Below are 57,671 nucleotides of genomic sequence, written 5' to 3'. Positions count from 1 at the left end.
AGAGAACCTCAGGATTAAAGTAATGATGGAGATCAAGAAGTGCCTGCCTACCTGCTACATGACCAGGATTCTCTTCAGTATTCTTTTTTTCGCGAGAAGGAACAGGCACATAATAGCTCTCCAACCGTTCTGCAAGTAGTCCTAAAAGGGCATGAGCAACAAAATAAGCTTCGGCAAAGGGTTTTGCCGTTAATCCTTCCAGAACTCCGGTTGGTCCACCAGCAGTATAATAATCCTGTGCATCTCGTGCACGTTCTTCACCAACAAGAGGTATGAGGAGAAGCCGCTGTAGATCAAAAAAGCGTTCTGCTCGTTCTTGCTCAGATAAACAGACAGTGTTAAGGTTTGGAGCCATAATTTATCACAACCCTATTCAAGGTAGGCGGTGTATCATTAAGAAAGAAGATGCTCTTTAAAAAGATATACCCATGATTATGTAGATTAATCCTTAGCAAATTGCCACATAAAGTCAAAGTACGTGCGATAGGTGTCTGCAATGTGCTTGTTCTCTATGACAATTGCTAAAATGGTTTCAGTGGCAAGAAGGATAACCACAATATCACCAGAAACATCAACCATAGCAGGACTTTTAAACGTATCTGGCAAGAAGCGGTTTTGCCAGAGCTGCTCTTGAGCTTCTTTTTTCTCCTTGCGCGCTGATTCATAATAAAGAGCCTTAACATGGATCCCTCGCGTGATCCGCTCTTTATCCCACTGGATATGGCGGTGCTTGAGATACTTCCGGTTAAGCCCAGATGCTCCAATGGCATAGATAGTCTTGCCTTGATCAAGCATCATGAAATAGGCTGTCATAACACCATTAGGACCTTTAAAACAATGGACTTCTTCTTTTTCTCTTCGTGAGTTGTACAATTCATGTAGTGATGGCAAGGATGTACGCAACCGCTGCTCTTTTGCCTCAAGGAGCTTGAGCAACTCTGAAGGGTTTGCTGCTTCATAGTGTCGCTTATTTGCAACAATAATAGAGCCGATAAGTCCCTTCAACAGTAATCGCTCAAGGACATCATAGACATTTACGCGATGAACACCAGATTTACGGGTAATTTCATTAACTGATGCAGAGCCTAGTTTCAGTAATGCACAGTAAACCTTTGCTTCATTGGTGGTAAGCCCAACATCCTGTAGAATGCCTGTATCCATACAACGCACGAACAAAGGATTCTATTTAAAGATTTCTACTGTAGCAATAAGAATAACTACATTATTAAAACATTTAAATTATGAAAAGAAAGATTTAAATAGTGGTTACCTATTAGGTAACCGTATCATGACCATTGAAATACCGCCGTATGGATTAAAGGCATACGCTTTATTGTTTTCAAAGCATGGCGTAAACCAAGTATTCAGACAGTCCGAATTAGACTGGATAGTGTCATCCAGCATGAAAAAAAAGATTTTCTCGTTGTTATTGAGGGCGGGATGGTTAAAGAAAAATCCAGATCAAACATATTTTTGTACAAATCCTGCAGATGCTATACGAGCCTTATTAGAATTCAGAGTCCCAAAAATAATAACCTATGCAAAAAAAAATTATGCCTTTACTCAGTTATCAGCAGTCGAGATCTGGTCTGACTATTCCTATGTACAACGAGGAATGGAAAAATCACCCTACTTCATAAAAGTCTTGCGAAAAGACTTACGCTACTGGAAGAAATTTTTCAACAACAATGAAATTCCAAATTATGTGCAATCGGGTACTACTATCGGTGAGTTTGTTATCTTATTTCCGGTAAGCACCTTATCCTTTGAAGAGAAAGATGGATTCAAGGTTGATTCATTAAAAGAAACAACACGCTTTGCAAACGCAAATGAAATGTATGCATATGCAGCAGCCTATATAAGAAGGAAATATAAAGCAAAAGAGAGAGTATAACCTGATGAAAGACCTTTTTACAGTAAGAGAAGAAGAAATTTTTAAGACCCTTAGAGAGTTAGAAGACTGCGATTTTGTCATCATTGGTGGTTATGCAGTTAATGCATATACGTTACCAAGATTTTCAGTAGACTGCGATATTGTTATTAAAGACCAGAACGAATTGAAAAATATAGAAAAGATCCTCCTCAAACAGGGTTATATAAAAGAGCACATGCCTGAGGAAGCACAATATTCAGGGTACTTTTCTCGATATGAAAAAAAAGTTGAGAATAACTTTAGGGTAAGTATAGACATTCTCATTCGCCAGGTAACCGACAGAATGACTGGAGTAACCTTTACTGTAGAATGGATCTTTGAAAACTCTGCAATGAGAATCCTGAAGGGAAAAACCATTACCGAGATGCTTAAGTTAAGGATCATTACTATCGATGCACTCCTTGTCATGAAAATCATTGCATGTAGATCGACTGATATCAGGGATGTTTTCATGATGATGCCCTATGCACAAGATAAGGAGTGGGTAGCCTCAGAAATAAAACAGCGATACGATTTGAAAGATAGACTCTCAAATATTATAGAAAAAGTAACTGCAAAACAATTCAAGGATGGTCTCTCTGGCATCTATGGGCGGGTTGATCCAAGAGTCTTTGAGAAGCATAAGAAAGCACTATTGACGTTGTAATACAACTGTCAAGAGGATAAATTATACCAAAAAGAAAGAGAAGAAAAAACAAGAAAAAAAATGAAAAGATCTATGGCCAGATGCAGCCTACATTACGTTCACGAGCAACGCCGTCTAAGCGCAGCCAGCTTGGGCCATGGGCATGAGTTTCTAAATAACCACTTCCTCCACCCATTGATGTTTGTAATTCTCCCTCAAAATGGTCGCTCACCAGACGACCAGCTCCCGAGTAATAGGTATAACCATTTCGCTCCATGATGTTAAACGTGCCATTTGCAACAACTAACTGAGAGAGACTTGGCACCTTTGCTACTCCTGCACCATCAAGGATAATAGAGCCTACACCCTTAAACCAAAAATTACCTTCTCCACTTACACATATAGATCCGTTATCTGTTTGCCACAGCGCTGCTTCTGCAAGGCTGCTGAAGAGCACGAGCATGGCAAATAGCCCTACTATTTTCTTCATCATTATCACCTCACACAGATTCACACTCCCATCATTCTTTACGATATACCCCCTTATATATTTTTCTATCTTTGTATAGTTATCCCCAAACGAAACTACGGTTTATATACTCTTTAACTAACGATCTTTACGCTACTTCTCTTGGTGGTTTCACAACTCATGAGATCCTTAAAACTGTTAAATTGAACGCCAATAACAGAAACTCTATCAAGCATATTGAGGAATTCAGTAAACTGCTGCGTTTCGAGTTCAAATTGCTCATTAAGGAAGTCCTGCGGATGAATAGTGACAACGCAAAGGTGGGTTAAAAGTAAATGGTCAGTACAGGTCTGGAGTATCTCTTCAGCAGGAATAAAGCGCTGGTGATAAAAGTCATAGGTCTCTACGTTTTTTCCTACAAAAAAAAGAGTCCCATCAAAGCGGTACTCGTCTTCTTTCGCTGAAATGACGTGAAATCCTTTTTGCTTGAGTGCATTGATGGTTCCCTTCGAATAACTATTCGACGGTGGAATAAAGGTAAAGGGTACAACACCAATATCTTTCATCAATATCGCACGGCCTTTATCAATAGCCTCTGCAGCATCCTCTTCAGACATATTTTCAAATTCATTGGAAGCATGCTCATAACCGTGTTGGGCAATTTCAATCTTTGGATGAGCAGCATACGTTTGTAAAGCCTTTACTAAAGGAATGTCCTGCTCAAGATTATCAGGAATAACACCAAGGACCAATGAAATATTTTTTGCAATGATCTCATCTACAAGAACAAAACGTGTGTCACTGTACCTATTTGCGCCGATATCATCCATCCTGAGGATAATGGTAGGGATCGAAGGGTAGCGAGGGGCACAATCAACTCCTTGGTCGCTGTCGTTCGTTATTAGGTACATTCCTGTTGGCGTGCGGACAAAAAAGGTCGTGAAAATATTCGGTGACACAAACAAAAGAGCCAGGAAAAACACCATGAGCAAGCTGAAGAAGATTTTCTTCCTCGTCATCGTGTTCCCCACTGCATATTCCGAAGATCAAATAATGCATAGATCAGAATGTAGGAAAAAAGCGTCATGTTTAATATACTCCAAAGAAGCATATAGGCGCCATATTTCTCTTCGGTATGAAGTTCATAGTGGGCGTACAATAACAGAGAAACGAGAAGAATACCAACAATATAGAGAAGGGGAAACTCCTGCTGGAGGACCGGAGTAAGAATGAGTGCTCTGAAGGCAATGAATGGGGTGAGTAGGGTGAAGATGATCAGTGGAATAAAATAAGTCACCGCAACAAAAAAGTCTTTCTTAAGAACAAAACGGAGCGCCTTTATCGAGTTGATAAACCATCCTTTTTTCCATCGTACCTGTTGCTTAAAAAAAGTTCGGAATTTCTCAGGAACTTTGGTGTAGGCAAGAGCGTCATCACAGTACACAGCCTTGTAACCATTTTTCAACATTTGATTGGTAAGCGCACGATCATCTCCAAAACTCACGGTTTTTCCTAAAAACGTTTCATGGAGCCATTCATCAAGAATCGGAAGGACATAGGCGCGTCGGTATGCAGAGAAGCAGCCTGAACAGCAGAAGACCATGTGGAAGATGCTCTCGGTTGCCTTCAATGCCCGAAAGGACATGAAATAATACGCCGTTTGCATTCGGGTCATTAGATTCCGGTCGCTATTAGATGGTAAGGTATGACCAACCACTGCTCCTATATCCTTATGGAGAAAGGGACGAACAATAACCTTAACAGCATCTTTATCAACAAAACTATCACTATCGAGTTGGATAACAATCTCACCCTTAGCCCTCCGGAACCCCTCAGCCATACCCTGGCGTTTTCCACGATTCTGCTCCCAATGAACAATCTGAAGCTTTCTGCGTGGATAATCTTCTTTTGCACGTTGCATCTGCTTAAGGGTATTATCAGTAGATCCATCATCAATAGCAATGATCTCAACTTTTTTTTCAGGATAATCGGCAGTAAAGCACTTGATAATGGTTTGGTAAATGCTTTCCTCTTCATTTTTACAGGGAATAATAAAAGTTACTGAAGGAAGCTTCGATAGGCTAATATTCTTTGCTGGTGATTCATAAAACAGTGATCCAATAACTCTGCTGAACATAAAGGTCGTAATGCCTATCGTGTAGATGTACACTAACCCTAAACCAGTATAATGCAAGGACTTAATCCAGAGGATACCAAAGATACAAAGCGCAAACAGCAGTGAGAAGAGTACTAAACGACGATAACTATGATGTTCCATACCAATACCTCTTTTTTACGTAAGTCCTATAAGAGTTGTTAATGGCTTTTTGATCAAAAGTCCAAACAGGTGTTCTGGTCTCTATTTAAGACTTTTCATAAGAATTACCATGAGGACAAATCGTGGTTCATAAAAACGTTTAAAAAGAAATGCGCTCTTTCTTGGAGAATGGGAAACAATTCATTTGTTTGCTGGGTTGATACCCCGCCCCTTGGGGCGGCCTTATTGTTTGATGTCTGCTGTTCCCAGCAAACATTAAAAATACCCCGCCGCTTGTGGCGGTTGGGATTTTTATTTGTTTTCCAGTGGAAGCGAGAATATTCGCTGGTGAGGAAGATGCCATGATTGATCCAAAAAAAGAGCTCTTTAAGTGGGGTCCGATTGATGCAAAGCCAATCTATGTTGATTATTTTATGGAGCCAATAGTTCGTTTTACGGGTGTATTTGTTGCTCCCTGGCCAGATGTCCTCGCCCTGATGAAAGAGGAAAAGGTCATTGCTATTTGTGATTATGAAAAGCTTCGGGATCATGGTGAAAAACTGTTTGTGACCCACATATTACCTAAAAAAGAACGAGAGAAATGGTACGCATATTGGGGAACCATTATTAAAGATATGGATAACGTACAGGCAAGGATAACCAAAGAAGGATTACAGCAAAAGAATGCAGTCTCACTCTTTAATCAATGGCATGAACTATATCTGAAGTTCTGGATTTATGGATTCCTTCCCGAGATGGCAAATTGGGGTGGTGAAGCGCTCCTTAAGCGAAAGATCCTCTCACAACATAAAGATCAATTTTTTGAAATTTTTGAAGCAATAACCGCACCTGAGGCATTGTCTTTCTTTCAGGTTGCCGAGTGTGAGTTGTTCATGATAAAGGGTATTCTTTCCAAATCAGAACAGGAAAAAGCATTACAGAGATACCAACAACAGTATTTTTGGCTTCACAATAGCTATCACGGTTCACAAATCCTGCCTGTTTCTTTCTTCAGAAAAGAACTAAATAAAATTACCTCAAAAAAAGCAAAAGAAAAAATTACTGAAATCGATAGATATACTCATGAAATTAATCAGAGAAAACAGGAAATCATCAACGCATATAAGGTAAGTAAAGAAATCCAAGAGATAGGTAAACAGCTCAGTTTTTCAATCTGGTGGCAGGATCTCAGGAAGAAGTACAACTTGTTAGGCCATCATTATATTGATGTCTTTATGCGATATGCAGGAAAGGTTCATGGTATTCCATTTGAAGAATTGTGCTACTACACCTGTCAAGAGTTTTTCGATGTCATGAATAAAGGGAAAAAGCATGATGTTCACGAACGGTTTTCTGTTTTCCTCGAACATTTTATCGAAGGAGAGGGAATCCGTTATTACACCGGAGAAGAAGCAGAACAATTAACAAGGCCTTACTTCACCACCGATATTGACAAAACTATAACTCAATTTCAGGGATTGCCAGTAAGTAGGGGAAAGGCTAAGGGCATGGTAAAAATCCTCCACACTCCCAAAAGTCTTGAAAAGATGAAAAAAGGAAATATTCTGGTTGCACCCATGACCAGTCCAGATTATATCGTTGCCATGCGCAAGGCAGTAGCCATTATTACTGATGAGGGTGGTATGACCTCACATGCAGCCATTGTGAGCAGAGAATTAAAAGTACCCTGTATTGTGGGAACAAGGATCGCCACAAAAATTCTCTATGATGGAGACATTGTTGAGGTTGATGCTGAATCTGGAGTAATAAGAATACTCGAACGAACAAAAGAGAGGAAACCCTGATGAAACCGTTTTTAATCAAAGAGCTTAAAGAGGTTCCACCAGTGTTTTGGCAAAAGAGAGAATGGTATGTAAAACGGTTTTCTTGGTATTTACACACGCTTTTCCCACAGGGATTAAGCTTTGCATGCCTCGGCCATCGCCGATTCGATTTTATGTATAAATGGGGTGCTTCGTTTGCTGGAGAAAAGGCTGATTGGTTCTCTGACCAGAGCGAGCTTGAACGAGTGAGGAAAAGAGTCCTTAAAGAAATCCATACGTCTCCTGCATTTGCAGACAGAGTAGCAACTCATTTTTTTAATGATTGGAAAATTTTTGTGCGGATTACAACGGAAGCAGAAAAACAAAATATAACTCGTCTTACTGATGAAAAACTGTATCGCTGGTATCAAAAGCTTTTTTGGAGTGAAGTAAGCACAGCTTCATGGGGATACATCACTGATTCGTTCCTCGGTAGTGGAGCAAATGACTGGCTTGCTGAAATTATCAGTCAAGAACTTAAGACACAACCAGAAAAATTGGCTCGGGACATTGAACTATTGACTCGTCCAACGTATCCTACCTTTATCAAAAAAGAGCATGAAGAACTTCTGAGTTTGGGTATACTCTTATTCAATGATAAAGGTTTACGAGAGAGTATTCAAGAAGGGAGGGTAAACAAGGTCATGCATACGCTCCAAGCACATCCTTTAATGATGAAGAAACTGATCCAACATGCTCAACGATATTACTGGATGAGGAATAATTATTATCTCTCCTTTGTACTGAGACCAGAGCATTTTATTGAAGAATTTATCAAGATAGCGAAACAGAATAATCAGTTGAAGAGACAATTAACAAGAGCATTGAAACAACAACGACAGCAATATGCTTATAATCTGGAAAGAAAAAAGGCACTCTTGAGGAGATATAACGCCTCTGCTTACCTGAGAAATCTCATCTATACTGCAGATCTTTTTACGTATGTACAAGACATACGAAAACAAGGGGTCCTGCGCCTCAATCATTTCCTGTTTCTTTTTTGCGATGAACTCGCACGTAGATGCCAGATCTCAAGAGAAGAAGCACTTTACACGGTCCAACCCGAGATTAAGGATATCCTCCTTAAAAAAAAAGTGAATCGCGTAACACTTCAAGAAAGGTTACAGAAATGCTTTATTTATTTCGATAAAAGGGGTTATAAGATTATTGCAGGTAAAAAGGCTGAGCAGATACCTTCTGAACTATTTTATGATGACTATGGAATCGTTAATGAGATCAGAGGAACAGGAGCATGTATTGGGGAAGTAACCGGAATAGTAAGGGTTGTCCACAACCATGAAGGGATTATTGCATTTAAGGAAGGAGAAATACTTGTAACGAACAACACCACGCCTGAATTTGTTCCAGCTCTGAAGAAAGCAAAAGCAGTAATTACTGAACAGGGAGGCATCACAACGCATGCTGCTATTATTTCTCGGGAATTTGGTATTCCCTGTATTGTGGGGACTAAAATTGCAACAAAAGTACTCAAGGATGGCGATGTTGTCTTGGTTGATGCAACCAAAGGACTAGTCAGGAAATTGGGATAAAAAATGAAAGAATCTGAACACCTCGAACTCAAAAAATCCACCTCTGAAATAAAAGAAGCTATGATTTCAATAGTCTCTATTCTGAATAAGCATCAGAAAGGTGAACTCTATTTTGGGATTAAAAATAACGGGGAAATCGTTGGGCAAACAGTTACCGAAAATACTATTCGGGAAATATCTCAAACTATCGCTCAGCACATTGAGCCGAAAATATTCCCAACAATTAACGAAGTAGTTTTGGAAGCAAAGAAGTGTGTTCGCGTTGAATTTGGTGGGAATGACATTCCTTATTACGCATATGGTCGTGCTTATGTCCGTGTTGGGGATGAAGATAAGAAAATAAGTCCTCAAGAAATAGAACATATCATCATAAGAAAAAATAAAGATAAACTTCAGTGGGATATTGAATTCTGCCTTAAGGCGAAATTGAAGGATATTGATGAAAAAAAGATAAAAGCGTTTGTCAAATTAGCAGGTTTAAAACACGGTTCTGTTAAAAGTTCACTAGAAAAATTAGGCTTAATGAAAGAAGAGAAACTGTTGAATACTGCTGTTCTTTTTTTTGGAAAGCATCCCGAAGATTTCTTTCCTAATGCTAGATTACGTTGTGCCGTCTTTGGTGAAACTACTGCAACCACCATTGATATGCAGGATTTTGTGGGAGATGTCTTTACATTGATTGAAAAAGCGGAAAAGTATATTTTAGAGAATATCCACATTGGCATGCGAGTAGAGGGGTTGTATCGGATCGACGTGCCTGAAATAGATCGTGCAGCATTCCGTGAAGCTATAATCAACGCTTTTTGTCACCGTGATTATCATGAATTTGATTCTGTAAACATTGCTATCTTTAAAGGCAGATTAGAGATAAGGAATCCTGGTGGTTTGTATGGTGGCCTTACGATTGAGAAAATCAAGAAAGAGGAAGTTTCGAGACGAAGAAACGAGCTTATTGCAGAGATGTTTCATCGTATCCATTTTGGTGAAAAATGGGGGCGTGGTATTAAACTAATTTTATCCAAAGAGCCCACCACCGATTTCAAGATAGTGGCTGGGATCTTTATTACTCTATTTAAGAGGAAAATAGAGCAGACGGAAGGGTTAGTAGATGGGTTGGTAGAAGGGTTGGTAGAAAACCAAAAGAGAATACTCAATCTGATAGCTAAGAATCCACGAATCTCTAAGAGGGAAATGTCTAAGACGATAGGCATAAGCACGACGGCTATTGATAAAAATATAGAGGCGTTAAAGAAAAAAGGGCTATTGAAAAGACTAGGTTCTGCAAAAGGAGGGTACTGGGAAATTAATAAATCTTTAACAGAGAAACATACATGAACAACACAAAAGAACTTTTTGGATTTGAACATCCTGAGTGGTATGTTGAGGAAATGTCTGGGTATATACATACGTTTTTTAGTCCCTTTTATGCAAATATGGTTTTGCTACCGAAACAATTCCCTTTGTATCATAAGGTAACTATTACTCTTTTCAATGAAAATAAAGCAGTCTGGATATGGGAAATGAACGATTGTAAACGTATCGGGAAAAATATATTTACTGCTCTTATGAAGGACCATCAGTTTCTTACCCCGTATTACCGTCAATGGCAGCACTATCGAAAAGAACTACAGGAATACTATACAATCCTTAACGCTGCTGATCTTTCACGATGTTCTGAGGAAGAATTTCTCAATTATTTCATGAGATTTAATGAATTATATCTGCAGGAATATGCAATGCCTGTTATTACCAATAGTTTTGCTTTTTTTGCTGAAAATCATCTGAAAGAATTATTGGGAAAACACGCTGAGCAATATTTTATTGAGCTCACCCACCCATCAAAACCATCGTTCAGTAGTCGTTGTGAATCTTCTTTGCTGACTATTACAGAAGGAGCAAAAAAACAAGGCCTTAAGAGTAAGGCTGTTCAGCAGATGATTACCTTACACGTCAAACAATTTCACTGGGTAGAAAATAATTATGAACGTGCACTTTTTCTTGGAAAAGAGCATGTTGAACATGAAGTTAAAAAACGTTTTGAGAAAGCAAAGGGAGAGCAGACAAAGATTACCCAAAACTATGAAACAGGTAACGAAAGGAAGAAAGAAATCCTTGATACGCTACACGCTTCACACGAGCTTCAATTGCTCGTTGAATTTATTGACTTCTTTATTCATTGGCAGGATGACCGAAAAGCAGCATGCTTGGAAGCACTTTATTATCAGCATGAATTTTTAAAGGAAATTGTAAAAAGAACATCACTTCCTCTAGAGGAAGTTGCCGCAACAATCTATACAGAGATTCCATATCTATTAAACGGAAAAATTGATCGAAAAATGCTTCAAGAGCGATGGCAACATGCAGTCATCTTTATGACTACTGACCAAAAACTTCATCTATATACTAATAAAGAAGCAGCATTGCTGACAGAGCTCGTACTACCTTCCCCAACACAAACGACGACTTTACAAGGAACAGTCGCCTCTCGAGGTGAGGATACAACAATAAGAGGAAAAGCACGAATTATCCTTACTATTGACCGAGCAAAACACATGCAAGATGGAGATATTTTAGTAACCTCAATGACACGACCAGATATGGTTCCCTTAATGAAGAAGGCAAGGGCAATCATAACTAATGAAGGTGGCATTACCTGTCACGCAGCCGTTATTTGTCGGGAATTACATATTCCGTGTATCATCGGCACAAAAGTTGGTACCAAAGTGCTCAAGGATGGTAATGATATTGAGCTTGATTTGAAAATCGGGAAAATAACCATCATCACTCATACTGACTAGTGTAGCAAAGGACACTAATAACCGTAACTTTATGTCCTTTGCTTATTAGGAAAAGACATACAAATTATTACGAAAATTAATGTCTTTTCCTATAGTTGTAGTAAAAAGATAAAGAACAACGAACATGAAAACTAAACCACAGATCATTGATGCAATAACTAAGAGGAAATGGTATTACCAGGGAGCGCATGGAAAACTTTGCTATATCTGGGGAGCAAGTGATGGAGGACTTACGTGTATGGATGTAGATTTAGCCTTTGTTCTTATTCGGGAACGAAAAATGTTTGAAGGTTTTTTTCCTGATCAAGAATTTCTAGTAAAAACAACCACTATTCTCAAAGATCAAATAGAAAACCGATCCTCAGAATCATGTATTGATCATGTTATAAAACGATGTTTGGAAAAAATGCGACAGTGCGAATCTTTTTATGATAACCAGAGAAATAATACTCTCGATGCCGCATCATTTCAGAAAATCCTCCAACTTCTCAGGGAATTAGAGCAAAACAGCGTTGACTTGTGGAAAGAAGTTTTTATCTGTGATATCTTTGATCCACACGGTGAAGCACTGTTGCATAAGGAAATAGCAGATGCAAAAGTATCCCTAGACAGAGAAGAACTTAATCTTTTACTTCGCCCTTTAATACCCCACTATGGGCAAAAAGAACGTCTTGCAATCCTCGAGATGGCTCTTGCTTGTAAAACAAAAAAACTGATCCTGAAAAATCCAGTAGTCCGTACCTTTCTTAAAGATCATGCTGCTCAATATTTCTTCATTGAGAATAGCTGGGCTCAGACAAAAATCTTGACATCTGAGGATTTTAAGCAGCGATTGAAAGAGTTGATGACATTACCTGAAAAAGAGATAAAGAAACAGATTGAGGAATTAACAACCGATTGGCATGCGAAACAAAAAGAAATAATCAAACAACGTAATATAAACACTCGATTGCAACGTGTAATCTATCTTTTTCAGCAATTAATGTTCCTTCGTGATGAGCGAAAAAAATATGTCCTGCTGAACAATCATTGGTATGATGTACTGTATCAACGGATTTCGGAGATTACTGGAGTGTCATTTGAAGAATGGAGTCTTGCTAAAGTAAGTGATCTGAAAGAAGGCAGAACCGCTGAGGAATATGAAAAAATTTTTGCGAGTAGGAAAGAGATTATTATGAAGCTTTCCTCTGGTCAAGAGATTTGGACAGTTGATCCTCAACATGGGAAATTATTTTATGACCTTCTCTCAAAAGAATTTATACATAAAGGTGAAAGCATTACAGGAACACCAGCGTGCCAAGGGATTGCACAAGGAATTGTAAAAATCGTGATGGGAGAAACCCATTTTGGTAAGTTTGAAGACGGAAACATTCTCGTTGCACCAATGACTCGGCCAGAATACGTTCCACTCATGAAAAAAGCTGCTGCTATTATCACCGATGAAGGCGGCATTACCTGCCATGCAGCGGTTATCGCAAGAGAATTAAACGTACCCTGCATTATTGGGACGCAGGTGGCAACAAAGGTATTAAAGGATGGCATGCAAGTAGAAGTTGATGCAACAAAGGGAATTATAACGGTGATTCAATGAATCTTAGAAAAGATATCATCAATGTCATTCAGAGAAAGAAATGGTACCACATGGCGGCGAATTCAAGGGCATATTATATTTTGACAGGTGGTGATGGAGCATTGGAATGTATTGGCACAGAACTTGGATTTTTTCTTTTGAAAAACAGGCACCATTGTGAAGGCTTTTTCTTACTTGACGAATTGAACAGTAAAGCAAGGGAGATGCTTAAGAGGCAAGAGAAAAACCGTGCATATGTTGATAGTGTTGTTCAGCCAGTTCACCAGAAGATTGCACAAATCGAAGCACTCCATGAGAAACTTTTGGTTATTGATTTTCCAACGGCTGATTTTAAAACAGTTAAAGAAACACTTACTACTCTTGATGAACACAATTTTGCTTTTTGGAAATTAGCCTTTGTCTGTGAATTCTTTGATCCTAACGGAGATGATCTCTTCGACGAGTATTGCAAGAAAGAAGGTTGCAAACTGAGCCAAAAAGAGAGGTCAACAATGCTTCGTTATCCACAGCATAACTATGTACAGGAAGAAAGGTTCAGCATGCTTACATTTGCTAAGGAATGCCTTGGAAAGAAAAAAAGCATTTCAGGAGTCACCAGTGCGAAAGCATTTCTGCAAAATCACGCGAAAAAATACTTTTTCATTGACAACAGCTGGGAGTCAACTAAAATCTTAACCACAGAGGATTTTGAAAAAAGATTACAAGAGTTAATTCTGGAGAAAAAAGAGGTTATTGAGGAGCAGATTATTGATCTCACAACAGATTGGACAAAAAAGCATCAAAAAATTCGAGAAAAGTATACTTGGAGCGACGATCTTGATAACATCTTCTATTTTTTTCAGGAGTTAACCTACCTCCGTGATCATCGAAAGAAAGCCGTGCTTTTGTTGAATCACTATTATGATCAGTGCATCAGGCGCATGGAAGAGATTACTGACATACCGTACAAGGAATGGCGGGTTTGCCGAGCAGAAGACATTGCAAAAGGAAGAACAAAAAAAGAATACCAACAGATCATTGCAAAACGCCAGGAAATTATCATGAGCATCTATTCAAAAAACCAAATTATTCGAGTGCTTGAAGAAGAAGCAAAAGAGTATTATCAGCTTCTTTCAAAATCATTTGAAAATATTGGAAAAAATATTAAAGGGACAACAGCGTGTCGTGGAAAAGCAACGGGCATTATTAGAGTTGTGCTTGGTGAATCACACTTTGGGAAATTTAATGAAAAGGATATTCTCGTTGCCCATATGACAAGGCCAGAATACGTTCCTCTTATGAAAAAAGCAGCAGCTATTATTACTGATGAGGGCGGCATTACCTGCCATGCAGCGGTTATCGCAAGAGAATTAAACGTGCCTTGCATTATTGGAACGCAGATTGCAACAAAGGTGTTAAAAGACGGTATGGTTGTTAGCGTTGATGCAGACAAAGGAATTATAAAGATCACCGAACAATGATGACGTCAAAAAAAGTAAAAAAGGCGATTGAATGAGACAGAGACATATTGACTTTATTCGAAAAACAACGTGGTATAATCAGGGAGGGGAGACTAAATTTTTCTATATGACTGCACCAATCAACCCAGCTATTTTTGATAGTGATCATGGCTATGAAACGATGATGGCCTTTTGCTTTAACGGCCATGGAAACTGGGGACTATATATAGATGGATTAGAACGGCTCTCAGTAAGTATACTCCAAAATCTTTTTTCTGAAAAGGATTATAGCAAACGATTAGTAAAAGAACATGATACAAGGGAAGAAGAATTAGACAAAGCTCTCCAGCGATATGTGCTTCTTGAAAAGCATTCAGATGAGGAATTGAGACTGTCGCTTGCCAATGTTAATCAATTATATTCATCGGTATGGAAACCATTTATCTTTATTGATTCCTTTGATTTGTGTTGGGAAGAGCAGCTACAAGAGATTATGGAAGAAGAGCATACCATGAAATTATCGAAGGAAGAGATTAAGACATTATTGTTGCCGGATGAGATGTCATATACTCAGGAAGAGGAAGTTAGCCTTCTGAAAATAAAACTTTGCCTCTCAAAAAAAACAATTGAACAGCATCAGCAGGAATTTTTTTGGTATACCAATAACTACGGATATATCGAGATAGAACCTGTTTCTCACTTTTTGGAACGATTACAACATTTATCTAACGCTAAAGAAAGACTTACTGAAATAAATAAAAGAATTGAAGAGACACGAAAAGCAAAGCAAATGATCTTAAAAAAATATAACTTACCTCCTAAGACTCTGCTCTTTCTTCAATTTATGGCACTCTTAGCAAAGCGAAGAGATATGAGGAAACGATGCCAGGCAAAAGGAAATGTTCTCTTAAAAAGATTTTTGCAGGAGATTGGGAGAAGAAGATCCATTGATTATCACCTTTTCGAACAACTCTCTGCCCATACTATTGTTACTGATCTTTTCTCAAAAAAAGAAAAAGAGTTAAAAGCTATTGGGAACAAAAGCTGTGGCCTTTACGATTATAAGCAAGGATCATTTGTGTGGTATGGAAAGGATGCAGAAGAAATCAAAGCAGTCTATGATGCCGCTATTTGTATGGAAGGTACGGAGATCAAGGGCATGCCTGCCTGTAACGGAAAAGCCAGGGGAAGAGTTAGAGTTATTATTAGTATTAAAGATTTTTCAAGGATGAAACAAGGAGAGATACTGGTAACATACAACACGAGACCAGAATTTGTACCCATCATGAAAAAGGCAGGAGCTATTGTTACTGAAGAAGGCGGCATAACCTGTCATGCAGCCGTAGTTTCCAGAGAATTGGGAGTTCCTTGTATTGTTGGAGTCAAGGCAGTAACACAGCGCTTAAAGGACAATGACCTGGTTGAGGTTGATGCAACCAATGGTGTGGTGAAAAAATTGGTGTGACACCTTGTCATAAGAAAGAAATACCATGATACAACCATATGTGATTCAATATCCAAAAAAAATCCTCGTAAAAGGAAATCATATAAAATTCGTTACACGAGAATCATGCATCAGTCGTGAAGAAGTATACATTTGGTGGATTCTAAACCACGGAACAGAAAGTTACTGTGATGTTTCTCGTCATAACGTTTTTGAGGCTTATGCCCATGAAGATTCGTTTCTTGCAACACTCAAAGCATTAAGCATACAACTGCAGGCTGAATGGAAGCGTCATCTCCACGAATATCCAAAAAAAAAGAATGCTGTTTTTCAGGCTGCTAAGGCAGTATCCCAATCATGCAGTTTTAAAAAGAGAAATGTTACAACCATTCTTAAGGCATTCGACGATTACAACAAAAAAGCCTATGAGTTCTGTGAGTACATTTTTGGTGCATGGGCGGTTATTTATTTTATAGAACCAGAAGTATTACAACAGTTAGGAGATCATGCAGAAACAATAACTGCCTTAACACAACCTATTGTTTACCAAAATATGCTCAATGATCTGTTTAGATTTACCGGAGAAGCCTGGCTAGCAAAGTATCAGTGGCTTAACATGTACAGTGTCTATGACCACCCCTATACGATGAAGGATTATGTCAAACTTCGTCAGCAAACCAACAAACAAGAAATGCCACAGCAGAAAGCTTTTTCTCAAGCAGAACAACGATACCGTCAATTCCTCAATACCTTGGACATAACACTCAAACAAAAGGTTGAAATTGTCCATACTTATAGCTTTCTCAAGACTGATCGTATTGACACGTGGAAGGAAGCTATGTTCCTCCTCCAACCATTTTATCAATATCTTGCTACAAAGGCAAACATTTCATTAGCTCTGGCTGCAAATTGCTGTAGTAAAGAAATTAAAGAGTTCTTAACTAAGGGAACAATCCCGGAAAAACTTAACCAGCGTACAGAAAGCTCGGCGATCTATCACTTCTTGAAGGGAAGGATTTTTATTACTTACGACCAACGCGTCGTCAAGAAAACGATTACTTTACTCGAAAAACCATGGAAATCAATCAAACAAATTACAGGTATTGTTGCCTGTCGAGGAAAGGCACAAGGACCAGTGAAAATCATCAGTCATTCTGATGACCTTGCCAAAGTAAATAATGGGGATATTTTTGTTGCAACATACACCTTTCCAACCTTTACACCAACCATGGCAAAATGTGCTGCTATTGTTACTGACGAGGGTGGTCTGACATCACATGCTGCAGTCATTGCAAGAGAAATGCACATCCCCTGCATTGTGGGCACGAAAATTGCAACAAAAATTCTTCATGACGGTGATGCAGTCGAAGTAGATGCAGAGCGGGGAGTGGTTAGAAGGATTTCTTGACGTAAAGATTAGTTTGTGGGCACAAATAGAAAGGTATATAAATATGTGCCCACATAGGATCGTTATGGTCTATCATGAAGTAAGAAAACAGAATGGAGAATCCTATCATTACCTCGTTAAAAATAGACGTATTGGTAATAGATCGAAGAAATTCAGTAAATATATTGGGAAAGGAAAGATTAGTCAGGCAGAACTCCAGCAGAAGAAAGAGGAGTTTATTGTAGAAGGATATCACTATCTCGAGAAAGAAGACTGTGTTGCTATTGAAGAAATAAAGCATCGATTTAATACGTATTTGGAGAAGGGGGGGAAATCCGGCCAGGAACAGTTTAAAAAATGGTATTTTACTGAACTAACCTATAACAGCAATGCGATAGAAGGAAACTCCCTAACTCTTCGAGAAACCGCATTGATTCTTAATGAAAAAATCATTCCAAAAGACTCAGATCTAAGAGAGGTATATGAAACGAAGAATCACCAGCAAGCAATTGAACTTCTCGAACGTTGCAATGGTGATCTTAATGAAGAGTTAATTAAAAAAATACATAGATATATTCTTACAGATATTGATAACAAAAATGCAGGGAAATATAGAGAAATTAAAGTCTTTGTCACCGGAGAAGATGTTATCTTTCCCTCATCTCAAGCTGTTCCTAAACTGATGAAAGGTCTTATCAAATGGTACAAAGAAAACAAAAGTACGCTTCATCCCCTTGAACTTGCAGCAATAACCTCCATGAAGTTTGTTAGCATTCATCCGTTCGTTGACGGTAATGGAAGAGTCTCACGACTGATCATGAACTTTTTACTCAAAAAACACCAATATCCTGAGATCAACGTTTATATGAAACAGCGCAATAATTATCTCCATTCGGTTAGACAAGCAAATGATGAAAAGTATGAACTCATTATTGATTTCCTTATCAAAATTCTCAAGTTAAATTATGCATTTTTGCGTGAGGAGGATACACACAAATGATCGTAAGAAAAGTGTGTGTTATCTCTTTATTATTCAGCAGCGATCACGGAAAGATTTAAATAAGAAACTTCATTTCTCTTCCTTAAATCATTGAGGTATTTACATGATGGGGGGATAAATATGTCAGATATAAGCAATACTGTAGACACCTATTTCTGTCTAGGATTAGATAATGGAAATTTGCCTGACAAGGGCGCAAATGAGGCGAGAATTGAAGCGTATAATCTTGGAAGCAATGTTCGCCGTGAATGGGGGGGATATCAAGGGTTAAAGAGTAACTTAGGTAATGCTCAATGGGTAAATTATTTGGAATCTATGCGCCAAGGTGCTGCTGACCCACCAACTGATCTTCAAAGTGCTGGCTTGCTTCCCGTCGTTGATAGCGATGAAAGAAGAGCCGCAGAAAGCGATCTTGTGCTCGGACAGCGTCGCATCATTGGATATCTTAACAACCTTCTAAGTCATCAGTTAGAAAGAGAGAGATTTCCCCAAGGATATCAGAGAGTAGAAGCGATGTTAAGAGAAGCTCGACAAGAAGGTAATCGCTAGAGTCTTGTTATCTGCTTATAATAGAAAACCTAAATGTTTAATATTATTTGTTAGGTTTTCGAGTATATAATCGAGGAAAAATATATTAAAAACTATTGTCCTCTATTATATTTTAGAAACAACCAACACGATCTCTCCTTTTATTTCTTTTTCTTTCATTTGAGTAAAGACTTCTGTTGCAGTTCCTCGTATAAATTCTTCGAATTTCTTCGTCATCTCTCGTGCAACACAAAGCTTTCGGTCAGGTATGATTGCTGCAATCAGAGCAAGGGTTTTTTTCAGTCGATACGGACTTTCATAAAAAACAACGGTATGCTCAGGAGAGAGGTGCTTAAATAACTCCTGCTTTGCCTTTTCTTTTTTTGGCAGAAATCCTAAAAACAAAAATGCATCCACTGGAAAACCAGAGCAAACAAGCGCAGAAAGAGCAGCACTTGGGCCAGGCAAAGGAATTACCTTGATTCCTGCTTCAGTGCAGGCACGAACCAGTAAAAATCCTGGATCACTGATACAAGGAGTTCCGTTATCACTGACCAAACAAATTTCTTTACCTTGGTGAAGTTGCTCGAGAATCCAAGGTATTTTCTGCTTTTCGCTATGTTCATGGTAAGCAACAAACTGGGCTTTTCGTTGAAGATGGAGAGCCTTGAACAATATTCCTGTACGTCGTGTATCTTCTGCAAGAATAAGGTCACATTCCTGAAGGATACGCATTGCTCTCAGCGTGATATCCTGGAGATTACCAATCGGTGTAGAAACAAGGTATAATGGCATTTTGTTTTAATCCACGGTAAAGAGTTTACTGTCGTGCCCTACATCAAATAAACCTAGTCGTGCACCAGCATCAAGCCACCCATGAGCATAATTTATGGCTGCAAAGGCATTGACATAATCACCCTTCTGCATGAAGTGTTCAGCGTCATGGTAATAGCGTGTTGCCATATCCAAAACATCCTCTGCTTGACGGTAAAGATGTGTTTTTTCAGGAGCGCTTATTTTTATTTTCTTTAGAGCTTTTGCGGTAACACGAAGGTATTTTTTGATTTTCACTTCAGTTATTTCCTTCATAGCTCAGAAAAGAGACCAGCACTATTTATGGTTTACTGTTTTTGCTTTTATGTTTTGTCTATCAAAACTATTTTAAAGAGTATTGATTACTCTTGCTTTTATTAATGGGATGGTATCTTGAAAAGAGATAATGCGCAACCAGTGAGTGATCATTATACACTAACTATTTCATCCATTGAAGCATTTCATGTACTGGAAAAGAGCAGTCACGAAGGAAGATATAGACTTGAGGATCGTGTTCTAGCAATGGTGAGTACATTTGAACTTCCTGATGCTAAAAGAGAATTCGTTACTCGAGTTGCTCTTGGTGTGTTAAGAGATCCATTATCCCCTATAGTCACTTTTAGTGATCAATATAGTTATATTGCTGGACTCGCAGAGAGCGTTACCTTTGCTTACACTGATAGATTTGACAGCTCTCGCACTGATGAGGCTTTTATAAATTCTCGTAAAAGATATTATGACATCGTCTATGGAAATCAACAGGGCCTTGATGAAGAAGATACCCCTGCTCGAGCACTTGGTATAGAACAGGTTTATGAAATAGTTGAGGCACATTTTGAAGAACCGTACCGTAGCCTCTTGAGTAATTTCATTGACCGCTCTCATTTATCCACCTCTCCAACGAGGCTTACGCAAGATGAGCTTGAAAAAAGAATAGATGGAATCAGAGAAAGATTAATGTTAGTGGCAGACGAGTTTGGAAGAGATGGCAAAATAGTGCTTCCGCGACGTCCTATTCGAACAGTCTCATTTGATCCTTTGGTGGTGACATTCGGCAGACGATACTATCATGGAAATCCTCTTGAGTTCTATGAACATTATCGGGAAACGTATGATGGGCTATCACGCACAGGTCTTTTTCAATTTGATAACGGACTCTATAAAGCGCTCTGGAAGGCTGATCAACTTGCTCAAGCAATCCCTACAATTGTAAACAGTGGACCAAATGGACTCACTCAGGCTGAGATTGACAAGATTGTCCATGCTCTTGAACCAGGAAAGAGAAGCCTGAAACTGGTTAGTCAAGAAACAGGGCATACGAGGGTAACCGTACGGAAATACGGAAGCAGGGCAGGTCTTGAAGACATGATGCCCACGCATGAAATACCAGAAAAAGAAAAAAAGAGGATCGTTGCTCTGTACGAACCGTGTAAAGGAAATGTTACTGAAGCTGCTCGAAGATCAGGTCATTCATGGGATACCGTGGACAAGTACTGGAGTGAAGCTCACTTAGATGAGCGCAAAGAAGGAGCATCGCTGCATCCATTAGAGGTTAGGGAAGTTCTTGCATTATATGACCCAGCAAACCCAAATATTGCAGCAGTTGCACGAAGATCTGGTTATAGATGGGGAACAGTAAAGAATTGTTGGGAAAATGCTGGTTACATCCTGAGAGGAAAGGGTGGAGCAATTCTCCCTGAAGAAACGACAAGAATTATAGATGCTTATACTACCTACCAAGGTAATGCTTCTCGCACTGCACGAGAACTTGGCTTTCACCGTGATACTATTGTTAGGCAATGGAGCACTCATGGATTAAAGCCTACAGGTAAGTGGAGAAAGGGAAGAAAAAAAGCAAATGATTTTCAATGATTCATCAAACCATTGAATCTCAACGATAAAATTCGAAAACTATTTAAACAAACACGCTTTTAAGTAAGTAAAATGCCTCGCGCAGCGAGGTGAAAAATGAGGTACTAACAAAATGGCACAAAAAGTTGCAAAAGTAGGCGTAAAAAAAGAATCTGGATGGCTCTACTTTGTTGATAAACAAGGAGATGTCTCACGAGCAAAAATGGCCCGCGGTGGTCAGAAGAGAAAAGGAAAAAAGCGCAAATAAACAAAGCTTATTCTTTTTCTTTTGTTTCTTATTTCTAAGAGTTCTATAAGTCAAGTATTTATAATAGAGGACAATAGTATTTAATATGTTTTTTCCTCTATTATATACTAGAAAACCTAACAAATAATATTAAAAATGTAGGTTTTCTATTATAATTTACACGTAAGCAACGTTATAAAAACTACAAAAAAGAATTAGCGTTTCTTCTGACCTGGGAGTGGGTATGGTCGTTTAACGGTTATGGGAAGAACACCAGCTGCAAACTCACGCTTTGCGATCTCTAAAGGACTATATTTTATTTCTTCGAGCTCTTTGTCGCTGATTTTGACCAAGAAGGGTGCACCTTGTGAGATCTGCAGTGCTCTACTGCCAAGCATTCGTGCAATTTCATATTTGGTATATTCCATTGGTTCGTTTTGTTCTGTTTTTGTCATAGAGATCACCAACATTTGTTCAAGCCCGTGCCTCAAGATCCTTGATTAAGGGGCGTAGTTCTTTTGCTTTCTTCATTGCCAATTCAACCATTGCAATAATTTCTTCAGGTTGAAGAGGATTATCTCCTCCTTTTTGGAGTGCACATAATTTTCCATTTTCCAGAGAAGCAACCGTCAAGCGTGCATCATACGCACCCTGCTCTTCAATCGTCGGATCGACAAACAATTGATCGCCAAGTTTATAGACCGTTACTTCAATGGGATACTTCAAGAGGGGAAGGTGCTCATTCGTTAGGGTTTTATAGTCAATCTTTCCGTTTTCATTGGTTGGGAAACGGGTATTCATCAGCGCTGCTAAAACCGCTAAACTTGAGGCATCAAAAAGATTGCCGCTATCATTGACGATGCAGATATCAACCTGAACAATCCATACCTTCTCGCCGACAATAAGACAGAGCTTTTTGGTATCAATTGCCTTTGACTCCCTAATACCACGATCGACAACACGAGCAAGCTCAATTGCTTCAGTGCTTGGAGGGCCCATTTCAAAATCAGGATTTGATAATGGTAAGAATTCTGCACCCACCATTAATGTTCCTTCATCAGGAATGTCTGGATAAGGCTTCTCAATTGCTAACTTCACTCCTGCGAGTAATTCAGTGTCTCCTATTTTTACCCGAGCAGATCCCTCAGCAGTTTTGACAACGCCAACCTCTATCTGTACGGGTCTGTACTCTTCCAATGATCTTCCATCATAGCGAATGCCTTTACGAAGGCATGCCAAAAGATGTGATTTTTGATCTATAGTTAATTTCTGTGCCATAGTTACTCACCATTTCTAAATTTCTCTTTTAATGCTGCTCGCTGAATTTCAGTAATTTTCTGGCAGGCATCCTTCACCAAACCAAGGCATTTGCTGAGCTCTTCTTTGGTGATAACGCCATCCATCTGTAAGAGGCTAATTTCGCCGGTTGAAGGAATCATCGCAACAGGAACGTCAGCAACCTCTCCATCCTGATACGCTTCTTCATCGTAATCCAAATCAACCACAAGCTTATCATCCACTTTTCCCACGCTGATTGCTGTCACTAAATCCTTCATAGGAATACCCGCGTCCGCTAATGCAATAGAGGCTGCACAGATTCCTGCACATCTCGATCCTGCATCGGTTGAGGGAAATTCGATAAAGACATCAACCACTGCATTAGGAAACTCTTCAAGGTTAATGACGGGCAGAAGTGCTTTCTCGGTAACGAGTGAGATCTCTCTTGCTCTTCTATTCTGTCCAGGACGTACTCGTTCACCTGCACCAGAAAAAGGCATCATGTTATAGTTACATCGAAGCACACCTTTTGCTGGATCCTGCAAGAATTTAGGGTACAGATCCCGAGGACCATACACCGCAGCATAAGCAACGGTTTTTCCTATTTTAAACATTGCCGAGCCCTCAGCTCTTTTAATAATACCTGCCTTTGCCTCAATTGGTCGTAGTTCTTCAAAACCTCTATTATCTGTTCTTTCTTCATAGCTCATAAGGAACACCTTTTCATCGTCTGTTCATAGTTATCATTATTGTTAGTCTCTGGGATGATTACAGAGAAACGCTTTGTTCTCCACTTCCCCCAACCAAACCACCCTTTTTCTCACTCAGGAATGCCTTAATTCGGTCAGTAAGTCCAGTGAGATGACTCTCTTGGGTAATCTTTTTAATGGTTGCAACCGCAAGATTCTCCTGGCTTGGCTCGCCATCAACCCAGACAACACCATTCTGCCCAACCACAATTCTACAGCCTGTTTCTTCCTTCAACATGCTTACCATTGACCCTTGTTTGCCAATAATACGAGGAACCTTGTATGGGTTGACAATGATAATTCTTCCACCCTGAAGTCTTCGTAATCCTGGTCCTTTGGTCGTAAGGTCAACTAAGTTTTGTGAGGTAACGCCAACGATCTTTGCAACAAGGTAATCTCCAACATCATAAAATTTGGTAAGATCTGTTCCTCGTTGAATAAAATTCGAAGTCGCATCTTTCATGTTCAAAAGTGCAGAATACGCTGAATTGGTATCAACTCTCCATCCACTAATCGTTACATCAATCACTCTTCCAATAATAGTGTCGCCACGCTTTGGCAAATAACGGCCAGCAAGCGGAATAAGTTTAATGGTTCTTCCAAGAACGCTTACCAAACCAAGTTTATGTGCCAGAACAGACTCACCCAAGCGATACGTACCCTCGCCAGGAACATAATCCATTCCCTCTGCTAATTTTTCACCAGGTACAACAACCTGTTTATTTTCAACGAGTAATTCTCCCATACTCACATCAACTCCATCACTAGCTTCTTACTGTCTTTTGTTATCATCTTTTGTTATCATCTTTTTTCGTATGTCATTATCGTGTCTGTAACAGTCTACTTTCAACGGTTCCATGGGTAAGGCTGTTGAGTTTATCAAAGAACTCTGATTCCATACCTCCAGGGATTTCAACCGTACATACAAAAGAACCATCTGATTCCCATTCCTCTCTAAGTAAAGTTCCAAACTGCTTGATAGACCCATAGGTCTTTGGCGCGTATTGTGCTGGGATCTTCAGTGCAAGTTGTTTCATTTCAAATCGGATAGGAAGTACTACCCTAATCTTTTTGACGATTTCCGGGATTTGTTCCTCGACTGATTTCAATTCCTGCACATGAACCTTTGCTTCCTCCAAGGCATTTGCAATCCGTTGTGGTGGATGAGGCAAATGGGTTTTAGGATCCACACCATTTCTACTGATGAGGGCAATAATCCGTTTTAATTTATCCTCGCGGACTTTAGCTCTATGTTCAACGGTAAACTGAATCTCCCCTTCTTTAAGAATCTTCTGAGCCACAACCATTGGATCAGTGCTTTCAAAAAGTTCCTGCATCTGATGTTCAGACGCAAGCAACCCTTTCCGAGCATCTGTATAAACCTTCTCTGCCTTCAGCACTTCAGGAAGCGTAACACTTTTGCCTTCCTTAAACTCAACTGCTTTGTCTGGATCAATAACAATTTCAAAAATGTGTCCCTGTTTTTTTAGTCGTGCGACATTCAGGGAAACTTTTTCGTGGTCAAATACTTCTCTCATTTTATTTGATCCTTCTTTCTCATCTGTTTTAAGACATTATCAAGTTCTTGCCTGCTCAGTCGTTTAAACATACCCTCTTTTGCCGTGATATAGGCACAATCCAATCGTTCAACACCAAATTTATTATCGAGAGTCTTTACCAGTGCTTTTACTGCAAGTTTCATTCCTTCATCTAAGGTCATGTTTTCTCGGTATTCCTTATGGAGAATGTCTTCTATCTCTACTTCTCCTTCGCCAATAACCGTTGCTTTGTACTCGAAGAAGATCCCTGTAGGATCGGTCTCAAAGAGATGCGGCTTTCCTTGATCAACACCAGCAATGATTAACGAAACACCAAAAGGTCGTAAGCCACCGGTTTGTGTACAGAACTGCTTGACATTACAGATATCCTTAACAATACTCAAGGTGTCAGTAGGACTGTCAAAGGTTACTTGGTGTTGCTGTGCTTTTATTTGTGCACGTTCGACGAGAATTCTGGCATCTGAAAGTATACCCGAGGCAGTTGCTGCAATATGATCGTCAATCTTAAAAATTTTCTCAACAGATTCAGGGACAACCAAGGTATCAACAATACGTTTATCCGTAACAAGAACGATACCATCGCTACAGGTAAGACCAATTGCCGTACTTCCCTGTTTGACGGTTTTCTTGGCGTATTCAACTTGTAAGAGTCTTCCGTCTGGACTGAACATGGTAATGGCCCGATCATATCCCATTACCTGATGTGTCATTGGTTGCATAGTAAAGGACCTCCGTTTTTATCCTCAATCATTTTTATCTTCTTTTGGTAAACTTGGTGAATGTTATGAGCGAGTTTTTAAATATTTGTGTTGAGCCTTTGCTAAAATGCCGCTTACTCCTTTGATGTGGAATATAACAGGAACCGTTCCTATCTGCTGAGCAAAGCACAAACCTGCTCTGACTTCATCAACCGACGTGTGGTTCACGCGAATGATTCCCTCTTGATTCCCTAGATGATAATGGTCATCTAAAAAAGAAACACCTGCTTTTGCAAGCTGCTTCTCGCCAAGGTATCGCAGAAGGGCCTCTATGAGTGCCTGTTGTATCGCTCCTACATCCTTAAGTGGGGATGAAGAATGGATTTGAAAGACCAAATACCGTTTACGTTCGCGTAGCGTAGGTAATAATGGCTTAATCTTCATGGTAAATGCAAGGCACGCCCTCCAAGGGCCGAGAAAAAAGAATATGCCTTTTCGTCTTTTCTCTCTCTGTACACATGCAAATGGGTTATCATTTATAAAGTTTTTGGAAAAAGCATAATCTTTATAAAATGGCTTTGGTTTCCCCCTTCCTTCTTGGGCCCGTAGCATAGTCTGGCTGGTGCGCTCGACTGATAATCGAGTGGTCCTGAGTTCAAAGCAATGGAAGAACTGTCTTCTATCGTGAATGTCTCAGCGGGCCCATCCTTTTTTTGAGGGCCTATTTCTTCATTTTTGTAGTAATAATACTTACTCTCTGAAATATTTCCGGTTATTTTTCAGAAAGGCATATAAACTTTATCGAATTTACCACCCTCTTTGGGGTTTGTAGCATGAAAAAAAGCATGTTATTATTTACTGAGGCAGGCCAAGTGCAGAGAGTTACCATCAAGATCCCCAAGAAAGCACAATTGGTCTATGGAACTATGAAGATAGAAGGAAAACCGGTTGAGTAGATATCCAGCCGAATCTCACTCTTACTAATATCTGCTACGGAATGCGTTGGAGCTGTTTGAGAATATAGTTTTCCTCTTCTTCGTCTTCGTGCAGGCTTTCTTCGTCGTGCTTATGACCATGATCGTGTCCATGTTCTTCTCCTCTGGTTGGCTGTGGAGATGACGGTGGAGAACTCGTTGCTTCAGGCTCTTTTTCTGGCTCTTTCTTGTCAAAATGACCTATGCCTTGGGTAAATTCAGTGATCTGTAATTCAACAGTTGAGAGCTGTTCTTCAGAAAGCTGGCGTGGCTGCCATTGGAAGTTAAGGTTGTCATTTTCACGCCTCGGAAGGATATGAGCCATGCAATGGGCAGCAGTTTGTCCAGCAGCAATACCATTCTGTACGATAATATTTGTACCTGTTGATCCCAGAGTCTCGAAAACAGCAGTCGAGAGTTTATTACAAACTAAAAGCATCTCTCCCATAACAAAATCGGGTACTTGTTCAATGATGGGAAAATGCTGTTTGGGCATGACTAACAGATGTCCATAAGCTGCTGGCGCTGGTGCAAGGACAGCCATGACCGTGTCGTTCTCAAAAACTTTTTGAGCAGGAAAATGTCCTGCTACCATACTACAGAAGGTGCATGTGTCATTTGCCATGGTCGTTGTGATCGTTTTTTATTGTCTTCCAAGGAAAAGATTACTAATCTTGTCAAGATCAACATCCTTTTCGCTAACCTTGGTGGATTGTTTTGGTGACTGCTGAGGTGATGATTCCTCTTGACGCGCTTCCTCTTCAGGCTCTTCTTCAAACTCTGCATCCACAACCGGAGCTTGTAAGGAAACCTCCTCTTCTCCAGTTTTTTCAAGTCCGAAGACTTCATTGATCTTGGGCTTAAGGCGTTTAAGAACATCAGCAATCTGTTCTGGGCTCATCCTTTTTTCAGGAATAGTAAAATTTGTTAGTCCATCATTGTCCTTACGAGGGACAAGATGAACCATGAAATGCTGCGCTTTTTGACCTGCAGCCATACCATTGGCAATAAAGACATTGGTTCCTTGGGCTTTAAGGGCACGGAGTAATGCATTTGACATAGCCTTGGTCACCATGGCCAAATGACGTAGCTCATATTCTGGAACCTGAGGCATGATGACATAGTGCTCTTTAGGAATGATAAGAACATGACCGGGATTTGCAGGGTTAATATCCATAATAGCAATACTCATCTCATCCTCATAGACTTTTTTAGAGTTCACTTTTCCTGCAATGATATGACAGAAAATACAATTTTGCTTCTGATACTCCTTGATCTGTTCAGGACTCATCTGTTGGAGTTGTTCTTGCGTCATTTCCATGCTATCTCCTTAAAAGTAAGGTACTATTAAAGCTTTTGCGTCTTTATTTCCTGCTTTGATTTCCAGAAAAAGTATCCAATGACGATAAAGGTGATTACCGGAGTGAGCCAAGCTGGGATATGAAAGCCAAAGCTGTCAGAGAGCATGATAAGACCCAAAAAAAGGATAGAGTACATAGCTCCATTCTTCAGGTATTTGTACTTCTTTACCCGTTCGACATTGCCTACGGTAATCTGTCGTACCACAACAGCACCAAGGCCATTACCGATTAAAATAAGGGGCACAGACAGCGTGAAGGCAAAAGCTCCCAGAACCCCATCAATCGAGAATGTGGCATCAATTACTTCAAGGTAGAGGATTTTGCTGGCGTCTGATAAACTTCCTTTTTGCATGAGTTTTGTTTCTGCCTGTTCTGCGTTCTGTTTAAAGCCATGGGTAATGAAAAATGCGGTTGACCCGACAACTGCAGAAAATGCCATTAAAGCGTTTTTCTGAGCAGCAAACCAGACAATAACCATCAAGAGAATAGAGACAATAGCATAGAACCAGAGGCTATAACGGGAAAAAAACTTTTCTCCAGGTAATCCAAAATGCTTTGGTTCAAGGAAAAGCCAATGGAAGAAGAGGAAGATAAGAAAAACACCACCCCCAATTAAAAGGACGGGCGCAGATCGTTCTATAGCTGCTGCTACACTTGGATCATTGCTGAAGGTAGCAGTTAATGCTCCCAAAGGGCCTAATGAAGGCGTGGTTACCCATATAATCAGCCAGGGTAGTAGTCCACGAACAGCAAACACTGCTATAAGAAGACCCCATAACAAGAACCATCGCCGTGCTTTTTCTTGCATGGTTGCAACAACTTCTGCATTGATAATAGCATTATCAATACTACTAATGGTCTCAAATAAACAAAGTCCTATGACCACCAGGATTAGGGAGACAATGTCCATGACAAAAGAATAAAGTAACCGATCTATAAAAAGATTCCGCAACTTTACGCTCAGGGCCACTGTAGAAAATTTTATAAAGATACTCTCTGATCAAAGAAATATGCCTGCAATTTTCTTTTACAAGAGAGGGGTGAGCCCATTAATTGCTACGATCTTGCTTATCTTCTTTGCCATTGTGCTCGGAGCAACGGTTATTAACTGGGCTCCAAAAATGCCTTCAGATGACACTGAAAGTCCCTTTACCGCAATTCCGAGCGATCTCTGTGAGGGAGTTCAGCTTACGGTTGAAGAAAGCTCTGATGATGTTAAGATTTGCTACTTCACTGATGTTGATACTCGACTTCAATTTGTTCTCAAAAATGATGGGGTTGTCAAAATTCATGGGCTCAAGCTCTATATACTTGGCCAGCATGATGAACCATTTAGTAAGGTCATTAAGGATTCAAGCATTGAGCCTGGTGATGGACTGAAAAAAGAAGTCCTCATCCCTCCTGATTTAGGAGCTCCTCAAAAAGTTGAGATCATTCCCATCATTAAAAGCGACGTCCTTAACCGACTTCTGGTGTGCACCCCTAAAAAATGGGAAGAGCCACTCATTGAACCATGTTAACCATTACCTTAGATATTAGGAAATCAGTAGAAGAAAATGCTGCAGCATATTTTGAAAAAGCAAAGAAAGCAAGGAAAAAGCGAGAGGGTGCGCTCAAAGCACTGGCTATTACCCAGGAGAAATTAAAGAAGATTCAGGAAGAAAAAGAGGTAAAGACACAATCCTTTGCAAAAACACTTGAACAACAAAAGCAAGGAAATGTGCTGAAGAAACAGGAATGGTATGAAAAATTTCGATGGTTTTACAGCTCAGAAGGATTCCTTTGTATCGGAGGGCGGGATGCAACCACCAACGAGATTGTCATTAAAAAACACACGGAAAAAAATGATATTGTCTTTCATACAGATATGGCAGGAAGCCCCTTTTTTGTGATTAAAGTAAAGGACGAAAAGCCAACAGAAATAACGCTTCAAGAGGTTGCAGATGCTACTGCCACTTACTCACGGGCATGGCGTCAGGGATTGGCAAGCCTCAATGTGTTTTATGTTGCACCAGATCAGGTCTCCAAGCAAACCAAAGCAGGAGAATACATGGGAAAGGGTGCCTTTATGATCTATGGAAAGACAACCTACCTTCATGGTAGTGTGAAAATTGCCATTGGACTTGATCAGAACAGCCAGATCATCGGAGGTCCAGTTAGTGCTGTCCAAAAACAGTGCAAGAAGATCATAACCCTTGTGCCTGGAAGGGAAAAGGCAAGTGATGCTGCTAAACTTATCAAAAAAAAGATTGATGGAAATCTGGATGATATTGTTAAAGTGATCCCTCCTGGTGGATGCCAGATCGTAAAAACATAAACTAAACGAGCCTTAAGTTATCAATAACTTTATATAAAATAGTGTCTTCTCCTCTCCTATGCTTGATAATATTAGTCTTGGGATCATCGATGCATTGTCTGAGAACGCACGAACGCCAATCTTGCAGATTGCAAAACGGTTACAGGTTTCTGAATCTACGATTAGAAAACGGGTTGAACTGCTCGAAAATAAAGGGATCATCAAAGGATACTCTCTCCAAATCGATCATGAAAAGCTGGGCTATCAGAACATAGCCTTTGTTGGTGTTGATGTACAGTCTGAACGCTTTCTGGCAATTGCGCATCAACTCAAAAACGTTAAAGAAATTGCTTCTGTTGCATCCTCCACTGGAGATCATATGTTCATGCTCAAAATAATGACAAAAAATACAGATCAACTGTGTGATATCTGTGAGCAGATTAAGCGGCTTGATGGTGTCACCCGTATCTGTCCTGCAATCATCAAAGAGACTCTGAAAGGAACATTGTAAGGTATATTGTAATCATAACGAGATAAGTGACTGATAATTATGCATTGTTTGCTTGGATTTCTTGTCAGCGAGTACGTTTTTCGTAAGAATAAACACGAGATTCGTACCTCTAGGGGAAAGGTTTAAAAATACCTTCAAATTCACAATTGTTAACTTTGGATAAGAAGTAATATTGTACGATAAAAGGCAAAAAATGATAGAGTCTTTTTTAATTACGTCGAGGGAAACACTCGAAGCAAGCCTTGTGGTGGGTATTGTCATGGCGTATTTGAACCGGACAAACAACCAACAATTCAAAAAGAGCGTGTATTATGGGATTATTTTTGGAATTCTTATCAGTCTTCTTTCAGCATATTTTTTTATGGTTATTGCCGGAGGATTTGAGGGAAGAACTGAAGAGCTCTTTGAAGGTATCACCATGCTTATCGGAGCTTTTCTTCTGACGACCATGATCTTATGGATGATGAAGCAACGTCATGTTGCGCAGCAGATTGAGGCAAAGGTTACGAAGCATATTGCCCATCCAACGCCTTTATTCTCTCATGTCGGTATCTTCCTGCTCATTGCTATTGCAGTTATCAGAGAAGGGGTTGAAACCGTTATCTTCCTGAATGCTATCAATTATGCCTCAGGTATTAGCTTTATTGGAGGACTTTTAGGTATAGGCATTGCCGTCCTTGTGGGTTACCTTTTCTTCATGAGCACTACAAAGATCAATCTCAAGAAGCTTTTTACCATAAGTAGTGTTCTTCTGATCCTCTTTGCTGCAGGATTAGTTGCTCATGGTGTTCATGAGTTCGAAGAAGCAGGTGTTTTGTCAGGAATCATAACACCAGTATGGGACATTAATCCTCAAGTAGTGGGAGAAGGCCAGTATCCGCTCCTCCATGAAAAAGGTGCTATCGGCAGTTTCTTCAAGGGCTTGTTCGGCTATAACGGAAACCCAAGCCTATTAGAGGTGCTTTCCTATGCTACCTATCTTGTCCTTATTTTCTTCTTATACCTGAGAATTGAACAGCAACAATTCCCTCAGAAAGCCGAAGCTTGAGTGCACAAAGGTATATAAATAAGCCCATGTTTTCTTTACTCTACAGGGGACGTAGTATAAGCCATTTAGCCGAAGCTAATATGGGTACAATCTGGCTAGAATAGGTGGCTCCAGTCATGGAGCGATGAGGCAAAATGCCGATGATTACAACACTATGGTATGTCAGACATCAGCTCTGAGGAAGATACCATCTGATCTGGGTTCAAATCCCAGCGTCCCCATTTATTCCCCAGCATCTCTTAAAGCTATGAAAATGTTTTTATAGGGTTGCTTCTTTTTCTATCACCATGAGCTTTCTTGAAAGAAACCAAGGTTGTCCTGATCCCGCAACCAAAGGAGGATGTTTTGGTCCATCAGGAGAATATTACACGCTGTTTAGAACAGAATTACGATTCTTACTACCACATGTTGTTATGGCCACACTCATTGGATTAGTGTTTTTTGGCGTGTTATTCTTACTAAAGAAAACAGAGAGGATAACATTACCGCTCTATCTGATTATCATCGTTTCACTAAGTGCTGCTCTTGTATCATTTGTGTTATTAGCTTATTTCTTTCCTGTAGGAGTAGTTTATTGAGTCTGGCATTATCAAAAACGTACAGAACAAAGGTAAAATGAGAAGTCAGAACTAAACGCTATAGACGACATCATGATGATCAAGATCATAAAAAATTATTCTGTCGTCGGAAGGGATATATTTGAAAAGTAAAACAAAAGGGCCCTTGATATGAACTCGCTTGAAATCCTGTAGTGGTTTTTTCAGGTTTTTATAATGGTTAACATCATCGCAGGTCAAAATCTCATCCATCTTGCTCATCAGTGCTTCGTACATCACCTTATCTTTTTTGGAAGTTTTGATCATTTTCTTCTTTAAGCCTTCTTCTATCGAGAATTCACGCATGGTCTATTTCATCTCGCAGAGCAGATAAGTCGCTATAATTACTGAACTTACCTTTTTTATCCAGATTCATTATTTTAGTTGCATATTCAGGTCGAAGCTCTGGTTCAAGAAGTTCTTCTTCATACTTACTGATGATGAAATTAACAGCATCAGACTTATTCTTAAGGCCAAACTTTCCTTTAACAATGGTTAAAAGCCGATCTTGATGCTCGCCAAGATTGACTATTGCTTGTACCATTTTGTATTCCTCTGCTTTAGATTTTTGTTTATGGTTATAAATTAAATAATTGATTATAAACTGGTTATAGGGTGTTCTCCTAATAATGATATGTTATGATTTATAATAATGTATAATAGATTATTATGGACTATTATTTAAATCTTTTGTAGCCGAAAGCCGAATGTTTGCAGTCTCAGAATAGAAATATGCTCATTTCCACGCTTATCGTTTGCTTCTCTTTTTGAGAGGTTTTTTAACAATAAGCTTGGTATTGTCCTGCTTTTCTTGCCAGGCAATCTCAAGGCAACGAAAAGCCAGAACAAGGAAAAATAAGAAGAGTAAGAGTCCCAACACATGAGTACCAAACCGTTGGTTTACCTTAGACATAACGACATTAAATGTGCTTGTTGTCTGATTAGTAGGATAAACCTCTAAGGAAATAAGCGGACTTTCAGTAGCGTTCTGCTGATCATGAGCAATAAACATCACCTGATCTGTTCCTGACCAATTTAAAGGAGGAGTAAGGGTTGCAAGTCCTAAACGGTTATCAATGCTTACCGTTACGTACACTGGTGTTGTGCTGGTATAAGTCAATGGATCATTATCAGGATCATCAAAATGTTCATGTAAGGCAATTACCCTGACCGTGTTCACTGGCCACGATTGAAGAGCAAACGCTGACTGACTTTGGTTCATGATGTATTCATGATCCATGATATAATAACTTCCCATACTCATCAGAACGATAAACAGGAAGACAAGTATAAGTAACCCCAAAGCAACTATTCGAGGAATTCTCCAGGGATTTTGCTTACCTTTTTGCTTTTGCACAGCGGTCACTTCTTCATCTGTCTTTTTTCGTCGTTTACTGAAAAGGAAAATAAGTGCAATGATAAATAATAAAAGGATAAACAGGAGAAGGAGGATAAACCAATAATTGACAAAAAAGTCTGCAAGTGATGAACTCTTTTCTAAAACCACAGGGAGAGTAAAAGAATAGTACAGCTCCTCGTCTTCAACGGTTGTAGTCGCGAGAAGGGTTGCTTCATAATCCTCTGAGCTAGCATTCTCGTTTGGATAAAAGGAAACAAGAACATCAGCTGCTTCTCCTGGATTAAGCGTAATGGCCGTAGGTTCAAGCGTCATCCATTCAGGCTCTAGAGAGAGTTGATAGACTGCTCCATGTCCTCCGGTATGATAAACAGTAAGGATATGCTCACTAGGTTCATAGGGAATGGCAATCGGTGAAGTTTTCGTAAGATTAAGCCGATAACAATCATTATCAGAGAGAATCTCTAAGGACAGTTCTTCAAGAGCGCTTAACTCTTCATGTCCTACAATAGTAGCAAGGATTGTAAGAGTAAGGGTTTGTGTTTCTGTACATGGTGGATTAACCGATAGCGTAACAAGCTGCTCACTTCCTGGTTCTAAGTCCACGACGTCAGAAGAAAGTATAGCCCATTCGGGTTGGCCAACAACAGTAAGGTTGATTGTTGCGGGTAAACTTCCCTCATTACTGACAAGAACATCGTACGTAGCAGAACCACAACAACGCTTATCAACGTCTTTACTAACATCAAGCGCAGGGAGATAACATGAGGCAACCGTAAGAGGAATCTCCTTCTCAAGCTTCCATGCCCCTAAGGTACTGAGGCTAGTCAACATGGCAGTGTAATTTCCATGCGATCCCAGTGGAGGGGCAAGCATAAGGGTTGTATTCTCTGATCTGTTTCCCTGAACTGAAAGTGATGCATTGCTTAACGTAACCCAATCAGGGCCATCGAGCGTTAACTCATACGTGTTCGTGAAGGAAGCATCATTAAAAAAGCGTATTGGCATTAACTCATTGGTCAGCTCGCAAAGCGTAGAATTCAGCGGAGCCCACGCACTGTAGTTATAACAGGGAAGTACGGCTAGGCTTAAAGGTGTTCGTACCTCTAACCCACTTTTTTTTGTTTGAGTGATGAAACTGACATTGGTTATGCCGAAGGATTCGCAGGGAAAGGTAAGGTAAACATACATATCCTTAGATGCTCCTGGGTCAAGCCAAAACGCACTATGGCTTAGTGTCGTAAAAGCAGCATACTGATCAACGCTAAAGGAGTAATATTCACGAAAGCTTCCGGTATTAGTAATAGTCAGATTATAACGCGTTGGCTGACAAGGGCAATTTGCAGAGGAAAATGCAGGACTCGTCAACTGAAGATTGAGACAGTTTTGTACAACAATGGTCTGGGAAAGTATCTTTTGTTTTTCGGTAGTTGTTTGCACAAGGGTATCTAAGGAAAAAGTTCCGCTAACCTTACAAGGAACAGTAATATAGGTGATAACGGTTGTCTGTTCTCCCGGAGCAAGAGCAATCGAAGGTTGTGCTGGTACTGCCCATGTTGCAGCAGAGCCGGTATAGCTTATCGTATAGGTACTTTTAACATTGCCGGTATTCGTAAGGACAACAAGGTCTTTGAGTGTTGTACAAGAACAAGCAGAGAAAATCTTTGGTGATGAGGTTACGCTAAAGTCCTCATTGGTACTGTAGGTAATAATCGTGAAGTTGTCTGTTGTCGTTTCCTCTGCAACAACGAAAGGAAAAAAGAATGCAAAGAACACCATCAGGGTAATACCCCACATCACTGCTCGTTTGTTCATGGTGGAACACCCTGAATAGGACACTGATTTCCGCTGCTTTCTCCCTCCATCCCGGTGGGAGAAGAATAGGTAAAAAAAGAAAATAGACAGATAAAACTAAAGGGCGACACTAAAAAACCTAATAGTAGGTTTTTTCTGACCCCTCTCGTTCTTCCTCGTCTTCGTCTTCTCCACGGAGCTTGTTAAAGCCAATGATCAAACCAATGATCACAAGGAGGACAACAAGGATGATCAATGCAATTTCAAGGCCTCGCTTAATCTTCTCCCAGTTACCATCAGTTGCAACCGGTGCGCCTGCAAGAACCGTTGCAGTCAAACCAACAGTTTCGGAAGCATCATCATAAGCGATCTTTACATTAAAGACATGATCTCCGATAGTTGCATCGTCGTTTGCCGTAAGGTACAGGTAAACAGATTCAGTTGCACCACCTTGGACAACAACTACATTGCTTGGGTCTAAGGAATAGGTTCCAAAGGACTCAACACCACTAACCGTCAACGCATACGTTTCTGCGTTATTTCCAGTGTTCGTAATAACAATAGGATAGACAACCCCTTTCCCCTGTTCTACCTGTTGTCGTTCGGGAACACTGACAATGGTTCTTCCCGGTTGTTCTTCCTCGTCCTCTTCATCTTCAGGAGATTCTCCTGCACAGAGGTCTTCGTCAGCTACAACGCCAATAGACTGCTCACTGTATACTTTCTCGTCACCATCGTCATAGGTCACATCGACAAGAACGTCATAATCGCCTTCTTCAGCACATGCAGGGATTCTGAGGTATAATTCTTCTGAAGTCGTACTGTCTTCAGCCTCAATTTCATCAATATAATCAGTCGCAGAAACACCTAATTCTGGAATAGACGCCTTAATCCTGATTCCTTCCTCGTCGGTTTCACCAAAGTTCTCAACGCGGACGGTAACGAGCAACGATCGTCCTGCCATAACCTCATTTTCTGGGCTTAGCATAACTTCCTTAATCTCAACAAAATGGCGTGGAGTGTCAACTTCAAGCTGATAACTCTCCTCAACAGTTGCCTGTCCAGAACGGTCAGTGATATAGATTCGTAAGGTATATCTATCCTGTTCCATTCTTACTGGAAGCTTAAGATTAAGGGTTTTTGAATAGGTTACATTAGCTTTTACATCAAAAACATCGGTAATATCCTCGATAAGATCATTATGATCATATCCTCGTAAATTTGCCTCAACCTGAACATCAGAAAGGTCTGCTGTGGATTCAAAGACGACCTTTACATCAAGCTCTTGAGTTCGTTCAACATCAAGTACATTGATTTGGTTGGTAACAAGTTCGGTATCGTCAACTTCAACTTCAGTAATAGTCACTGGCAATGCTGCTACCATTGGTAACACAAAAAGGCTTGCCATCAAAAGCGTCAATAATCCAAATAGACTGTTTATTTTCATGGTTGTACCCCCGTACCCGACTCTTTTGCTCGGTTAAGGTTGAATATGTTTTTGTTATCTCCTGAAACGTAGTTACATGGTGTTGTTATCGTGTAACAATAACTTATATTTAAACTTTGCGGTAGTGAAGTATATATACGTTAGAGAGAGCCCTCTGAAGAGATTTTTGCAGCCTCAATGCACGATAATATCGCGGTAGAGAACACGCTTCACTAAATCTTCAGTGACAACAGCTACTCGCAGGGTGTATGTCCCTCTTCGTTGTGACGGTGGAACCGTAAATACAAAACGCTCGGTGATAGAGTCCCCGTCATCGACATCTTCTTGTATTCGTGACTGCCATTCACCCCATTCAGGCATAACGGCTTCGATTTTGATGGAATCTTCATCACGAAGGCCGTCATTTTTTACCGTAACCAGGACAACAACCTCACTTCCGGGCTTTGTAACCTCTGGCAAGATGCGAACTTCACTGATATGTAACTTTCGTTGCGGATATTTATCACGATCGCTTACCGTATCCCCTGCATTGACAACAACCTTGGTTGTCGCAATCCCTTGCTCGTCCTCATCATCCCAAACCCTGAGTGTTATGGTATACGTTCCTTCTTCTTTATAGACGTGGCTTGGGGTAGCGCTTCCCGAATGGGAACTACTGTCACCCCAGTTCCAATCATAGCGGGTAATGTTACCACCATCAGGATCATAACTCTTACTTCCATCAACAACAAGAGTTGCTCCCGCCGTGGCGACATAAGGCCCACCGGGAATTGCAATAGGATCAAAGGTTGGGTTTGGTTCTCCAATAGTAAGGAAGATTTCCTCACTAGCAGCATCGCCATCAAGGTCTCGTAACATGAGCGTAAAGGAATCCACACCAACTGCCCGTGGAGTAATGGTTAACACCTTTTGCTCATTAATATGTACGGATGCAATGGTTTCATTAACACCTTCCACGTCCCAACTCAAGTCATTCCCACTATCCTCAAGGTCAAACTCATGCTGTGTGAGATCTATGGTGACAGCCTCTTCAAGATCAGTGGTTATTGGTCCAACCGGCGGTGTAATCAACGGAGGATTATTTCTGATAAACAGTGGCGTTTGTTCTTGACCACCACTCTGGTTAAGGTCATTAAAGGTAAAGGCAAAGACATTACTATCACCAATGAAATCGTGCGTCAGGGGAATGAGTAAGGTGTAGTAATACCAGGTGTCATTCAAGGTTTGATAGACAGATAGATCAGCTCTTCCGCCCCCGTCATTGCTTACTAAGGTAGAGCTACTAACGGCATCACTGACATACTGTTCTTCGACAAGGTCATAGATCCGGAATTTCGTATAGAGATTTTGTCCTCTAAAAAAGTCATCATCATACTGGGTAAAGGCAGTATCATTATACGTAGCAAGATTCTGGATATCGTATCGTTCTGCAAAGACCCGATAGGTAAAGTCAGGTTCTGTATCCTTATCTGGTAGATATCCTACTTTTGATGCCTCTGCATAAACCGTATAGTTTCCCTCTTCAGTTACCGGATAAAGTACTGCACATGCGCCACTAATATTGTTCGTTTGACAAGAGTCAATAAAAGTCCCATCATTATAAAAGAGGCTAACCTGTGCATTGCCCGTAGGAACTCCCTCTGCTTCAACAAAGACGCTACAGCTCTGATTATGGTTAACAACCACCCGTTCAAAGCACGAAAGTTCGGTGATATTCAATTGGCCGGGTTCTTTATCCGAGACAACAACATCCTGACGTTCAATGTCAGACAATGCTCCGTCTGAAACCGTAAGCGCAACCGGATAAATACCAGCAGTTCTAAACGTATAGGTAGCAACCACGGTGTTGGCATCCTCAATACCATCATTGGTAAAGTCCCAACTGTAGGTTAAGGTATCATTGTCAGGATCGCTACTTAAGGATCCATTAAAGGTCACCAGATCATCAACAAATGGCTGTGCTGGATCGTACATAAAGGAAGCAACCGGAGGTAGGTTTCCACTGACACCACTCATGGTTAACGATCGAACCTCACTCTTTCCCGTGTTTACATTAAAAGACCCATCAGTACAGTTAACATACCAGGTATGTGTTCCTGGAGTTAATGCAACATCAGCAAAGGTTAAGGCTGTCTGCTCAGGTGGGTTTACGGTTGTTCGTGTCACACTATTGTCAACGACAAGAGAACAGGAACTGATGTTACTGATCTCATCAAAGACACTGTACGTAAAATCCACGGATGTATTAGTAAGTTCGGCATTGTTTTCAGGAGCAATTAACGTGATAAGAGGTGCTTGGAAATCATTATCAATGGTAATCCAGTATTCCTTGTACGGCTCACTCCAGAGCTCTCCATCAAATGCCCATGCACGTAACTTAACGCGTTCGTCTTTCGTAGGAATATCTTCAGTGCTATTCCACTCACAATTCCATGGCTCAACTGTATCAACACAGATTTCATTGTGATAACTACCATTAAAATAGATGTCTAATTTTACCTGCTCGACATGATCCCACAGATCGGGGTCATAAGCTTCAATGCTGAAATTGATAAAGCCACTGTCAGGATCAGTATAATTTGCAATATCAGTAACAACAGGGGCATGGTTTTCTAAGGAATGGTTAACATGAAGCGTTCTTGTTTCACTGTAGCCAACATTACGACGAAGGGAATCGTCAGTACAGGAAACATTCCATTTGTAGGTTCCATCAGCTAAGTATCCCTTGACAAAGGTCTGTGGAAGGTTTTCAGTAATGCTTGTGTCAGTTTGGTCAAGCACGCCATTCAAGTAAAGATTACATGAGGCAATACCTGAATCAAGATCGGTGACATTGTAGACAAATCTGACATTCACTCCCTCAACCATCTTATTATTTGGAGGCGCAAGTAACTGAACAACAGGAGCATTATGATCTCCTAAGCTGTGGTTAACGTACAAGTTCCATACCTCGCTCTTGCCCTCATTAGGATTAGGTGCAGTATCAGTACAATTGACCCACCATTGATGAGTTCCATCAACAAGATCAACATCTGAAAAGGTCAATGGCGTACTTTCTTGAGGATTGCGGTGCGTGCCTTTACTGGTACCATCAACATACAAAGTACAACTGGAAAGAGCATTTATTGTATCTTCTGCTTCATACGTAAAGTCAACGTCTACGCCTGAAACCCGTGCATTGTTTTGAGGAGTAATCAAGGTAATAACTGGTGCTTCACGGTCATTATCAACCGTAAAAGGTCCCTCTGTTCTGTAATTTCCCCAGAGTTCTCCGTCGTAGGCTCGAGCTCGTACCTCGACTTCAGCCTTTGTCGGTACCTCTTGGGTACTGTCCCATGCACAGTTCCATGGTTCTCGCGTATCAACACACTTCGTTACCCAATCTCCCTGACCGATCTTCATCATGGAAAACCCATCATCGACCTTCACCTGGAATTCGACCTGTTCAACACGATCGCCAAGATCTGGATCTGCTGCTTGAGCAGTGAAGTTAATCAACCCGCTATCAGGATCAGTATAACCACCGATGTCTGTAACTACCGGAGGTAGGTTTCCCAAGGAATGATCGACATGGAGCGTCCACGTAGTACTATATCCAACATTCCTATTAAGAGAATCGTCAGTACAGGAAACATTCCATTTGTACGTTCCGTCAGCTAAGTATCTCTTGACAAAGGTTTGGGGAATGGCTTCTCTGATGCTGCTGTCAGTTTGATCAAGCACGCCATTCAAGTAAAGATTACATGAGGCAATACCTGAATCAAGATCGGTGACATTATACATAAACTGAACATCAACACCCTCAACTATTTCATTATTCGGAGGCGAAAGTAATTGAACAACAGGAGGGCTTCTATCGCTTAAACTGTGGTTAACGTACAAGTTCCATACCTGACTCTTACCTTCATTAGGATTAGGTGCAGTATCAGTACAATTGACCCACCACTGATGTGTTCCATCGACGAGATCAACATCTGAAAAGGTCAATGGCGTACTTTCTTGAGGATTGCTATGCCTGCCTTTACTACTACCATCAACATATAAAGTACAACTCGAAAGAGCATTTATTGTATCCTCTGCTTTATAGGTAAAGTCAACGTCTACGCCTGAAACCCGCGCATTGTTTTGAGGAGTGATTAAGGTAATAACTGGTGCTTCACGGTCATTATCAACCGTAAAAGGTCCCTCTGTTCTGTAATTTCCCCAGAGTTCTCCGTCGTAGGCTCGAGCTCGTACTTCGACTTCAGTCTTTGTCGGTACCTCTTGGGTACTGTCCCATGCACAGTTCCATGGTTCTCGAGTATCAACACACTTCGTTACCCAATCTCCCTGACCGATCTTCATCATGGAAAGCCCTTCATCGACCTTCACCTGGAACTCGACCTGTTCAACACGATCGCCAAGATCTGGATCTGCTGCTTGAGCAGTGAAGTTAATCAACCCGCTATCAGGATTAGTATAACCACCAATGTCAGTAACTACCGGAGGTTGATTAGTAATAACCTGTTCCTCTGTGGTGAAGTACCAGAGATCTCCAGCAGTTTCAGCAGAGTTACTGTCACGAGCAACAATCTTCCAATAGTATTGCGTTTCATACAACATTGTTCCAGGATCATAACTCTTGCTTGGATGATTGCTTCGTACCTTTGGTGGATAAGGAGTTGTACCAAAGTAAATGTCATACGTTATAGTATCTCCATCAATGTCACCACTTTGCCAACTCAAATCATGATTAATAATGACATTTGTTTCACCAACAAAGGGATCAGGATTACTTGGTTTAAGAGGAGGATCATTCACTGGACGAACAGTCACGAGAATTTCGTCACTCACTTCAGAGTATTCATCATAAGCAACAAAGACAACCTTTTCGTTGCCATTCCAATTGGCATCTGCCCAGAAATCTACTTTATTCTGTGCATCAATCAGGAGATGGACATAGATGGTATCTTCAGCATAGTAGTGTAATGTGCTATCAGTATCTCTGAAATAGTCATCTAAGTCAAACACGTCATTAACCCGTTCATCTTCGTTAAAGGTTACGTCAGGTAATGATCTGGTTTTTACCGGAGGATCATTTACTGGACGAACCGTTACTTTCATAGTATCTGAGACACTGTACTGGCCATCACTTGCTCTAAAGGTAATGTCCTCTGAGCCAGACCAATCTGCATCCGCCGAGAAGCTTACGTTATTATCTGCATCAATTAAAACATGGACATGATTGGTATTTTCAACTGAGTAAGAGAGAACAGCACTATCTATATCATCAAAATGATTGTCAAGATCAAATTGATCATTAACCTGTTGATCTTCATTAAAGCTGACATCGGTGATCGGTTGCGTGAGGAAAGGAGGATCATTGACTGGGAGAACCGTTACTCTTATAGTATCTGAGACACTTAACTCACCGTCACTTGCCGTAAAGGTAACATCCTCTGATCCAGACCAGTTGGGGTCTGCCCAGAAGTCTACTTTATTTCCTCCGTCAATAGAAACTTTGACATGAGTGTTCCCCCTAGCGCTGTAGCTTAAAGGATCTTCATCAGAAAAGTAATCATCAAGATCAAATTCGTCAGTAAGGCGTTCATCTTCATTAAAGCTGACATCAGGTAATGACCTGTCCAGTTCAGGAGGCTCGTTAGGAAGTCGGTTATCATTAACCGTTAAATACAATTTTTTGGTACTTTTAGCACCGTCATCTCCCCAGATTTCAACAATAAAGTCTTCTTCTTCATCTTGATAGGTATCATCAGTTATCGTAACAAAGTCTGATTTACAACTGCCTACATAATTCTGCTCAGGTACCAGTATTTCTTTTAACACATCATCTTCATAGAGGAACCTGACACGATATTCAAATTGGCCTTTGACACTACAGACATTGTAATAAAAACGAGCATCTTCTCCAAAATCAACATCTAATGATTGGGGTTTTCCTGCTACATCCCAATATCCTGTTGTGGTAATTGCCTCAGCACTCATTGCTAAGGAAAGGATGATCATACAAAAAAGCATTACACGACTGCCAAAAGTGAATAGCGTATGGAGAGAATGCGTACCCTGAGCCATAGTGGAAACCCCCTGTTTGTTTTTTGCCATTGTTTTATTTCTTTGTTTATTTTTTGTAGTACTTTGTGAGCAGTAAGTTATACTCTCCGTCATTGAGAGAGAGCTTCGTAGAGAGGTTTATCGTCCTGGACTTCCTGAGGATACTTCTACGTTTCGTTTGCCCCCTACAAGATTGTCAATATTGACCACAAGACTTCCTCCTACATAAATGCCGCTCGTACCTTGTACCGTATATTTATCATGATTTACATTGACGTCAGGAATGCGGCTATAGCCAGCATTCAAACCAACCATTACTCTATCAGGGAACAACTGAAGCGCAATATCTGCTCCAGCCCGCCATCCAAAACGGCTACTATGAACATCAACTGTTGGCTCATATTCAACATCAGTAAATGATCCGTCAGGAGTGCTATGCTCCCACCATGGATCAACAATTCCATCAATATTTTGATGAAGCAATGAGCCTTCGAGTCCAATCAAGCCTTTATTACCCAGGCCAACCCTTACTCCTGCTTCTCTCGTTGAGAGATCAACATTTCCTTTTTGGCGGTAATCACTTATCATTTCAGGAGTGTCAAGCATTCGTACCGTTTGTTCTTCGCGATTGGATCCATTTCCCACGCCCAAGAATCCAAGGACATAAAGCGTTGTTCTGCTGGTGTCTGGGTGAGCAGCGCTTGGATTTTCAACGTTCATGCGTTCCCAGGCAAGTCCACCCTGAATCCCATAGGTTGTTGGATTACTACGTCCATAACCTCCAACAAGGAAATCACGATCAGTAGGCAAAATATAGCGATCAACGGTAAGGGTGTCTGTGTTAGTAACCGTAACCGTATCTGGTTGAACAGGTTCAGGTTCTCTTCGCATATGCGCAGGATTCATAAGAACAGTGTGTGCTGGTCTATCTCCCTTTGCTTCAGGCTGTACGAGAAGATGATAGACTGGCGTTCCTTCGTCGGAATTAAAGGGAAGCTTTTCTCCATCCGAACCTACACGGTAACGAAGAATATGGAATGCTCGATTTGGATGATTTCCTGCAACATAATCCCAGTTAGGTTCACCGAATGACTTTGGATCAGCAGTAAGAACATCGACGAGCCTTCCTCCTTCAACAAGATCATTAATACTTTTGTAAGTAGCTGGATTTGTAACCGTACCACTACCAGTCATTGGATCTTCTGGGTTATAAAAAGAGTTGAGAAATACTGTTGAGGTATCACCAGCAGAGGGTTCAAAGGCAAGCGCAAGGTTACCCATAACTTCAGGATGTCCACGCTCAAAGGCAAGATTTGCACGGAGAAACTCTTCGAGAGTTTTAAAATTCCTTACACCATAGGTGTTAAATGCACTTGCATAGGTTGTCGAAATTCCTGCTTTTTCCGTAGGTGTTCCAGGAGTCTGGACAAGAGCATAGCGATTGAAAACAGGATCATCGGTAGTATTTCCATTGCCATTCATATCAAAAACAACGTTTGGAGAATGAAGTTCAAGACGGTTACCACCACTGTAGTAAGAAACTGGCTCGGGTTTTTTTGCTTCTTCTGCGCTTGATGGCAGCACACTTCCTGCTAAGGATGCGAGTGCAGCAGCTCCTGCGGTGAGCCATGTTGCTCGTCTTCCTGCCCTTGCCTGCAAAGGAGAATATCCGTTATTATTTACGAGGGAAGTCAAAGAACTGCTTTCTTCATTCATATGGGTCACCTACATCAGTATTTATTAAGCTTTATTGAGTCGATATAACCATCATAATTACTAGCTACAGACCAACTATCTACCATACATTCCCCCAAAGAGTACCATTGCGGAGTAGCAACTCCTATATAAAGGTTTTGGTTTATGTCAAAACCTTTATATAAACCTCGAAGATTCTGAAACATGAACAAGAAAAGTAAGGGAAAATAAAAATCCCAATCACCGCAAGCGGTGGGGTATTTTTAATGTTTGCTGGGAACGGCAGACATTAAACAAGGACGTCGCCCCAAGGGGCAGGGTATTAACCCAGCAAACAAATGAAAACGAAACATATCTTGGAAATCAAACCCTAACCGTAGCGAAAGTGAGGGGAGATGTTATTTGACATGATAAATCTTATGCAGACTCAGGAAAAATGGCAGAATCGCTGGCGTGAGGCAAAAATCTTTGAACCACTGGTAAACCATGCCCAGCCAAAATTCTTTTTCACAACGCCCTATCCGTATATTTCAGGAAGTCTCCACATTGGTCATGGACGGGCAGTTACGGAAAGTGATATCTATGTGAGGTATCAGCGGATGAAGGGTCTGAATGTTCTTTATCCCCTTGCCTTTCACATCACCGGAACTCCTGTTCTTGGTATTTCTGCTGCCATTGCAAAGGGTGACCAAAAAAAGATCGAACTCTATAAATCATACGTGAAAAGATATGTTTCTGACGAAGAAGAAGTCAATGAAGTGGTGGAATCCTTCAAAGACCCGTGGAACATTGTCAAATTCTTCATTCCAAAGATGATGGACGAGTACAATAGTCTTGGCTTGAGCGTTGATTGGACACGAAGGTTTACGACCGGAGATGCTGATTACCAGCAGTTCATTACCTGGCAGTTCAATAAGTATAAAGACAATGATTACCTTATCAGGGGATCCTATCCGGTACTCTACTGCCCGCACGATGAAAATGCGGTAGGCGAGGATGATATTCAGGATGCTGATACCAATCCTGTAGCAAAACAGGACTTCCTCTGGGTAAAGTTTCGCCTCAAAAATTCTGACCTTGTCTTAATGGCAGGAACAACACGACCTGATGCCCTGTATGGGCAGACTCACTTATGGATTGATCCTGATGCTACGTACGTTATCGTTCAGGTCAATAAGGAAAAATGGGTTGTTGGTCATGCAGCGGTTAAAAAAATCGAACAACAATATGTAAAGCCAAATATTATCGGCGAGGTAAAAGCAACAGAGCTCATGGGAAAATGGGCACGAGGACCGTTAGTTGATTATGATCTTTACATTGTCCCGGCACAATTCATCGACGAGAATGTAGGATCAGGGATAGTCTATTCTGCACTCGAAGATCCTGTTGACCTTTTTGAACTTGCAAAAATCCATGACAACATGGATCTCATCCGAAAGTATCATCTCGATGAAGAGGTTGTTGGCAAGCTCAAGCCAATATCGATAATACAGATTCCCGGTATGAGCGAAAACCTCGGGGCTGAGATTGGAAAGGAAATGGGCGTCATTTCTTATAATGACAAGGAAAAGATAAAACTGGCAAAGGATGAACTGAACAAGCGGGTATTTCGAAAAGGAATTATGAAAGCCAATTGTGGTTCCTGTTTCGGAATGCGGATTCCTGAAGCACAAGTCTACCTTAAAAAAAAGCTCACCGAAAGTAATGATGCGGTTATGTTCTATGAAGTTTCGAGAGAAGCCTACTGTAGATGCGGTGAAAAGGTCATTGTTTCTGTGCTGCACGATCAATGGTTCCTTGACTTCAATGCCAAAGGCTGGAAAGAGAAGGCACAATCGTGCTTGGATGAAATGGAACTCCTCCCTGAGTCTGCACGAAAGCTCTTTGAAGATACCTTTGCCTGGCTGGACAAGAGACCAGCTGCACGACGGAGAGGCATTGGAACGCCATTACCTTTTGCCAAAGACTGGATCATTGAATCACTTTCAGATTCAACAATCTATATGTCCTTTTACACCATCAAAAATATTATTGCAAAGCATGGTGTCAAACCTGAGCAAATGAGTTTAAGCTTTTTTGATTATGTTTATCTCAACGAAGGCGATATCAAGGCAGTGAGTAAGGAGACAAAGATAAGTACGAAAGTGCTCCAGGAACTACGGGAAAGTTTTGAGTACTGGTATCCCAATGATCATCGACATACCTATCTTGCTCACCTCTCGAATCATCTCTCTTTTTTTATCTTTGCCCATGCAGGATTATTCCCAAAAAAAAACTGGCCAAAGAAGATTTCCCTTCACGGATTTATCATCAGCGAAGGTCAGAAGATGAGTAAATCAAAGGGGAATGTGATTAGTTTATTAGAGGTCAATGAGAAGTATGGCGCAGATGCCTTCAGAGCCTATATTGCAACCGCAGCAAATTTAGAAGGGACGTTTGATTTTAAGAGTGATGATGCCAACACCGTTAAGAAAACATTGATCAATCTTTCCTTACTCCTCGAGGAATCCATCCTCCAACAACAAGATGGAACAGTTTCCTCACCCTTTGCAAAGGCATTTCTCTCGCAGTTTGAATCCCTTCTTTATCAAGCATCACGAGAACTGGAGCAGATGAAACTCCGCGATTATGCAACCATTGTTATCTATCACCTTCCGAACCTCTACAAAAAAATGCAAAAACGGGTATCAGAGAAAGAACTCAAGGTTGTCAACAAACACGTCACTAAAAAATGGATCATTTCCCTCATGCCACTCGTGCCCCATCTTGCCGAAGAATTGTGGGAATTAGCAGGAAATAGCAAGCATGATGACTTTGTATCCCTCCAACCATGGCCTTCATTTAGTCAGAACCTGGTTGATACAGAATCTGAAGCCATTGCTGAAACAATAGAAGCATTGATTGCGGATATTCGCCATATCCAAAAACTTTCTACCATTGAACAACCAAAAGAGATTACGCTGGTTATTGCTGAAGAATGGAAATATGCTTTCATCAAGGAACTCAAGAAACAGATGGAAAGTACCTTTAATCCTGGTGAAATTATCAAACGATTGATGCAGCAGCCCGGACTTAAGCTCCACGGGAAAAATATCGCAATGCTCGTGCCAAAACTTCTCAAAGACACAAGCAAAATTCCTAAAGTAGTGTTGAACAGAAAAGAAGAGATACAGGGACTTCAGCAAGCGCTTCCTGAGCTTACCAAAGAGTTTTCCTGTAAGATTACTTTAGTAAAAGAAGAAGAGAGTACGAATCCCAAGGCAAAGCAAGCCATGCCAGGTAAGGTTGCGGTTATTCTTATGTAGTATTTTTGGGGAGATAAAACAAGAATAGATCACCGAAAGATTTAAATGTAAGGAAATTCTTACTAATCATGAGGTCAGCAAAATGATGAAAACAATAAAGGTATCAGAAAAAGGACAAATTGCCATTCCACAATCAATAAGAGAGACGCTAGGAATTGAACGAGGAGATGAGTTGATCATTATACAACTGAATAATAAAATCGTTATTGAAAAGGCAGAACGAACAGAGCAAAGATTACAAGAAGATTTTAAGGACATTTTAAAGTTTAGCGAGAAATCCTTAAAAGAAGTTTGGGCCAATAAAAGTGATGATATTTGGAATGAGTACTTGAAGAGGTAAAAATGGAAGTAAAACAGAAAGAGATTGTTTTATTACCTTATCCTTTCTCAGATTTAACAGGAAAAAAAGTAAGACCCGCTGTTATTGTTTCAAATGACGCGTTTAATAAGAAGTCTGCTGATTGCATTATGGTACCGTTAACAACCGTCATAAAAGACGAACCTTACTCCATAGAGATAGATCAACAAGATTTGAGTTCAGGAAGACTTCTGAAGCCAAGCAGAATAAGAGTAGATAAGATTTTCGCTGTTGAAAAAAATTTAATCACTATGAAAATTGGAGTTCTTAATCTGATAACATTTGAAAAAATTAAACAAGAGATCATAAGAATACTTTGAGATAAGCCAATACCAATCTTGTCTTTACTCTACATTGACTAATATCTCTGCGAGATTCATAATAGTAATATCCCCTATAGGTATCACTGGTTGATAAGCAATTGAAAATCCGCATGCGTTGAATAAACATTCGTCAGATTGGCCATCGCCAACAGCAACACACTCTTCACGCTGTACATTCATTCTCCGCATGAGTTCTTTTGCTGCCTCTGCCTTACAGATAATCTTATCACAGCACATGGCATTATGCTTTGTTGTTGCAAGTACTTCTCCGGTATATTTCCCATTTGGATCAGCAACTAAGATTGGGCAGATAATATTCTGTTTGGGAACACCAATTCGCTGAGCAATAACATCGACAATGGGCGAGAATGCAAGAGAAACAATACCTACGTTATACTGTCGTCTTTTCAATTGCTGAATGACTTTTCGAAGATTCTTAGCCAAGGTTAATTGTTCCGCAACTACTCTAAGATCTTTCCTTTGTTTGCCGACAAGGAATTGCGCCAGTAACAGAGAAAGCTGAAAATCCTTAATACGATGCATACGACGGAGCTTCCGAAGTTTTTCGAGTTGCTTCTCAAATTGAAAGTGCTGAGCGAGTAATTCAATACTTGATTCCTGAATGAGTGTTTTATCAAAATCAAAAATAATTAATTTGTGCTTATTGGCAATGATTCCTAATTCTGAAAGAATGGTTTTAATGACCTGTTCTGACATAATCGTTAAGTTTTCAATAGGTTGTTTTTTGTGAATTAATTCGCCGATATCAACTTCAGCAATCCTTACTCCTTTTTTGACCATCTGCAATAGAATTTGAATATCAACTCCCCATTGATCGTTTATTTGAATATTCCGAATTAATTGTTTTCGAATAGCGAACTGTCCACTGAGCGGCTGGTGGAAGGTAAGAAACGGAAGGATCACTTTGAAGAGTGGCTTGACAACCAGTTCAGTAACCCTTCCTCTGGCTCGTATAAATGATGCCTTCACAAAATCAGCATTGTTCTCTCGAATAGGGCGGACAATCGACGCAATTTTATGTGGTGAAATATTGTACAGATCAGCGTCTAAAAAGAGGATAATATCTCCTTTCGCATATTCTAATCCTGTTTTAATTGCAGCCCCCTTTCCTCGATTGACGCTATGGCGTACTATTGTTATACCAGGAAGTGAAGCCTCTTTGATAGTACGATCATGTGACCCATCGTCAACAACAATAATCTCGTCAATAGTACTTACCTTTTTGACATTCTCCAAAACCTTTCTTATCGTGACCTCTTCATTGTACGCAGGAATGATACAACTAACCATCTGTTTTCTGAGCATTTCTTTCTTGTGCATAGTACCACCCCTATCCGACAAAAATATCTAAGAAGATTATTAATGATAGGTAATTTTTGGTAATATATAATTGTTGTGAAATTGTAGCGTAAAACGATTTCACCATCTAATCAACTGAATTGAAGTAATCTTTTTATAGTCAATGTAATTTTGGTATCCAATGCACACACAGGAATTAATCAAATGTATTGCAAGCCTTCATCCTTTAGAAAGGAAAGTCCTTCCTCATCTTTCTCGCTATGAAAATTTCCTTAATCTGATCAATAAGACTGGACTACAAGAAGTCGAGGTTATGAGAGCCCTGCAATGGCTTCAGAATAAAGAGATTATTGAAACATCAGAGACAAAGAAAGAGGTCGTAAAGCTCCAGAGAAATGGCGCACTTTATCGTGAACAGGGGTTGCCTGAGCGCAGGTTTCTGCAGGCAGTAACACCACAATGGAAATCGATGAGTGACGTGCTGAGAGAAGCTGGGGTCAAAGAACAGGAGAAAGATATCTGCCTCGGCATTTTACGGAAAAAATCGGCCATTGAGCTCAAACGAGAGGGAAAGGATCTTTTTGTCAAGCTCTTGGAACCAGGACTACGATTCTTGGAATCAAAAAGTTTAGAAGAGCAATTTTTGAGTGCATCTTTTCCCAGAGCACTTGATGACTTAAAGCCAGAGGAACGCTTTGCATTAGATGAACTCAGAAAAAGAAAAGAAATCGTAAGCGTCGAAGAAGAAAAAGAAAAATCCATAACATTAACAACCCTTGGTAAAGCCATCCTTACTCATGGCCTTGGCTCAAGTGATAGCATGGAACGAGTAACACCTCAGATTTTACGTGAAGGATCATGGAGAAAAAAAGAATTTCGGAGATATGATCTGAAAGCTAAGGTTGCTCATATACCCTTTGGACGTCGTCATCTTGTTCCTGAGGCAAGCGCCTATGTCAAAAGAATTTGGTTGGATATGGGATTTGTTGAGATGGAGGGTCCTCTGGTCCAGACCTCATTTTGGAATTTTGATGCCTTATTCACCGCCCAAGACCATCCAGTTCGAGAATTACAGGACACCTATTTTATTCAAGATCCAAGTCATGGAAAGCTTCCTGAAGAGTCCCCAACACGAACACCAACAACAGGACAACCTGTTCATGCACGTCCGCAGCTAACGCTCCATGTTCAAAAGACGCATGAAGATGGATGGAAAACAGGAAGTACCGGATGGCAGTATACCTGGAACAAGGAAGAAGCAAAAAAAAATGTATTGAGAACACACACAACCTGCTTAAGTGTCCGGACTATTGCCCAGCTCAAAGAGGCAGAGCTACCAGCAAAATTTTTTGCTGTTGGCAGAGTATTCCGAAATGAAACACTTGATGCAACCCATCTCTTTGAATTTACTCAAGTAGAGGGAATTGTGGTTGATCCTGACGCCAATTTCAGGAATCTCATCGGCTACCTGAAAGAATTTTTCAAAAAAATGGGATTTACTGATGCACGGATACGGCCTGCATACTTTCCTTATACCGAACCATCTGCCGAGGTTGATGTGTATGATCCAAGTAAAAAAAAATGGATCGAGCTTGGCGGTGCTGGGATTTTTAGACCAGAGGTAGTAACACCGCTTTTGGGAAAATTTGTTCCTGTGCTTGCCTGGGGACTTGGGCTTGAGCGTATCCTTGTTGATTACTATAAAATTACTGACTTGCGAGAGATCTATAAGAATGACCTCAAGCAATTGCGTGAACTAAGAGCATGGACGAAATAAACGCTCGGTAAGAACATAGAAAATAACTTAAATAGTGCACTAAAATAACTAAAAAAATAACTCAACAATGCCAACCGTAACCCTCAACAGAAAATACCTCGAAAAACTCATCGGAAAGAAACTTTCTGAGGATGAGCTCAAAGACCGTATCAGTATGCTCGGTACAGATCTTGAAGAAGTAAACGATACTGAAGTTATTGTTGAGGTTTTTCCCAATCGTCCGGATTTACTGTCTGAACAGGGATTTGGCCGTGCACTTGCTGCATTTGTTGGAACAAAACCTGGATTAAAGGAATATACTGTCGAAAAATCAGGCTTTTCAACAACCAATACAACTCCACTTCCCTATTGGCCTTATGTTGTCACTGCTATGGTGAAAGGACTTTCCTTTGATGATGAAAAAATAAGGCAGGTAATTCAACTTCAGGAAAAGCTTGGGGTAACGTTGCTGAGAAGAAGGAAAAAAGGTGGTTTAGGATTATACCCCCTTGACAAGATTACCCTGCCCATAACCTTTACCTCAGAAGTCCCCGAGAAAATACGCTACCGACCACTTGAATATCCACGGGTTATTTCGGGAAGAGAAATTCTTGAGAAGCACCCAACAGGAAGAGAATATGCCCACTTATGTCGTGACTGGCCGAAATTTCCTCTCTTTATTGACGCTTCAGGAGTCATCATGTCCATGCCACCCATCATCAATTCCCATGATGTAGGAAAAATAACTGAACAGACCAACGATGTCTTTATTGAAGCAACAGGGACTGATCTGAAGACACTGAAGGTAGCGTTGAACATCTTAGTAACTGCATTGGCAGATATGGGTGGAAAAATTTATGCCATGCAGATCAATCAGGGAACAGAGAAATTTCACACTCCGGAGTTATCAGCTCGAAAAGTCAGCGTCGAGGTTGCCGAGGTTAATAAGTTTCTTGGTATTTCCTTAAAAGAAAACGACATCAAAACACTCCTCGCCCGTATGGGATTTGGCTATGATACTCATGGTCATGTTCTTGTTCCTGCTTATCGTGATGATATCCTCCATCATATGGATCTGGTCGAAGATATTGCTATTGCCTATGGCTATGAGAATCTCAACGAGGAAATTCCTAAAGTTGCAACTATTGGAAAAGAAGCGCATAGTGAGCGATGTACCAGTATGATTGCGAACCTTCTCATAGGATTTGGTTGTATTGAAATAAAAACCTACCATATAACCAGTGAAGAACAGCAATGCAAAAAGATGAATATGGCAATGGATGTTGTTCCGCTAGCAAATGCAACAACAGAAGAGTATAATGTGTTGAGATCGTGGTTGCTGCCGAATAGTCTCCACGTGCTCAACCAAAACCTTCATAATGATTACCCACAAAAGATTTTTGATATAGGTACGGTGTTCCTTAAGGACAAGCATACCGAGACGGGGATAAAAGAAGTAACGCGATTATGTATGACGACCTGTCATGCCAAAGCAGATTTCACTGAAATCAAACAGATCTTGAATGCACTGATGCACACCCTTGATCTCACGTATGAAATTGAACCAGAAGATCATCCAAGTTTCATTCCAGGACGTGTTGGACGTGTTAAGGTCATGAAAGAAAAACAGAGTAAAAAAATAGCATATATCGGAGAGATCCATCCGCTTGTTCTTGAAAACTGGAGCATTCCTGTACCTGTTGCCAGTGTTGAGATAAACCTCACTGAGCTTTATACATTGCTCTACGAAAAAGAGGACTGAATTTGAGAGCTCAGAAAATTAATGGTTCTCTTTGAAGCGAAAACGTGCCTTAAAATGGCGTAGCGGAAGATCTTTACCATAGGTAACAACAACACCTGGAATCTTGTCTCTTGCCTGATATAAACAATGAACAGATTCAGCAACAGCTTGAAGGTCTTGATGTTCATACCGCAAGCGAGGAACAGCAAAGCGGACAAAGTTTACTTCAGGAATGGTCTCTTTTCCTGCGACAGGGTCATAAACACCAAACGCAAAATGGCCGAGCTCACAGGCACGATGGCCATACGCAGCTAACAAAAGAGCAGTAAATCCTATTCCTCTAAATTCATCTGGCTGTGGAGAGGTACCTACAAAGAATCTGTTCATATCAAGGTAGACTGCATGACCACCAAAAGGAGTGAGGACAGGAATGCCCTGCTGGAGCATCATAGTTCCAAGCTCATGTACCTGTTGAATACGGTACGTCAAGTACTCTTCATGTAAGACTATTTGTAAGCCAGTGGCCAAGGCCATAATATCCCTGCCCGACATACCCCCATAGGTTGGATGCCCTTCTTTCGTTATCTGTTCATTCATCAGAGCGTCAGGAAGTTGAGGATATTTTTTGACGAATAATCCATCCGATCGCAAAAATAAGCCTCCGCCCATGTTAACCAATCCATCTTTTTTGAAACTGATCGTGAATCCATCAACACAGGAAAACATCTCACGAACAATGGCAGCAATGGACGTTTCGTGATATCCCTCTTCATACCGCTGGATAAACCACGCATTCTCTGCAAAACGACAGGCATCGAGGAAGAAAGGGATAGCTGCAGCATGGGCAATGCTTGCAATTTCATGGATGTTCTGCATAGAAACAGGCTGCCCACCACCAGTGTTATTCGTAACCGTGATATAAATCAGCGGAACCTCATCACGCTTTTCTTGCAACAGGGCACGTAAACGTTCACTATCCATATTCCCCTTAAAATGGTCGTCTGCATTGCCATCTTTTAAGGTTTGGGAAAAAAAATCAAGTGCCGTAAGCTGATTTATCTCTATATTTGCGCGTGTGGTATCAAAATGACCATTACTCGGAATGATGAACGACTTACCAAGTTTCCTCCCAAGCGCCGCTAGTTGCGAGAATAAGGCGGATTCTGCAGACCTTGCCTGATGGAAGAGGAAGGCATTTGGCTTTCCTTCTTGGGGTAAGGAAAAAAATACATCGCCGAAAACCTTCTGTATCTGTTCCCTCAGCACAAAATACCCTTTATTTGATCCATATGCTTCATCTCCGAGATGGAGGGATGCCCACTGTTCATTGGTCATGGTTGTTGTACCAGAATCAGAAAGGAGATCACAACCAGTAATCATCTCTGCTGGAAAATAAAAGACATTCAGGCCAACAGCATCCAGCATTGCTGCTCGCTCTTGGGCTGTAAAGGGTTTTTTGAATGCAACTGAATGATTGACATAAGGCCTTGATTTTGTTATCAATACTTCTGGCGTAAACTGGTGAAGAAGAGAGGAAAGATGCATGAATAAGGAAGTTTTTTACTACTTAAAAAACTTTCTTTCTTGCAAAAGCTTTCAGTAATGGTAAAGTACACGTAAATCAAACTTTGCTATACCATGGACAGTCATGGTGTCCTTTGCCAGCAGCATGAAAGTAAAACATAGGAATCTGTGCTGCCTCTGCGATTGGACACTGGATTACTGGATCACTCAGAGAAAAAAATAGACTCTTGTGTTCTTCAGCAATTCGTTGCAAGAAATAGATCTCAACCTCTACGTAAATCCGTGCTATTTCCTCAGCAGTAAAGTCGTTTTGGTTTGTCTGAAGCAAACGTGAATGACGTTGCGCAGCTCTTTTCAGACGCCGGAGTGCTTCTTGGTTTGCTATAACCCTGCTGGCCTGTATCCTTGCACACCTATGTGTGTAGCAATCTATGTCTCTATTCCCATACCAATCGCTGAGTTTTACCATGTCCAACCCTTGTTGATGAACTAATGGTACGAGCTGAGTATAATACTCTTCAGTTTCTGCATAACTACTCCCATTCACCAAAACATGATGCATATCACCGAAGAGCAAAGAAAAGGTTGCAGGAGAATAGCGCACGACTTCTGCTTTGATCTGGCTAATGAATTCAAGACTCTGCATCTCATAATGATCCCCATACACACCTTCCTTAGAACCTCCCCAAAGTCCTAAAAACCTGATAGGGTGATGCTCAAGAATGGCCTCTCGTATCCTTGCTTCTATCTGCAAAGAATGAGTTGGTTCGTTTCGTGAAAATCTTGTTGCTCGTAAGGTAGTGGAGATAGTTGTTGCAAGCCGTAATGCATGGACATAGTCCTCGAGCGTTGTCATGATGCAGAGGTATTCTACCTTATTGATAAGCTTATGTTGTATAAAGATACACAAATAAACACACATTTATATACCGCAGGACTGTATCTACAACGTATATCTTAGTAGACTGAGGAGAGAATGGACACTGACCAATTAATCGTATTAGGACTCACCAAACGGGAAGCACAGGCATACCTCGCACTCCTTAAGTTAGAAGAAGCAAAGGCAGGAGAGATCGCTGAACAGACAAAAGAAGACCGGACAAATGTTTATGATTCGCTAAAAAGCCTCATAAAAAAAGGATTAGTCAATTATGTTATCAAAAACAATAAAACCGTCTATCGAGTAGCACCACCTGAAAAATTAAAGGACCTGATCGATGAAAAAGAAAAAATCCTCGAAGAAACCTTACCGTACCTCAATGGGATCTATAAATCCTATAAACCAAAGCCGGTTATTGAAGTCTACGAAGGAAAAGAAGGAATTAAGACTGTTTTCAGCGATATCCTGAAAGAGAAAAAAGATTTTGTGGGGTTTGGAGCAACTGATCGAGCGTATCAATTATTACCTGAATTTACCCGGCGATATCTGCAAGCACGAAAACGGTTAAGGATCTCTGCTCGGCAGTTTTATCCTGAAGGAGAAAAAATATTACCTTCGCCATATTCCACATTTAAGGCAATTCCCCGACAATACGCAGGTCCTGCTACGACGCTGATCTATGGTGATAAAGTCGCTCTTTTTATGTGGTTTATTGACCCTCCAGTTGTTGTTCTCATCAAAAACATGGATGCTGCACAAGCCTATAAAAACCAGTTCGAATTGATGTGGAAAATACTCTAAACCGAAATGTTGGAGGAAAGATACGAGAGAGAGAAAGAGGTAAGCACACCTCAGACTGGACAACAGAAGACCACGCTAGTTGTTCCTGACTGATTCTTCATTCCGCTTCCCCTTAAGCACCAGTCCAAGTGGTGAGGGCTGCTCCCGTCAAGGTCTGACCCGGTTCCCAAAAGAACCAATCCTAAGGGACAGAATTTCATCGGCACAATCAAGACTAGTATAGCTTGCTATAGCCTCATCTAAGGCTTCGACCCCATCGTAGAGCCCGTTGATGGTAACAGTGCAGGGCTAGCGCACCGGTCTAGCTTACCCCACTTAAGGAAAGTTTCTCTTCTTTTAAATGTTTCCGATTTTTAGTTAGCGACATAAGTAACGCATGAAGTTTTGCATAAAATTGTGTTCTTGCCAGAAGTTTTCTAATGCTTCTTGCATGTCGTCGATTGTTGGGAAGTATTGTGATTTTATGACGTTGTTTTTTGTGACTTTCCAACAGG

Annotated in this window: 51 protein-coding genes, 2 tRNA genes and 1 other RNA gene (1 of these 54 running past the window's edge); 27 read left to right on the top strand and 27 right to left on the bottom strand. The window is 40.5% G+C overall.

All coding sequences use genetic code 11. The features are described 5' to 3' along the window. Both HYW21_05230 and HYW21_05225 read right to left on the bottom strand, forming a co-directional pair. Positions 1-355: the beginning of a hypothetical protein gene (locus HYW21_05230; protein ID MBI2548725.1), read on the bottom strand. 515 nt of this gene lie to the left of the window's left edge; the window shows 355 of its 870 coding nt (coding positions 1-355); the start codon lies at positions 353-355; the stop codon falls past the left edge of the window. Positions 356-441: 86 nt separating this feature from the next. After that, positions 442-1,161 (bottom strand): TrmB family transcriptional regulator, encoded by a 720-nt coding sequence (locus tag HYW21_05225; GenBank protein MBI2548724.1) that lies wholly within the window; start codon positions 1,159-1,161, stop codon positions 442-444. Between the two features lie 127 nt (positions 1,162-1,288). Between HYW21_05225 and HYW21_05220 the strand changes: the two genes are divergently transcribed. Then, on the top strand, positions 1,289-1,894 hold the full coding sequence (locus tag HYW21_05220; protein ID MBI2548723.1) for a hypothetical protein: 606 nt from the start codon (positions 1,289-1,291) through the stop codon (positions 1,892-1,894). 4 nt (positions 1,895-1,898) lie between these two features. After that, on the top strand, positions 1,899-2,579 hold the full coding sequence (locus HYW21_05215) for a nucleotidyl transferase AbiEii/AbiGii toxin family protein (protein ID MBI2548722.1): 681 nt from the start codon (positions 1,899-1,901) through the stop codon (positions 2,577-2,579). A 70-nt stretch (positions 2,580-2,649) separates the two neighbouring features. On the opposite strand, the gene HYW21_05210 is transcribed toward HYW21_05215, so the two are convergent. From HYW21_05210 to HYW21_05200, 3 genes are all read right to left on the bottom strand, one after another. After that, positions 2,650-3,048: a hypothetical protein gene (locus HYW21_05210; protein MBI2548721.1), complete on the bottom strand. Its 399-nt coding sequence runs from the start codon at positions 3,046-3,048 to the stop codon at positions 2,650-2,652. A 113-nt stretch (positions 3,049-3,161) separates the two neighbouring features. After that, positions 3,162-4,046, bottom strand: a complete 885-nt coding sequence (locus tag HYW21_05205) for a DUF2334 domain-containing protein (protein ID MBI2548720.1) — start codon at positions 4,044-4,046, stop codon at positions 3,162-3,164. Then, entirely contained in the window at positions 4,043-5,305 is a 1,263-nt protein-coding gene (locus HYW21_05200; GenBank protein MBI2548719.1) for a glycosyltransferase, read from the bottom strand. The genes HYW21_05205 and HYW21_05200 overlap by 4 nt, the downstream gene beginning before the upstream one ends. A 168-nt stretch (positions 5,306-5,473) precedes the next feature. Between HYW21_05200 and HYW21_05195 the strand changes: the two genes are divergently transcribed. The 11 genes from HYW21_05195 (at position 5,474) to HYW21_05145 (ending at position 18,865) form a co-directional block, all read left to right on the top strand. Next, positions 5,474-5,650: a hypothetical protein gene (locus tag HYW21_05195; protein ID MBI2548718.1), complete on the top strand. Its 177-nt coding sequence runs from the start codon at positions 5,474-5,476 to the stop codon at positions 5,648-5,650. A 68-nt stretch (positions 5,651-5,718) separates the two neighbouring features. Next, positions 5,719-7,089 carry a hypothetical protein gene (locus HYW21_05190; GenBank protein MBI2548717.1) on the top strand — a complete coding sequence of 457 codons (1,371 nt, stop codon included), beginning with the start codon at positions 5,719-5,721 and terminating at the stop codon, positions 7,087-7,089. Positions 7,090-7,751: 662 nt separating this feature from the next. Next, positions 7,752-8,657 (top strand): hypothetical protein, encoded by a 906-nt coding sequence (locus HYW21_05185; protein ID MBI2548716.1) that lies wholly within the window; start codon positions 7,752-7,754, stop codon positions 8,655-8,657. A gap of 3 nt (positions 8,658-8,660) precedes the next feature. Continuing rightward, positions 8,661-9,992, top strand: a complete 1,332-nt coding sequence (locus HYW21_05180; GenBank protein ID MBI2548715.1) for a putative DNA binding domain-containing protein — start codon at positions 8,661-8,663, stop codon at positions 9,990-9,992. Positions 9,993-10,177: 185 nt separating this feature from the next. Next, entirely contained in the window at positions 10,178-11,455 is a 1,278-nt protein-coding gene (locus HYW21_05175) for a hypothetical protein (GenBank protein ID MBI2548714.1), read from the top strand. Positions 11,456-11,735: 280 nt separating this feature from the next. Continuing rightward, positions 11,736-13,046, top strand: a complete 1,311-nt coding sequence (locus HYW21_05170; protein ID MBI2548713.1) for a hypothetical protein — start codon at positions 11,736-11,738, stop codon at positions 13,044-13,046. Between the two features lie 203 nt (positions 13,047-13,249). Next, positions 13,250-14,506 carry a hypothetical protein gene (locus HYW21_05165; GenBank protein MBI2548712.1) on the top strand — a complete coding sequence of 419 codons (1,257 nt, stop codon included), beginning with the start codon at positions 13,250-13,252 and terminating at the stop codon, positions 14,504-14,506. Between the two features lie 31 nt (positions 14,507-14,537). Beyond that, the gene (locus HYW21_05160) at positions 14,538-15,950 is read left to right on the top strand and encodes a hypothetical protein (protein MBI2548711.1); all 1,413 of its coding nucleotides are present in this window, start codon (positions 14,538-14,540) and stop codon (positions 15,948-15,950) included. Between the two features lie 532 nt (positions 15,951-16,482). Continuing rightward, positions 16,483-17,337, top strand: a complete 855-nt coding sequence (locus tag HYW21_05155) for a hypothetical protein (GenBank protein ID MBI2548710.1) — start codon at positions 16,483-16,485, stop codon at positions 17,335-17,337. Between the two features lie 64 nt (positions 17,338-17,401). Next, positions 17,402-18,316: a Fic family protein gene (locus tag HYW21_05150; protein ID MBI2548709.1), complete on the top strand. Its 915-nt coding sequence runs from the start codon at positions 17,402-17,404 to the stop codon at positions 18,314-18,316. A gap of 120 nt (positions 18,317-18,436) precedes the next feature. Then, positions 18,437-18,865 (top strand): hypothetical protein, encoded by a 429-nt coding sequence (locus tag HYW21_05145; protein MBI2548708.1) that lies wholly within the window; start codon positions 18,437-18,439, stop codon positions 18,863-18,865. A gap of 105 nt (positions 18,866-18,970) precedes the next feature. On the opposite strand, the gene rsmI is transcribed toward HYW21_05145, so the two are convergent. Next, positions 18,971-19,639 carry a 16S rRNA (cytidine(1402)-2'-O)-methyltransferase gene (rsmI, locus tag HYW21_05140; protein MBI2548707.1) on the bottom strand — a complete coding sequence of 223 codons (669 nt, stop codon included), beginning with the start codon at positions 19,637-19,639 and terminating at the stop codon, positions 18,971-18,973. Positions 19,640-19,645: 6 nt separating this feature from the next. After that, a complete protein-coding gene (locus HYW21_05135) occupies positions 19,646-19,933 on the bottom strand; it encodes a DUF357 domain-containing protein (GenBank protein MBI2548706.1) in 288 nt (95 codons plus the stop codon). Positions 19,934-20,050: 117 nt separating this feature from the next. Between HYW21_05135 and HYW21_05130 the strand changes: the two genes are divergently transcribed. After that, on the top strand, positions 20,051-21,529 hold the full coding sequence (locus tag HYW21_05130; protein MBI2548705.1) for a hypothetical protein: 1,479 nt from the start codon (positions 20,051-20,053) through the stop codon (positions 21,527-21,529). 441 nt (positions 21,530-21,970) lie between these two features. On the opposite strand, the gene HYW21_05125 is transcribed toward HYW21_05130, so the two are convergent. The 7 genes from HYW21_05125 to HYW21_05095 all read right to left on the bottom strand — a co-directional run bounded on the left by HYW21_05125 (position 21,971) and on the right by HYW21_05095 (position 26,483). Further along, the gene (locus HYW21_05125; protein MBI2548704.1) at positions 21,971-22,183 is read right to left on the bottom strand and encodes a DNA-directed RNA polymerase subunit K; all 213 of its coding nucleotides are present in this window, start codon (positions 22,181-22,183) and stop codon (positions 21,971-21,973) included. 46 nt (positions 22,184-22,229) lie between these two features. Next, positions 22,230-23,033 (bottom strand): exosome complex protein Rrp42, encoded by an 804-nt coding sequence (locus HYW21_05120; GenBank protein MBI2548703.1) that lies wholly within the window; start codon positions 23,031-23,033, stop codon positions 22,230-22,232. Between the two features lie 2 nt (positions 23,034-23,035). Beyond that, positions 23,036-23,743 (bottom strand): exosome complex exonuclease Rrp41, encoded by a 708-nt coding sequence (locus HYW21_05115; GenBank protein MBI2548702.1) that lies wholly within the window; start codon positions 23,741-23,743, stop codon positions 23,036-23,038. 58 nt (positions 23,744-23,801) lie between these two features. Beyond that, the gene (locus HYW21_05110) at positions 23,802-24,527 is read right to left on the bottom strand and encodes an RNA-binding protein (protein ID MBI2548701.1); all 726 of its coding nucleotides are present in this window, start codon (positions 24,525-24,527) and stop codon (positions 23,802-23,804) included. A 76-nt stretch (positions 24,528-24,603) separates the two neighbouring features. After that, a complete protein-coding gene (locus tag HYW21_05105) occupies positions 24,604-25,320 on the bottom strand; it encodes a ribosome assembly factor SBDS (protein ID MBI2548700.1) in 717 nt (238 codons plus the stop codon). Further along, on the bottom strand, positions 25,317-26,051 hold the full coding sequence (gene psmA, locus HYW21_05100) for an archaeal proteasome endopeptidase complex subunit alpha (GenBank protein ID MBI2548699.1): 735 nt from the start codon (positions 26,049-26,051) through the stop codon (positions 25,317-25,319). Before psmA ends, HYW21_05105 begins: the two co-directional genes overlap by 4 nt. A 72-nt stretch (positions 26,052-26,123) precedes the next feature. Then, positions 26,124-26,483, bottom strand: coding sequence for a hypothetical protein (locus HYW21_05095; GenBank protein MBI2548698.1), 360 nt, complete (start codon positions 26,481-26,483; stop codon positions 26,124-26,126). A gap of 155 nt (positions 26,484-26,638) precedes the next feature. Here HYW21_05095 and HYW21_05090 point away from each other — a divergent pair. After that, positions 26,639-26,744 (top strand) — tRNA-Ile (locus HYW21_05090). 285 nt (positions 26,745-27,029) lie between these two features. On the opposite strand, the gene HYW21_05085 is transcribed toward HYW21_05090, so the two are convergent. Genes HYW21_05085 through HYW21_05075 form a run of 3 tightly spaced genes read right to left on the bottom strand, consistent with a single transcriptional unit; the run spans position 27,030 to position 29,284 of the window. Continuing rightward, entirely contained in the window at positions 27,030-27,638 is a 609-nt protein-coding gene (locus tag HYW21_05085) for an HIT family protein (GenBank protein ID MBI2548697.1), read from the bottom strand. An 18-nt stretch (positions 27,639-27,656) separates the two neighbouring features. Continuing rightward, positions 27,657-28,334 (bottom strand): HIT domain-containing protein, encoded by a 678-nt coding sequence (locus HYW21_05080; GenBank protein ID MBI2548696.1) that lies wholly within the window; start codon positions 28,332-28,334, stop codon positions 27,657-27,659. Between the two features lie 26 nt (positions 28,335-28,360). Further along, complete coding sequence (locus HYW21_05075; protein MBI2548695.1) at positions 28,361-29,284, bottom strand: DUF475 domain-containing protein; 924 nt, start codon at positions 29,282-29,284, stop codon at positions 28,361-28,363. 100 nt (positions 29,285-29,384) lie between these two features. Between HYW21_05075 and HYW21_05070 the strand changes: the two genes are divergently transcribed. From HYW21_05070 to HYW21_05045, 6 genes are all read left to right on the top strand, one after another. Further along, complete coding sequence (locus HYW21_05070) at positions 29,385-29,894, top strand: hypothetical protein (protein MBI2548694.1); 510 nt, start codon at positions 29,385-29,387, stop codon at positions 29,892-29,894. Continuing rightward, complete coding sequence (locus HYW21_05065) at positions 29,888-30,691, top strand: DUF814 domain-containing protein (GenBank protein MBI2548693.1); 804 nt, start codon at positions 29,888-29,890, stop codon at positions 30,689-30,691. The genes HYW21_05070 and HYW21_05065 overlap by 7 nt, the downstream gene beginning before the upstream one ends. A 58-nt stretch (positions 30,692-30,749) precedes the next feature. Then, entirely contained in the window at positions 30,750-31,181 is a 432-nt protein-coding gene (locus HYW21_05060; GenBank protein MBI2548692.1) for an Lrp/AsnC family transcriptional regulator, read from the top strand. 193 nt (positions 31,182-31,374) lie between these two features. Next, complete coding sequence (locus HYW21_05055; protein MBI2548691.1) at positions 31,375-32,229, top strand: FTR1 family protein; 855 nt, start codon at positions 31,375-31,377, stop codon at positions 32,227-32,229. Positions 32,230-32,274: 45 nt separating this feature from the next. After that, positions 32,275-32,450, top strand: a tRNA-Trp gene (locus HYW21_05050). Positions 32,451-32,516: 66 nt separating this feature from the next. Continuing rightward, positions 32,517-32,807 (top strand): hypothetical protein, encoded by a 291-nt coding sequence (locus HYW21_05045; GenBank protein ID MBI2548690.1) that lies wholly within the window; start codon positions 32,517-32,519, stop codon positions 32,805-32,807. A 51-nt stretch (positions 32,808-32,858) separates the two neighbouring features. Here HYW21_05045 and HYW21_05040 read toward each other — a convergent pair whose 3' ends face one another. From HYW21_05040 to HYW21_05015, 6 genes are all read right to left on the bottom strand, one after another. Beyond that, positions 32,859-33,131 (bottom strand): addiction module toxin RelE, encoded by a 273-nt coding sequence (locus HYW21_05040; GenBank protein ID MBI2548689.1) that lies wholly within the window; start codon positions 33,129-33,131, stop codon positions 32,859-32,861. After that, a complete protein-coding gene (locus tag HYW21_05035) occupies positions 33,124-33,369 on the bottom strand; it encodes a DUF2683 family protein (GenBank protein ID MBI2548688.1) in 246 nt (81 codons plus the stop codon). The genes HYW21_05040 and HYW21_05035 overlap by 8 nt, the downstream gene beginning before the upstream one ends. Before the next feature lie 204 nt (positions 33,370-33,573). Next, positions 33,574-35,997 (bottom strand): hypothetical protein, encoded by a 2,424-nt coding sequence (locus HYW21_05030; protein ID MBI2548687.1) that lies wholly within the window; start codon positions 35,995-35,997, stop codon positions 33,574-33,576. 118 nt (positions 35,998-36,115) lie between these two features. Continuing rightward, positions 36,116-37,423, bottom strand: a complete 1,308-nt coding sequence (locus HYW21_05025; GenBank protein ID MBI2548686.1) for a hypothetical protein — start codon at positions 37,421-37,423, stop codon at positions 36,116-36,118. A 174-nt stretch (positions 37,424-37,597) separates the two neighbouring features. Continuing rightward, entirely contained in the window at positions 37,598-43,525 is a 5,928-nt protein-coding gene (locus HYW21_05020) for a PKD domain-containing protein (protein ID MBI2548685.1), read from the bottom strand. 87 nt (positions 43,526-43,612) lie between these two features. After that, complete coding sequence (locus HYW21_05015) at positions 43,613-45,190, bottom strand: hypothetical protein (protein MBI2548684.1); 1,578 nt, start codon at positions 45,188-45,190, stop codon at positions 43,613-43,615. Positions 45,191-45,576: 386 nt separating this feature from the next. On the opposite strand from HYW21_05015, the gene leuS reads away from it, so the two are divergent. The 3 genes from leuS (at position 45,577) to HYW21_05000 (ending at position 49,152) form a co-directional block, all read left to right on the top strand. Next, on the top strand, positions 45,577-48,474 hold the full coding sequence (leuS, locus tag HYW21_05010) for a leucine--tRNA ligase (protein ID MBI2548683.1): 2,898 nt from the start codon (positions 45,577-45,579) through the stop codon (positions 48,472-48,474). An 82-nt stretch (positions 48,475-48,556) separates the two neighbouring features. Next, positions 48,557-48,814 carry an AbrB/MazE/SpoVT family DNA-binding domain-containing protein gene (locus HYW21_05005; GenBank protein MBI2548682.1) on the top strand — a complete coding sequence of 86 codons (258 nt, stop codon included), beginning with the start codon at positions 48,557-48,559 and terminating at the stop codon, positions 48,812-48,814. Positions 48,815-48,816: 2 nt separating this feature from the next. Continuing rightward, entirely contained in the window at positions 48,817-49,152 is a 336-nt protein-coding gene (locus tag HYW21_05000) for a type II toxin-antitoxin system PemK/MazF family toxin (protein ID MBI2548681.1), read from the top strand. A 24-nt stretch (positions 49,153-49,176) separates the two neighbouring features. On the opposite strand, the gene HYW21_04995 is transcribed toward HYW21_05000, so the two are convergent. Then, positions 49,177-50,496 (bottom strand): HAD-IB family phosphatase, encoded by a 1,320-nt coding sequence (locus tag HYW21_04995; protein ID MBI2548680.1) that lies wholly within the window; start codon positions 50,494-50,496, stop codon positions 49,177-49,179. A 160-nt stretch (positions 50,497-50,656) separates the two neighbouring features. Here HYW21_04995 and HYW21_04990 point away from each other — a divergent pair, with 160 nt between their 5' ends. Together HYW21_04990 and HYW21_04985 are read left to right on the top strand one after the other, a co-directional pair. Next, a complete protein-coding gene (locus HYW21_04990) occupies positions 50,657-52,252 on the top strand; it encodes a phenylalanine--tRNA ligase subunit alpha (protein MBI2548679.1) in 1,596 nt (531 codons plus the stop codon). A gap of 67 nt (positions 52,253-52,319) precedes the next feature. Next, positions 52,320-53,993: a phenylalanine--tRNA ligase subunit beta gene (locus HYW21_04985; protein ID MBI2548678.1), complete on the top strand. Its 1,674-nt coding sequence runs from the start codon at positions 52,320-52,322 to the stop codon at positions 53,991-53,993. An 18-nt stretch (positions 53,994-54,011) separates the two neighbouring features. On the opposite strand, the gene HYW21_04980 is transcribed toward HYW21_04985, so the two are convergent. After that, positions 54,012-55,517, bottom strand: a complete 1,506-nt coding sequence (locus HYW21_04980) for a tryptophanase (protein MBI2548677.1) — start codon at positions 55,515-55,517, stop codon at positions 54,012-54,014. A 76-nt stretch (positions 55,518-55,593) separates the two neighbouring features. Beyond that, positions 55,594-56,352, bottom strand: a complete 759-nt coding sequence (locus HYW21_04975; protein ID MBI2548676.1) for a hypothetical protein — start codon at positions 56,350-56,352, stop codon at positions 55,594-55,596. Between the two features lie 120 nt (positions 56,353-56,472). Here HYW21_04975 and HYW21_04970 point away from each other — a divergent pair, with 120 nt between their 5' ends. Then, on the top strand, positions 56,473-57,177 hold the full coding sequence (locus tag HYW21_04970; GenBank protein ID MBI2548675.1) for a helix-turn-helix domain-containing protein: 705 nt from the start codon (positions 56,473-56,475) through the stop codon (positions 57,175-57,177). Between the two features lie 37 nt (positions 57,178-57,214). Here HYW21_04970 and ffs read toward each other — a convergent pair. Continuing rightward, positions 57,215-57,489: signal recognition particle sRNA (gene ffs, locus HYW21_04965), an RNA gene on the bottom strand. Positions 57,490-57,671: the final 182 nt, after the last annotated feature.

It is taken from the genome of Candidatus Woesearchaeota archaeon (assembly GCA_016187565.1).
Classification (GTDB): domain Archaea; phylum Nanobdellota; class Nanobdellia; order Woesearchaeales; family JACPJR01; genus JACPJR01.
The sequence above is the reverse complement of the archived record's forward strand: the minus strand, read 5'-3'. Positions and strand labels throughout refer to the sequence as shown.

What these genes read in the sequence shown, in the direction of transcription:
- HYW21_05040 (MBI2548689.1), bottom strand. Translation starts at nt 33,131, where the DNA reads ATGCGTGAATTCTCGATAGAAGAAGGCTTAAAGAAGAAAATGATCAAA.
- HYW21_05195 (MBI2548718.1), top strand. Translation starts at nt 5,474, where the DNA reads ATGGGAAACAATTCATTTGTTTGCTGGGTTGATACCCCGCCCCTTGGG.
- HYW21_05215 (MBI2548722.1), top strand. Translation starts at nt 1,899, where the DNA reads ATGAAAGACCTTTTTACAGTAAGAGAAGAAGAAATTTTTAAGACCCTT.
- HYW21_05180 (MBI2548715.1), top strand. Translation starts at nt 8,661, where the DNA reads ATGAAAGAATCTGAACACCTCGAACTCAAAAAATCCACCTCTGAAATA.
- HYW21_05120 (MBI2548703.1), bottom strand. Translation starts at nt 23,033, where the DNA reads ATGGCACAGAAATTAACTATAGATCAAAAATCACATCTTTTGGCATGC.
- HYW21_05025 (MBI2548686.1), bottom strand. Translation starts at nt 37,423, where the DNA reads ATGAAAATAAACAGTCTATTTGGATTATTGACGCTTTTGATGGCAAGC.
- HYW21_05115 (MBI2548702.1), bottom strand. Translation starts at nt 23,743, where the DNA reads ATGAGCTATGAAGAAAGAACAGATAATAGAGGTTTTGAAGAACTACGA.
- HYW21_04980 (MBI2548677.1), bottom strand. Translation starts at nt 55,517, where the DNA reads ATGCATCTTTCCTCTCTTCTTCACCAGTTTACGCCAGAAGTATTGATA.
- HYW21_04975 (MBI2548676.1), bottom strand. Translation starts at nt 56,352, where the DNA reads ATGACAACGCTCGAGGACTATGTCCATGCATTACGGCTTGCAACAACT.
- HYW21_05210 (MBI2548721.1), bottom strand. Translation starts at nt 3,048, where the DNA reads ATGAAGAAAATAGTAGGGCTATTTGCCATGCTCGTGCTCTTCAGCAGC.
- HYW21_05170 (MBI2548713.1), top strand. Translation starts at nt 11,736, where the DNA reads ATGTTTGAAGGTTTTTTTCCTGATCAAGAATTTCTAGTAAAAACAACC.
- HYW21_05135 (MBI2548706.1), bottom strand. Translation starts at nt 19,933, where the DNA reads ATGAAGGAAATAACTGAAGTGAAAATCAAAAAATACCTTCGTGTTACC.
- HYW21_05160 (MBI2548711.1), top strand. Translation starts at nt 14,538, where the DNA reads ATGAGACAGAGACATATTGACTTTATTCGAAAAACAACGTGGTATAAT.
- HYW21_05085 (MBI2548697.1), bottom strand. Translation starts at nt 27,638, where the DNA reads ATGGCAAATGACACATGCACCTTCTGTAGTATGGTAGCAGGACATTTT.
- HYW21_05225 (MBI2548724.1), bottom strand. Translation starts at nt 1,161, where the DNA reads ATGGATACAGGCATTCTACAGGATGTTGGGCTTACCACCAATGAAGCA.
- HYW21_05005 (MBI2548682.1), top strand. Translation starts at nt 48,557, where the DNA reads ATGATGAAAACAATAAAGGTATCAGAAAAAGGACAAATTGCCATTCCA.
- leuS (MBI2548683.1), top strand. Translation starts at nt 45,577, where the DNA reads ATGATAAATCTTATGCAGACTCAGGAAAAATGGCAGAATCGCTGGCGT.
- HYW21_05165 (MBI2548712.1), top strand. Translation starts at nt 13,250, where the DNA reads ATGCTTAAGAGGCAAGAGAAAAACCGTGCATATGTTGATAGTGTTGTT.
- psmA (MBI2548699.1), bottom strand. Translation starts at nt 26,051, where the DNA reads ATGACACATCAGGTAATGGGATATGATCGGGCCATTACCATGTTCAGT.
- HYW21_05080 (MBI2548696.1), bottom strand. Translation starts at nt 28,334, where the DNA reads ATGGAAATGACGCAAGAACAACTCCAACAGATGAGTCCTGAACAGATC.
- HYW21_05220 (MBI2548723.1), top strand. Translation starts at nt 1,289, where the DNA reads ATGACCATTGAAATACCGCCGTATGGATTAAAGGCATACGCTTTATTG.
- HYW21_05110 (MBI2548701.1), bottom strand. Translation starts at nt 24,527, where the DNA reads ATGGGAGAATTACTCGTTGAAAATAAACAGGTTGTTGTACCTGGTGAA.
- HYW21_05150 (MBI2548709.1), top strand. Translation starts at nt 17,402, where the DNA reads ATGGTCTATCATGAAGTAAGAAAACAGAATGGAGAATCCTATCATTAC.
- HYW21_04970 (MBI2548675.1), top strand. Translation starts at nt 56,473, where the DNA reads ATGGACACTGACCAATTAATCGTATTAGGACTCACCAAACGGGAAGCA.
- HYW21_05020 (MBI2548685.1), bottom strand. Translation starts at nt 43,525, where the DNA reads ATGGCAAAAAACAAACAGGGGGTTTCCACTATGGCTCAGGGTACGCAT.
- HYW21_05000 (MBI2548681.1), top strand. Translation starts at nt 48,817, where the DNA reads ATGGAAGTAAAACAGAAAGAGATTGTTTTATTACCTTATCCTTTCTCA.
- HYW21_05145 (MBI2548708.1), top strand. Translation starts at nt 18,437, where the DNA reads ATGTCAGATATAAGCAATACTGTAGACACCTATTTCTGTCTAGGATTA.
- HYW21_05015 (MBI2548684.1), bottom strand. Translation starts at nt 45,190, where the DNA reads ATGAATGAAGAAAGCAGTTCTTTGACTTCCCTCGTAAATAATAACGGA.
- HYW21_04990 (MBI2548679.1), top strand. Translation starts at nt 50,657, where the DNA reads ATGCACACACAGGAATTAATCAAATGTATTGCAAGCCTTCATCCTTTA.
- HYW21_05200 (MBI2548719.1), bottom strand. Translation starts at nt 5,305, where the DNA reads ATGGAACATCATAGTTATCGTCGTTTAGTACTCTTCTCACTGCTGTTT.
- HYW21_05045 (MBI2548690.1), top strand. Translation starts at nt 32,517, where the DNA reads ATGAGCTTTCTTGAAAGAAACCAAGGTTGTCCTGATCCCGCAACCAAA.
- HYW21_05095 (MBI2548698.1), bottom strand. Translation starts at nt 26,483, where the DNA reads ATGAAGATTAAGCCATTATTACCTACGCTACGCGAACGTAAACGGTAT.
- HYW21_05070 (MBI2548694.1), top strand. Translation starts at nt 29,385, where the DNA reads ATGCCTGCAATTTTCTTTTACAAGAGAGGGGTGAGCCCATTAATTGCT.
- HYW21_05155 (MBI2548710.1), top strand. Translation starts at nt 16,483, where the DNA reads ATGCTCAATGATCTGTTTAGATTTACCGGAGAAGCCTGGCTAGCAAAG.
- HYW21_04985 (MBI2548678.1), top strand. Translation starts at nt 52,320, where the DNA reads ATGCCAACCGTAACCCTCAACAGAAAATACCTCGAAAAACTCATCGGA.
- HYW21_05075 (MBI2548695.1), bottom strand. Translation starts at nt 29,284, where the DNA reads ATGGACATTGTCTCCCTAATCCTGGTGGTCATAGGACTTTGTTTATTT.
- HYW21_05055 (MBI2548691.1), top strand. Translation starts at nt 31,375, where the DNA reads ATGATAGAGTCTTTTTTAATTACGTCGAGGGAAACACTCGAAGCAAGC.
- HYW21_04995 (MBI2548680.1), bottom strand. Translation starts at nt 50,496, where the DNA reads ATGCACAAGAAAGAAATGCTCAGAAAACAGATGGTTAGTTGTATCATT.
- HYW21_05175 (MBI2548714.1), top strand. Translation starts at nt 10,178, where the DNA reads ATGAACGATTGTAAACGTATCGGGAAAAATATATTTACTGCTCTTATG.
- HYW21_05185 (MBI2548716.1), top strand. Translation starts at nt 7,752, where the DNA reads ATGCATACGCTCCAAGCACATCCTTTAATGATGAAGAAACTGATCCAA.
- HYW21_05190 (MBI2548717.1), top strand. Translation starts at nt 5,719, where the DNA reads ATGGAGCCAATAGTTCGTTTTACGGGTGTATTTGTTGCTCCCTGGCCA.
- HYW21_05060 (MBI2548692.1), top strand. Translation starts at nt 30,750, where the DNA reads ATGCTTGATAATATTAGTCTTGGGATCATCGATGCATTGTCTGAGAAC.
- HYW21_05035 (MBI2548688.1), bottom strand. Translation starts at nt 33,369, where the DNA reads ATGGTACAAGCAATAGTCAATCTTGGCGAGCATCAAGATCGGCTTTTA.
- HYW21_05030 (MBI2548687.1), bottom strand. Translation starts at nt 35,997, where the DNA reads ATGAACAAACGAGCAGTGATGTGGGGTATTACCCTGATGGTGTTCTTT.
- HYW21_05125 (MBI2548704.1), bottom strand. Translation starts at nt 22,183, where the DNA reads ATGGAATATACCAAATATGAAATTGCACGAATGCTTGGCAGTAGAGCA.
- HYW21_05205 (MBI2548720.1), bottom strand. Translation starts at nt 4,046, where the DNA reads ATGACGAGGAAGAAAATCTTCTTCAGCTTGCTCATGGTGTTTTTCCTG.
- HYW21_05105 (MBI2548700.1), bottom strand. Translation starts at nt 25,320, where the DNA reads ATGAGAGAAGTATTTGACCACGAAAAAGTTTCCCTGAATGTCGCACGA.
- rsmI (MBI2548707.1), bottom strand. Translation starts at nt 19,639, where the DNA reads ATGCCATTATACCTTGTTTCTACACCGATTGGTAATCTCCAGGATATC.
- HYW21_05065 (MBI2548693.1), top strand. Translation starts at nt 29,888, where the DNA reads ATGTTAACCATTACCTTAGATATTAGGAAATCAGTAGAAGAAAATGCT.